51 protein-coding genes and 3 pseudogenes (1 of these 54 only partly in view) are annotated in these 57462 nt (G+C 75.6%); 41 read left to right on the forward strand and 13 right to left on the reverse strand.

Features of this window, described 5'->3' with window-relative positions; genetic code table 11:
• The 18 genes and pseudogenes from FMM08_RS23090 to FMM08_RS15095 form a co-directional block, all read left to right on the forward strand.
• A pseudogene (locus tag FMM08_RS23090) lies at positions 1-190 on the forward strand (Zn-dependent alcohol dehydrogenase); the annotation flags it as partial.
• Positions 187-957 carry an SDR family oxidoreductase gene (locus FMM08_RS15015; RefSeq protein WP_147927208.1) on the forward strand — a complete coding sequence of 257 codons (771 nt, stop codon included), beginning with the start codon at positions 187-189 and terminating at the stop codon, positions 955-957. The pseudogene FMM08_RS23090 and the gene FMM08_RS15015, both read left to right, overlap by 4 nt.
• Entirely contained in the window at positions 954-1637 is a 684-nt protein-coding gene (locus FMM08_RS15020) for a bifunctional 4-hydroxy-2-oxoglutarate aldolase/2-dehydro-3-deoxy-phosphogluconate aldolase (protein WP_147927209.1), read from the forward strand. Before FMM08_RS15015 ends, FMM08_RS15020 begins: the two co-directional genes overlap by 4 nt.
• The gene (locus FMM08_RS15025) at positions 1634-2767 is read left to right on the forward strand and encodes a carbohydrate kinase family protein (RefSeq protein ID WP_222710817.1); all 1134 of its coding nucleotides are present in this window, start codon (positions 1634-1636) and stop codon (positions 2765-2767) included. The genes FMM08_RS15020 and FMM08_RS15025 overlap by 4 nt, the downstream gene beginning before the upstream one ends.
• An 85-nt stretch (positions 2768-2852) precedes the next feature.
• On the forward strand, positions 2853-3728 hold the full coding sequence (locus tag FMM08_RS15030) for a fumarylacetoacetate hydrolase family protein (RefSeq protein WP_147927210.1): 876 nt from the start codon (positions 2853-2855) through the stop codon (positions 3726-3728).
• Positions 3725-4537 carry an SDR family NAD(P)-dependent oxidoreductase gene (locus tag FMM08_RS15035; protein WP_147927211.1) on the forward strand — a complete coding sequence of 271 codons (813 nt, stop codon included), beginning with the start codon at positions 3725-3727 and terminating at the stop codon, positions 4535-4537. The genes FMM08_RS15030 and FMM08_RS15035 overlap by 4 nt, the downstream gene beginning before the upstream one ends.
• Positions 4534-5559, forward strand: coding sequence for an aldo/keto reductase (locus FMM08_RS15040; RefSeq protein ID WP_147927212.1), 1026 nt, complete (start codon positions 4534-4536; stop codon positions 5557-5559). Before FMM08_RS15035 ends, FMM08_RS15040 begins: the two co-directional genes overlap by 4 nt.
• A gap of 84 nt (positions 5560-5643) precedes the next feature.
• A complete protein-coding gene (locus FMM08_RS15045) occupies positions 5644-7320 on the forward strand; it encodes a putative bifunctional diguanylate cyclase/phosphodiesterase (protein WP_147927213.1) in 1677 nt (558 codons plus the stop codon).
• 35 nt (positions 7321-7355) lie between these two features.
• Complete coding sequence (typA, locus tag FMM08_RS15050; protein WP_147927214.1) at positions 7356-9260, forward strand: translational GTPase TypA; 1905 nt, start codon at positions 7356-7358, stop codon at positions 9258-9260.
• Between the two features lie 190 nt (positions 9261-9450).
• Positions 9451-10617, forward strand: coding sequence for an AAA family ATPase (locus tag FMM08_RS15055; RefSeq protein ID WP_147927215.1), 1167 nt, complete (start codon positions 9451-9453; stop codon positions 10615-10617).
• Positions 10610-11233, forward strand: coding sequence for a hypothetical protein (locus FMM08_RS15060; RefSeq protein WP_147927216.1), 624 nt, complete (start codon positions 10610-10612; stop codon positions 11231-11233). The genes FMM08_RS15055 and FMM08_RS15060 overlap by 8 nt, the downstream gene beginning before the upstream one ends.
• 182 nt (positions 11234-11415) lie before the next feature.
• Complete coding sequence (mshB, locus tag FMM08_RS15065) at positions 11416-12369, forward strand: N-acetyl-1-D-myo-inositol-2-amino-2-deoxy-alpha-D-glucopyranoside deacetylase (RefSeq protein WP_147927376.1); 954 nt, start codon at positions 11416-11418, stop codon at positions 12367-12369.
• Between the two features lie 116 nt (positions 12370-12485).
• Positions 12486-14456: an AAA family ATPase gene (locus FMM08_RS15070; protein ID WP_147927217.1), complete on the forward strand. Its 1971-nt coding sequence runs from the start codon at positions 12486-12488 to the stop codon at positions 14454-14456.
• Complete coding sequence (locus FMM08_RS15075; RefSeq protein WP_222710819.1) at positions 14453-14986, forward strand: flavin reductase family protein; 534 nt, start codon at positions 14453-14455, stop codon at positions 14984-14986. The genes FMM08_RS15070 and FMM08_RS15075 overlap by 4 nt, the downstream gene beginning before the upstream one ends.
• 20 nt (positions 14987-15006) lie before the next feature.
• Entirely contained in the window at positions 15007-17052 is a 2046-nt protein-coding gene (locus tag FMM08_RS15080; RefSeq protein ID WP_147927218.1) for a VanW family protein, read from the forward strand.
• A gap of 68 nt (positions 17053-17120) precedes the next feature.
• Positions 17121-17447: a ferredoxin gene (gene fdxA / locus FMM08_RS15085; protein WP_147927219.1), complete on the forward strand. Its 327-nt coding sequence runs from the start codon at positions 17121-17123 to the stop codon at positions 17445-17447.
• A complete protein-coding gene (dapC, locus tag FMM08_RS15090) occupies positions 17444-18631 on the forward strand; it encodes a succinyldiaminopimelate transaminase (protein WP_147927378.1) in 1188 nt (395 codons plus the stop codon). The genes fdxA and dapC overlap by 4 nt, the downstream gene beginning before the upstream one ends.
• Positions 18632-18718: 87 nt before the next feature.
• The gene (locus FMM08_RS15095; RefSeq protein ID WP_147927220.1) at positions 18719-20038 is read left to right on the forward strand and encodes a citrate synthase; all 1320 of its coding nucleotides are present in this window, start codon (positions 18719-18721) and stop codon (positions 20036-20038) included.
• A 189-nt stretch (positions 20039-20227) separates the two neighbouring features.
• Here the strand turns inward: FMM08_RS15095 and FMM08_RS15100 are convergent, their stop codons facing one another.
• Both FMM08_RS15100 and dapD read right to left on the reverse strand, forming a co-directional pair.
• Entirely contained in the window at positions 20228-21232 is a 1005-nt protein-coding gene (locus FMM08_RS15100; RefSeq protein ID WP_187279777.1) for a hypothetical protein, read from the reverse strand.
• A gap of 38 nt (positions 21233-21270) precedes the next feature.
• The gene (dapD, locus tag FMM08_RS15105) at positions 21271-22326 is read right to left on the reverse strand and encodes a 2,3,4,5-tetrahydropyridine-2,6-dicarboxylate N-succinyltransferase (protein WP_147927221.1); all 1056 of its coding nucleotides are present in this window, start codon (positions 22324-22326) and stop codon (positions 21271-21273) included.
• A gap of 132 nt (positions 22327-22458) precedes the next feature.
• Between dapD and dapE the strand changes: the two genes are divergently transcribed.
• Together dapE and FMM08_RS23725 are read left to right on the forward strand one after the other, a co-directional pair.
• Positions 22459-23679 carry a succinyl-diaminopimelate desuccinylase gene (dapE, locus tag FMM08_RS15110; RefSeq protein WP_147927222.1) on the forward strand — a complete coding sequence of 407 codons (1221 nt, stop codon included), beginning with the start codon at positions 22459-22461 and terminating at the stop codon, positions 23677-23679.
• A 104-nt stretch (positions 23680-23783) separates the two neighbouring features.
• A pseudogene (locus FMM08_RS23725) lies at positions 23784-24608 on the forward strand (YihY/virulence factor BrkB family protein); the annotation flags it as partial.
• A 60-nt stretch (positions 24609-24668) separates the two neighbouring features.
• On the opposite strand, the gene FMM08_RS15120 reads toward FMM08_RS23725, so the two are convergent.
• Positions 24669-25634 carry a LysR family transcriptional regulator gene (locus FMM08_RS15120; protein ID WP_147927224.1) on the reverse strand — a complete coding sequence of 322 codons (966 nt, stop codon included), beginning with the start codon at positions 25632-25634 and terminating at the stop codon, positions 24669-24671.
• Between the two features lie 133 nt (positions 25635-25767).
• On the opposite strand from FMM08_RS15120, the pseudogene FMM08_RS23730 reads away from it, so the two are divergent.
• From FMM08_RS23730 to FMM08_RS15190, 14 genes and pseudogenes are all read left to right on the forward strand, one after another.
• Positions 25768-27039 (forward strand): annotated as a pseudogene (locus tag FMM08_RS23730) (MFS transporter); the annotation flags it as partial.
• 68 nt (positions 27040-27107) lie between these two features.
• The gene (locus FMM08_RS15130; protein ID WP_147927226.1) at positions 27108-28535 is read left to right on the forward strand and encodes an FAD-dependent oxidoreductase; all 1428 of its coding nucleotides are present in this window, start codon (positions 27108-27110) and stop codon (positions 28533-28535) included.
• Between the two features lie 132 nt (positions 28536-28667).
• Positions 28668-28937, forward strand: coding sequence for a hypothetical protein (locus tag FMM08_RS15135; RefSeq protein ID WP_147927227.1), 270 nt, complete (start codon positions 28668-28670; stop codon positions 28935-28937).
• Between the two features lie 342 nt (positions 28938-29279).
• Positions 29280-29912 (forward strand): LOG family protein, encoded by a 633-nt coding sequence (locus FMM08_RS15140; protein ID WP_255472433.1) that lies wholly within the window; start codon positions 29280-29282, stop codon positions 29910-29912.
• On the forward strand, positions 29909-31153 hold the full coding sequence (locus tag FMM08_RS15145) for a DUF7668 domain-containing protein (protein WP_147927228.1): 1245 nt from the start codon (positions 29909-29911) through the stop codon (positions 31151-31153). Before FMM08_RS15140 ends, FMM08_RS15145 begins: the two co-directional genes overlap by 4 nt.
• A 31-nt stretch (positions 31154-31184) precedes the next feature.
• Positions 31185-31544 (forward strand): hypothetical protein, encoded by a 360-nt coding sequence (locus FMM08_RS15150; RefSeq protein ID WP_147927229.1) that lies wholly within the window; start codon positions 31185-31187, stop codon positions 31542-31544.
• Between the two features lie 82 nt (positions 31545-31626).
• Positions 31627-32019: a DivIVA domain-containing protein gene (locus FMM08_RS15155; protein ID WP_222710821.1), complete on the forward strand. Its 393-nt coding sequence runs from the start codon at positions 31627-31629 to the stop codon at positions 32017-32019.
• Between the two features lies 1 nt (position 32020).
• A complete protein-coding gene (locus FMM08_RS15160; RefSeq protein WP_147927230.1) occupies positions 32021-32482 on the forward strand; it encodes an SRPBCC family protein in 462 nt (153 codons plus the stop codon).
• On the forward strand, positions 32479-33768 hold the full coding sequence (locus FMM08_RS15165; protein ID WP_147927231.1) for a hypothetical protein: 1290 nt from the start codon (positions 32479-32481) through the stop codon (positions 33766-33768). The genes FMM08_RS15160 and FMM08_RS15165 overlap by 4 nt, the downstream gene beginning before the upstream one ends.
• A 137-nt stretch (positions 33769-33905) precedes the next feature.
• Positions 33906-34073, forward strand: a complete 168-nt coding sequence (locus FMM08_RS15170) for a DUF3117 domain-containing protein (protein ID WP_109772666.1) — start codon at positions 33906-33908, stop codon at positions 34071-34073.
• 2 nt (positions 34074-34075) lie between these two features.
• Positions 34076-35803, forward strand: coding sequence for a leucyl aminopeptidase family protein (locus FMM08_RS15175; protein WP_222710822.1), 1728 nt, complete (start codon positions 34076-34078; stop codon positions 35801-35803).
• The gene (locus FMM08_RS15180) at positions 35800-36531 is read left to right on the forward strand and encodes an O-methyltransferase (protein WP_255472435.1); all 732 of its coding nucleotides are present in this window, start codon (positions 35800-35802) and stop codon (positions 36529-36531) included. Before FMM08_RS15175 ends, FMM08_RS15180 begins: the two co-directional genes overlap by 4 nt.
• Positions 36532-36617: 86 nt before the next feature.
• A complete protein-coding gene (sigE, locus tag FMM08_RS15185; protein WP_147927232.1) occupies positions 36618-37232 on the forward strand; it encodes an RNA polymerase sigma factor SigE in 615 nt (204 codons plus the stop codon).
• Positions 37233-37347: 115 nt separating this feature from the next.
• Positions 37348-38013, forward strand: coding sequence for a twin-arginine translocase TatA/TatE family subunit (locus FMM08_RS15190; protein ID WP_147927233.1), 666 nt, complete (start codon positions 37348-37350; stop codon positions 38011-38013).
• Positions 38014-38052: 39 nt separating this feature from the next.
• Here FMM08_RS15190 and FMM08_RS15195 read toward each other — a convergent pair whose 3' ends face one another.
• From FMM08_RS15195 to FMM08_RS15215, 5 genes are all read right to left on the reverse strand, one after another.
• Positions 38053-39213: an Mrp/NBP35 family ATP-binding protein gene (locus tag FMM08_RS15195; RefSeq protein WP_255472438.1), complete on the reverse strand. Its 1161-nt coding sequence runs from the start codon at positions 39211-39213 to the stop codon at positions 38053-38055.
• A 57-nt stretch (positions 39214-39270) separates the two neighbouring features.
• On the reverse strand, positions 39271-39993 hold the full coding sequence (locus FMM08_RS23095) for a hypothetical protein (RefSeq protein WP_187279778.1): 723 nt from the start codon (positions 39991-39993) through the stop codon (positions 39271-39273).
• A gap of 89 nt (positions 39994-40082) precedes the next feature.
• On the reverse strand, positions 40083-42098 hold the full coding sequence (locus tag FMM08_RS15205; protein WP_255472439.1) for an ATPase, T2SS/T4P/T4SS family: 2016 nt from the start codon (positions 42096-42098) through the stop codon (positions 40083-40085).
• Positions 42099-42149: 51 nt separating this feature from the next.
• Entirely contained in the window at positions 42150-42884 is a 735-nt protein-coding gene (locus FMM08_RS15210) for a DUF1003 domain-containing protein (RefSeq protein ID WP_147927234.1), read from the reverse strand.
• Positions 42868-44277 carry a magnesium transporter MgtE N-terminal domain-containing protein gene (locus FMM08_RS15215; RefSeq protein ID WP_147927235.1) on the reverse strand — a complete coding sequence of 470 codons (1410 nt, stop codon included), beginning with the start codon at positions 44275-44277 and terminating at the stop codon, positions 42868-42870. Before FMM08_RS15215 ends, FMM08_RS15210 begins: the two co-directional genes overlap by 17 nt.
• Positions 44278-44491: 214 nt before the next feature.
• On the opposite strand from FMM08_RS15215, the gene FMM08_RS15220 reads away from it, so the two are divergent.
• The 3 genes from FMM08_RS15220 to FMM08_RS15230 all read left to right on the forward strand — a co-directional run bounded on the left by FMM08_RS15220 (position 44492) and on the right by FMM08_RS15230 (position 46528).
• Entirely contained in the window at positions 44492-45319 is an 828-nt protein-coding gene (locus tag FMM08_RS15220) for a L,D-transpeptidase family protein (protein ID WP_147927236.1), read from the forward strand.
• A 74-nt stretch (positions 45320-45393) separates the two neighbouring features.
• A complete protein-coding gene (locus tag FMM08_RS15225) occupies positions 45394-45960 on the forward strand; it encodes a Dps family protein (protein ID WP_147927237.1) in 567 nt (188 codons plus the stop codon).
• A 49-nt stretch (positions 45961-46009) separates the two neighbouring features.
• Positions 46010-46528, forward strand: coding sequence for a YflT domain-containing protein (locus FMM08_RS15230; protein WP_147927238.1), 519 nt, complete (start codon positions 46010-46012; stop codon positions 46526-46528).
• A 75-nt stretch (positions 46529-46603) separates the two neighbouring features.
• Here the strand turns inward: FMM08_RS15230 and FMM08_RS15235 are convergent, their stop codons facing one another.
• The gene (locus FMM08_RS15235) at positions 46604-48190 is read right to left on the reverse strand and encodes an aminopeptidase P family protein (protein WP_147927239.1); all 1587 of its coding nucleotides are present in this window, start codon (positions 48188-48190) and stop codon (positions 46604-46606) included.
• 278 nt (positions 48191-48468) lie between these two features.
• Here FMM08_RS15235 and FMM08_RS23735 point away from each other — a divergent pair, with 278 nt between their 5' ends.
• The 3 genes from FMM08_RS23735 (at position 48469) to FMM08_RS15250 (ending at position 51972) form a co-directional block, all read left to right on the forward strand.
• Positions 48469-50169 (forward strand): lytic murein transglycosylase, encoded by a 1701-nt coding sequence (locus FMM08_RS23735; protein WP_147927240.1) that lies wholly within the window; start codon positions 48469-48471, stop codon positions 50167-50169.
• Positions 50170-50242: 73 nt separating this feature from the next.
• Positions 50243-51103, forward strand: coding sequence for a PHP domain-containing protein (locus tag FMM08_RS15245; protein ID WP_147927241.1), 861 nt, complete (start codon positions 50243-50245; stop codon positions 51101-51103).
• 23 nt (positions 51104-51126) lie between these two features.
• Entirely contained in the window at positions 51127-51972 is an 846-nt protein-coding gene (locus FMM08_RS15250; protein WP_147927385.1) for a RecB family exonuclease, read from the forward strand.
• A gap of 338 nt (positions 51973-52310) precedes the next feature.
• Here FMM08_RS15250 and FMM08_RS15255 read toward each other — a convergent pair whose 3' ends face one another.
• From FMM08_RS15255 to FMM08_RS15265, 3 genes are all read right to left on the reverse strand, one after another.
• A complete protein-coding gene (locus tag FMM08_RS15255) occupies positions 52311-53183 on the reverse strand; it encodes an oxygenase MpaB family protein (RefSeq protein WP_147927242.1) in 873 nt (290 codons plus the stop codon).
• Positions 53184-53193: 10 nt separating this feature from the next.
• Positions 53194-54198 carry a Rieske (2Fe-2S) protein gene (locus FMM08_RS15260; protein WP_147927243.1) on the reverse strand — a complete coding sequence of 335 codons (1005 nt, stop codon included), beginning with the start codon at positions 54196-54198 and terminating at the stop codon, positions 53194-53196.
• Positions 54199-54346: 148 nt separating this feature from the next.
• Positions 54347-56305 (reverse strand): DEAD/DEAH box helicase, encoded by a 1959-nt coding sequence (locus tag FMM08_RS15265; RefSeq protein WP_147927386.1) that lies wholly within the window; start codon positions 56303-56305, stop codon positions 54347-54349.
• 219 nt (positions 56306-56524) lie between these two features.
• On the opposite strand from FMM08_RS15265, the gene FMM08_RS15270 reads away from it, so the two are divergent.
• On the forward strand, positions 56525-57244 hold the full coding sequence (locus FMM08_RS15270) for a ferritin-like fold-containing protein (RefSeq protein WP_147927244.1): 720 nt from the start codon (positions 56525-56527) through the stop codon (positions 57242-57244).
• A 203-nt stretch (positions 57245-57447) separates the two neighbouring features.
• Here FMM08_RS15270 and FMM08_RS15275 read toward each other — a convergent pair whose 3' ends face one another.
• Positions 57448-57462, reverse strand: the 3' end of a protein-coding gene (locus tag FMM08_RS15275) for an SDR family oxidoreductase (RefSeq protein WP_147927245.1). It continues 768 nt past the right edge of the window; the window shows 15 of its 783 coding nt (coding positions 769-783); the start codon falls outside the window, past its right edge; the stop codon is at positions 57448-57450.

Here is a 57462-nt window from a genome sequence, read left to right on the forward strand (position 1 = left end):
CGACTTCACCGAGGCGGTGCGCCTGGTGGCGTCGGGGGAGGTGCCCGCCGGTCGGCTGATCAGCGACGTCGTCCCGCTGGCACGGGTGGGTGAGGCGTTCGAGGCGCTGGCTGGTGGGGGTGCTGTGAAGGTGCTCATCGACTGCCAGGGCGACTCCTCTGAGCACGCGGCCCAGGGTGAGCTGGCATGAGCGGGGCCTCCCCGTTCGACCTGACCGGCAAGCTCGCGGCGGTCACCGGCGCCAGCCGGGGGATCGGGGCGGCGGTCGCGGTGGCGCTGGCGCGGGCGGGGGCTGACGTCATCGGCTGCTCCACCCGCGGTCCTGATGAGGATGTCGCTGAGGCGGTGCGCGCCACCGGGCGGGAGTTCACGTCGCTGGCGTGTGACCTGGCTGACCGGGCTGCGGTGCAGGCGCTGGGTGCGGACCTGGCTTCCTGGGACGGTGGGCGCGGGGTGGACCTGCTGGTGGCCAACGGCGGCACCATCCGGCGCACCCCCGCCGCGCAGCACTCCCTGGCGGACTGGGACCACGTGCTGGAGGTGGACCTGACCGCGCAGTTCGTGCTGGCCCAGGCGGTGGGCGCGTCCATGCTCGAGCGCGGCAGCGGACGGATCGTGTTCACCGCGTCGCTGCTGAGCTTCCAGGGCGGCATCACCGTTCCGGGCTACACCGCCGCCAAGCACGGCGTGGCGGGCTTGACCAAGGCCCTCGCCAACGAGTGGAGCTCTAGGGGCGTCGGCGTCAACGCCGTGGCACCGGGGTACATCGCCACCGACAACACCGCTGCGCTGCGCGAGGACGAGGACCGTTCGCGGGCGATCCTGGAGCGCATCCCTGCGGGGCGGTGGGGCCGTGCGGAGGACATCGCCGGTGCGGTGGTGTACCTGTGCAGTCCGGCGGCGGAGTACGTCCACGGCGTGGTGCTGCCCGTCGACGGTGGTTGGCTCGGGCGATGACCACCCCTGAGGACCCGCTGCCCGGCACCCAGGACCTCGCCCGCGCCCTGGCGCGCTGTCCGCTGCTGCCGGTCGTCGTCGTGGGGGAGCGCACCGACGGGGGCGCTCTGGGTGCCGCGCTGGTCGAGGGCGGGCTGACCGCTGCGGAGGTGGTGCTGCGCACCCCCGCGGCGCTGCGGGTGCTCGCCGAGCTGGCTCCCACGCCCGGGCTGCTGGTCGGGGCGGGCACGGTGGTCGACCCCGACCAGGTCGACGCCGTGGTGGACGCGGGCGCGCGCTTCGTGGTGAGCCCCGGGCACGACCCCGACGTCGTCGCCCGCGCCCGTGCGCGGGGCGTCCCGGCGGTGCCGGGGGTGTCCACGGCGAGCGAGGTGCAGCTGGCCCGCCGGGCCGGGCTGCGGCTGTTGAAGGTCTTCCCCGCCGGCGCGGTCGGCGGCACGGCGCTGCTGTCAGGGCTCGCCGGTCCCTTCCCGGACGTCTCGTTCGTGCCCACCGGCGGCATCGGCGAGGCCGACCTGGGCGACTACCTCGCGCTGCGCTCCGTGGCCGGCGTCGGGGGCAGCTGGTGCGTGCCGGCCTCCCTCGTGGCCGACGTGACCGGCCGGGGCGTGCCCGCCTGGGACGACCTGGTCGAGGACGTCGCCGTCGCCGTGGCCGCCTGCCGGGACGCGCGCCCGTGAGCAGCCCCGCCAGCCCGGTGCCGGTGGAGGTGCTGGCGCTGGGCGAGGTGATGCTGCGGCTCGACCCGGGGGAGGGCCGCATCGCCACCACCCGCTCCTTCGCGGTCTTCGAGGGCGGCGGGGAGTACAACGCGGTGCGGGCGCTGGCCACGTGCTTCGGCCGGCGGGCGGGGCTGGTGAGCGCCCTCCCCGACGACCCCGTCGGGCGCCTCGCCGAGGGCCTCGTGCGCGCCGCCGGCGTCGACGTCTCCCGCGTCGCCCTGGCCGACCCGGCCACCGGCGGCTCCCCACCGCTCAGGACCGGCCTGAACTTCGTCGAGCGCGGCTTCGGGGTCCGCGGAGCCCTCGGCGTCTCCGACCGCGCCGGGTCGGCCGCGTCTCGGATGGCCCCCGGCGACGTCGACTGGGACGTCGCCCTCGACGGGGTCGCGCACCTGCACACCGGCGGTGTCTTCGCCGGGCTGTCCGAGACGACGACGGCGCTGGCCGAAGAGGCCCTGCGCGCTGCGCGGCGGCTGGGGGTGGGCACGTCGTACGACGTCAACCACCGCCCCTCGCTGTGGCGCTCGCGCGGGGGCGCGGCGGCGGCCCGCGAGGTGGACCTGCGCCTGGCCGGGCTGGCCGACGTCGTCCTCGGTGCCCTGCAGCTGGCTCCCGGGCCGCAGCCGGGCGCTGACGGGGAGCTGGGGTCGCCGGAGGAGGTGGGGGAGGTCCTCGCCGGGCTCGGCGAGCGCTGGACCCGTTCGGCGGGCCGAGGAGAGCAGGACGACGACGGGCGCCCGCCGCTGCTGGTCAGCTCCTGGCGCCGCGTGGTCTCGGCCGGCGTCAACGACTGGGGCGCCGCGGCGTGGAGCCCGGCCACCGGCGTCGTCGTCGGCCCGCGGCTGGACGGCGTCGCGGTGCTGGACCGCATCGGCAGCGGCGACGCCCTCACCGCCGGGGTGCTCGACGGAGTCCTGGACGCCCGCCAGACCGGCGCACCCCTGGACGCCCCCGCCCTGCGGGAGGCCCTCGCCCTGGGCGTCGCGGCCGGCGCCCTCACCATGACCACCCCCGGCGACACGTGCGCGGCCACTCTGGCCGAGGTGCGCGCGCTCGCCGCCGGGGGCACCGCCCACGTCGTCCGATGACGCGGCGCAGCGACGACCAGACAGACCCACGGAGGACCAGCGACATGACCAGCCCCGCCACGGCACGGACCACGGAGGACCCGCGATGAGGCTCGTGCGCTTCGGTGAGGCCGGCGCGGAGGTGCCCGGCGTGCTCGACGGCGACGGCGTGCTGCGCGACGCGTCCTCGCTCGTCGCCGACTGGGGCGGCGCCTCCCTCGCCCCCGAGCGCCTCGCCGCGCTGGCCGGACGCGTGACCGACCTGCCCGCCGTCGCCGGCTGGGACGCCGAGCACGCGGAGACCGGCGGCGGCCTCCGCCTCGGGCCGCCCGTCGCCCGCCCGGGCAAGGTCGTCTGCATCGGCGTCAACTACGCCGACCACGCCGCCGAGTCGGGCATGCAGACCCCGCCCGAGCCAGTCGTCTTCATGAAGGACCCGTGGACCGTCATCGGCCACCGCGACACCGTGCTCGTGCCGCGCGGGTCCACGAAGACCGACTACGAGGTGGAACTGGCCGTCGTCATCGGGGCCACCGCCCGCTACCTCGACTCCCCGGACGACGCCCTCGCCTGCGTGGCCGGCTACGCGACGAGCCACGACGTCTCCGAGCGGTTCCTCCAGCTGGAGGGCACCGGCACCTGGGACAAGGGCAAGAGCTGCGAGACCTTCAACCCGCTCGGCCCGTGGCTGCTCACCGCCGACGAGGTGCCCGACCCCCAGGACCTCGAGCTGCGCCTGTCCGTCAACGGCGAGGAGCGCCAGCACGGCTCGACCGCGCAGATGGTCTTCGGCGTCGCGGCGCTCGTCCACTACCTGAGCCAGGTGATGGTGCTGCACCCCGGTGACGTCATCAACAGCGGGACGCCGGCCGGCGTCGCGCTCGGCTTCCCCGACCCCAAGCCGTACCTGCGCTCCGGCGACGTCGTGGAGTGCTCCATCTCCGGCCTGGGCACCCAGCGCACGGTGATGGGGCAGGCGTGAGCGAGTTCGGCGGCGTCCGCGCCGTCGTGACAGGAGGCGCCAGCGGCATCGGCCGCGCCGTCGCCCGGGCGCTCGCCGAGCGCGGCGCGGCCGTCGCCTCCCTCGACCTGCGACCGCTCGAGCAGCCCGAGGCCGGCATCACCGAGATCGCCTGCGACGTCGGCGACGACGCCTCCGTGCGCGCTGCCGTGGCCCGCGCCGCCGAGGTCCTCGGCGGGCTCGACGTGGTGGTCTCCAACGCGGGCGTCGGGTCCGTCGGCACCGTGGAGGACGTCGACGACGACGAGTGGCACCGGGTCCTCGACGTCAACGTGGTCGGCACCGCGCGCCTGGTGCGGGCGGCGCTGCCGCACCTGCGCGCCAGCGCCGCCGCCGCGGAGGCTGCGGGCCGGCCCAGCCCGGCGGCGGTGGTCTGCACCGGATCGATCGGCGGCTGGACCGGCCTGGTGCAGCGCGCCGCGTACAACGCCAGCAAGGGCGCGCTGCACGCCCTCGTCCAGGCGATGGCCGCGGACCTGGTCCGTGAGGGCGTGCGCGTCAACGCCGTCGCCCCCGGCACCGCTGACACCCCGTGGGTGGCTCGCCTGCTCTCCCAGGCCGACGACCCCGAGGCCGCGCGTGCTGCGCTCATGGCCCGCCAGCCCACCGGCCGGCTCGTGGCCCCCGAGCAGGTGGCGCACGCCATCTGCTACCTCGCCAGTCCCCTCGCGGGTGCCACCACCGGCAGCGTGCTGCAGGTGGACGGCGGCGCCCACAGCCTCGTCCTGCCCCCTCGCCAGCCCGCCCAGCCCCCGCAGGAGACCGCATGACCGCGTCGTCCTCGTCCAGCCCGGCGGCCCAGCCGCTGCCCACCCGCGAGGTCCGCGCCACCGGCGTGCGCCTCAGCACCCTCGGCTTCGGCGGAGCCGTCATCGGCAACCTGTACCGGGCCGTGGACGACGCGACGGCCCGCGCCGCGGTCGACGCCGCCTGGGACGCCGGCATCCGCTACTTCGACACCGCCCCGCACTACGGCGTGGGCCTGTCGGAGCGGCGCCTGGGGGAGGCGCTAAGCGGACGGCCCCGCGACGAGTTCGTGGTCTCGTCCAAGGTCGGGCGCCTCCTGCGGCCCCGGGACGTGCCCCTGGAGCGCGACGACGACGGCTTCGACGTCCCCGGCGACCTGGGCCGCGTCCGTGACTACAGCCGGGACGGAGTGCTGCGCTCCGTGGAGGAGACGCTGGAGCGCACCGGGCTCGACAGGATCGACGTCGTCTACGTCCACGACCCCGACTCCGACGACGAGCTGGGCCAGACGGTCACCGAGGCCCTGCCGGCGCTCGTGGAGCTGCGCGACCAGGGCGTGGTCGGCGCCGTGGGAGCCGGCATGAACTTCTCCGGGCCCCTGACCAGGGTGCTGCGCGAGACCGACGCGGACGTCGTCATGCTCGCCGGGCGGTACACCCTGCTGGAGCAGGGCGCCCTCGACGACGTGCTGCCCGCCGCGGTCGAGCAGGGCAGGGCCGTGGTGGCCGTGGGGGTGTTCAACTCGGGGCTGCTGGCGCGCCAGCAGGTCCCGGACGACGCGCACTGGAACTACGAGCAGGCGCCGCCGCACGTCCTCGCCAGGGCCCGCCAGCTGGCGGCCGCCTGCGCCGAGCACGGCACCACGCTGCCGGCGGCCGCCGTCGCCTTCGCCCTCGCGCACCCCGCCGTCGTCGACGTGACCCTGGGGATGCGCACGCCGGAGCAGGTGGCGCGCAACGCCGCCCTGCTCGGCGAGGAGCCGGCGGACGGCTGGCAGCCGCTGTGGGACGACCTCGCCGGACGGGGGCTGCTCGGTCGGGGCTGACCCCCCGGACCCGCCCCGGCACGGGCGCGGGTCCTCACCCGTCCGCGCGCTCGTGCTCCCCGCGGCACCCGCCGATGAAGGGGTGTGACCACGGCCGGGACGCACCTCCTCCCCGCGTGCGGGGCAGTGGTCGCCGCAGCGCTGCTGGTGGGTCTCGCGGCGGCGCTGCTGCTGCGCCGGCGGCTCGCGCGCTCCGCGGCGGAGCTGTCTTCCGCCCGGGAGGCGCTGCGCGGCCTGGAGCTCCGCGCCCGCCTCGTCGTCTCCGGCGACCACGAGCAGGCGCTCTCACTGCCCGAGCTCCCGGGTCCCCTCGGACGCGACGTGCGCGCGTGGGCGGTGCAGACCCAGCGGTCCGAGCAGGTCCGCGACCAGCTCCAGCAGCAGCTCCGGCACCAGGCCGCCCACGACTCGCTGACAGGTCTCGCGGTGCGCTCCCGCGTGCTGGAGCAGCTCGCGGGCGCGGTGGAGCTCGACCGCGCCGCGGGCCGGCGCACCGCCCTGGTCCTCGTGGACCTCGACGGCTTCCAGGCCGTCAACGACCGCCACGGCCACGCCGCCGGTGACGAGCTGCTGCGGGTGGTCGCCGACCGGCTGCGGTCCACCGCGCGCGCCGGTGACGTGGTCGGTCGCCTCGGGGGTGACGAGTTCGTCGTGGTGGTCCCCGACGCCCCCGACGCCGACGCCCTCGTCCGCTCCGCCGGCCGGCTGGTCGGCGTCCTGGCCGAGCCCGTGCAGGTCAGCGGGTACCTGCTGAGCTGCACGGCCAGCGCGGGCGTCGCCCTGCGCGCGGGCGCGGGGCAGGGCGAGGAGGTGCTCGACGCGGCCGCGGTGGCCAGGACGCTGCTCGTCGACGCGGCCACCGCGGCGCACCGCGCCAAGGCCGCGGGCCGCGCGCGCGTGGAGCTCTTCGACGACGACCTGCGCTCCCAGCTCGCGGAGGCCGCCTCCACCGAGCAGGCGCTGCGCACCGCGCTCGCGCTCGGCCAGCTCCGCGTCGTCTACCAGCCCGTCGTGGGCCTCCCCGGTACCGGCCAGGAACCGGCCCACCCCGACGACGGTGAGCTGCTCGGCGTGGAGGCGCTGCTGCGATGGGACCGACCCGGTCACGGCCCGGTGGACCCCGCGGTCGTCGTGGCGGCCGCGGAGCGGTGCGGTCTGGTGCGCGGCCTGGAGGCGTTCGTCCTCGCCGAGGCCGCGCTGCAGCTGGTGCGCTGGAGGGTGCGCGGTCGCGACGTGCCGGTGGTCTCGGTGAACCTCTCCGCGCGCCACCTCGCCGACCCGCGCGTGGTGCCCGACGTCCTGGAGGCGCTGGAGACGGCGGGCCTGGAGCCGTCGCGCCTGCAGGTGGAGATCAGCGAGGGCGTGCTCGTCGACGACGGCCACGCCGCGGAGCACCTGCGCGCGCTGCGCTCGCACGGGGTGCGCGTGGCGCTGGACGACTTCGGCACCGGAGCCACCTCGATCGCCGCGCTGGCCACGACTCCCGCGGACCAGCTCAAGGTCGCCGGTCGCTTCGTGGCGGCGGAAGGGGCCGCCGACGAGCAGCTGCTGGAGCTCATGGCCCGCGCGGGCACCGCCTTCGGCCTGCAGGTGGTCGCCGAGGGGGTCGAGACCGCCGCACAGGCGGAGAGGGCCCTGCGCGCCGGCTGCACCGGCGCGCAGGGGTGGCACTTCTGCCCCGCGCTGTCCGCCGACGAGCTCGAGCCACGGCTGCCGCTGCTGCGCGACAGCCGGGCGGAGGTCCGCGCGCCGGTACGCTGAGGGCCTCCACCCCACGACGGATCGAGTGCACACCCATGTCCGCTGGCACCTCCAGCAAGACCGCGACCCGCGCCGACCTGCGCAACATCGCGATCGTCGCCCACGTCGACCACGGCAAGACCACCCTGGTCGACGCGATGCTCAAGCAGTCCGGCGCCTTCGGCGACCACCAGCACGTGGACGACCGCGTCATGGACTCCGGCGACCTGGAGCGCGAGAAGGGGATCACGATCCTCGCCAAGAACACGGCGGTCCGGTACACCGGTCCGTCGGCGGCGGCGGTGGGCGCTCCCGACGGCGTGACCATCAACATCATCGACACCCCGGGCCACGCCGACTTCGGCGGCGAGGTCGAGCGCGGCCTGTCCATGGTCGACGCCATCGCGCTGCTGGTCGACGCCAGCGAGGGCCCGCTGCCCCAGACGCGCTTCGTGCTGCGCAAGGCGCTGGCCGCCGGGCTGCCGGTCATCCTCGTGGTGAACAAGGTCGACCGGCCCGACGCCCGGATCTCCGAGGTCGTCGAGGAGACCGCCGACCTCTTCCTCGACCTCGCCGGCGACCTGCCCAACGCCGACGACCTGCTCGACTTCCCCGTGGTGTACGCCTCGGCCCGCGCCGGCCGCGCGTCGCTGACCCAGCCCGCTGACGGCGGGATGCCCGACGAGGACAACCTCGAGCCGCTGTTCCGCACCATCCTCGAGACGGTGCCGGCGCCCTCCTACACCCCGGGCGCCCCGCTGCAGGCGCACGTCACCAACCTCGACGCCTCCCCGTTCCTGGGCCGCATCGCGCTGTGCCGCATCCACGAGGGCGAGCTGCACAAGGGTGACTCCGTGATGTGGTGCCGCGCCGACGGCACGCAGCAGCGCGTGAAGCTCACCGAGCTCCTCATGACCGAGGCGCTCGAGCGCAAGCCCGCCGAGTCGGCCGGCCCGGGTGACATCTGCGCCGTCGCGGGCATCCCCGAGATCACCATCGGCGAGACGCTGGCCGACGCCGAGAACCCGGTGCCGCTGCCGCTCATCACGGTCGACGAGCCGGCCATCTCCATGACCATCGGCACCAACACCGCGCCCACCGCCGGCAAGGTCAAGGGCGCCAAGGTCACCGCGCGCCTGGTCAAGGACCGCCTCGACCGCGAGCTGGTCGGCAACGTGTCCATGCGCGTGCTGCCCACCGAGCGCCCCGACGCGTGGGAGGTGCAGGGCCGAGGCGAGCTGGCGCTGGCCATCCTCGTCGAGCAGATGCGCCGCGAGAACTTCGAGCTCACCGTCGGCAAGCCGCAGGTGGTCACCAAGGAGATCGGCGGCAAGGTCCACGAGCCCGTCGAGCGCCTCACCATCGACGTCCCGCAGGACTACCTCGGCGCCGTGACCCAGCTGCTCGCCGTCCGCAAGGGCCGCATGGAGCAGATGACCAACCACGGCACCGGCTGGGTCCGCATGGAGTTCCTCGTGCCCTCGCGCGGTCTCATCGGCTTCCGCACGGAGTTCCTCACCGAGACCCGCGGCACCGGCATCGCCCACGCGACGTTCGAGAAGTACGAGCCGTGGTTCGGCGAGCTGCGCACCCGCCCCTCGGGCTCGATGATCGCCGACCGCGCCGGCGCGGCGACCTCCTACGCGATGACCTCGCTGCAGGAGCGCGGAACGCTCTTCGTGGAGCCCTCGACCGAGGTCTACGAGGGCATGGTGGTGGGGGAGAACTCCCGCGCTGACGACATGGACGTCAACATCACCAAGGAGAAGAAGATGACCAACGTCCGCTCCAACGCGGACGAGCTGGAGCGCCTGGTGCCGGCCCGCAAGCTCTCCCTCGAGCAGTGCCTGGAGTTCTGCCGCGAGGACGAGTGCGTCGAGGTCACCCACGACGCCGTGCGCATCCGCAAGGTCGTCCTCGACCAGACCGAGCGCAGCAAGGTCGCCCGCGCCCGCCGCTGAGGCAGCGCCGCCGCTCCGCGAAGGCGGAGAACAGGGTCAGGAACTCCCCGTTCCTGACCCTGTTCTCCGCCTTCGCGGCGTCCTGGGGGTGCTCGATGTCTCCTTGTGGCCGCCGCGCTCGCCTGAGCACCTTCGGCGCGCTCAGGGGTCGAGACGTGTCTGAGACCCGACCACCTGGGAGGATGGTCCCATGCGGATCACCCGCCTCACGCTGCGCAACTGGCGGAACTTCAAGAACGTCGACGTCGTCGTCGGCGATCGACTGGTCATCATCGGACCCAATGCGAGCGGCAAGTCGAACCTGCTCGACGCTGTGCGCTTCCTCCGCGACATCGCGCTGCCCAGTGGCGGACTGCAGAACGCCGTGAGCTCTCGTGGCGGCCTGAGTCGCCTGAGGTGCCTCTTCGCGCGCAACAACAACAACGGCTGGGTCTCCGTGGAGGTCGAGCTCGGTGACGACGACGGCGGTCCTCGGTGGAGCTACCGAGTCGACGTGAAGAGTGAGGGGCGTGGCCCACGGCGCCCGCTCGTGGCGAGGGAGGTCGTCACCCGTGACGGCGAGGTCTTGATCGAGCGGCCCGACCCCCTGGACGAGGGGGACCCCGAGCGGCTCACGCAGACGGCCTTGGAGCAGATCTCCGCCAACCTCGCGTTCCGAGACGTCGCCGACTTCCTGGCGGGCGTCAGGTACCTGCACCTCGTCCCGCAGGTGATCAGAGATTCCACCCGGGCGGGGGACCAGGTGGATGATCCGTTCGGGGGAGACTTCATCGCCCGCATGAACCGGGTGGCCAAGGGCACGCGCGATCGTCACCTCAAGCGCGTCACAGCGGCTCTCGCTCTCGCAGTCCCGCAGTTCGAGTCCCTCGACGTCGTCGTCGACGACGACGGGCATCCCCACCTGGAGAGCCGCTACACGAACTGGCGCCAGCAGGGTGCGCGCCAGGACGAGCGGGACATGAGTGACGGCACGCTGCGGCTCATCGGACTCCTGTGGTCGCTCGTCGACGTGGGCCGCAAGAGGGGGCCCGTGCTTCTGGAAGAGCCAGAGCTCTCGCTCCACCCGGCCGTCGTGAGGACCCTGCCCTCAGTGCTGGCCCGTGCCCAGCAGCGCAACGGTGTGCAGGTGATCTTGACGACGCACAGCCCTGAACTGCTCGGTGACGAGTCGCTGGGGGCTGATGAGGTCCTCCTCCTCACCGTGGGGGGTGACGGGACGACGGCGACTCTGGTGGCGGACATCCCCGAGGCTGCGCAGGCTGTCGAGGACGGGATGAACCTTGCGGACGTGGGTCTTCCCAGGACCGCGCCGCGAAGTGTCGAGCAGCTGGTGAAAGCTGTCTTCGCCGGTGCCTGACCCGCAGGACCTCGTCGGCGTCCTGGTCGAGGGTGAGACCGACCTGCCCGCCGTCGACTCCCTCCTGGCGAGCTGCGGCCTCGCCAGGGACGCCGCCCGGACCATCGTGGCCCTCGGCAAGGGCCAGCTCGACTCGCGCATCGCCTCCGTGAACCGGAACGCGCGGCGCCAGCGGTGGTTCGTCCTCCGGGACCTCGACCGCGATGGTGGACGGTGCGCCCTCGTGCTCCGTCGGAGCCTGTTGGCCCCTGAACGGCAGGAGCCGGACCTCGTGCTCCGCATCGCAGTCACGTCCCTCGAATCCTGGTTGCTCGCTGACAGCGAGGCGTTCGCGGAGCACTTCAAGGTGCCGCTGTCCAAGGTGCCGGGGCGCCCAGACGACCTCGACGACGCCAAGGTCGCCCTGGTCAACGCGTGCAGGTCCTCACAGTCTCGGGCCGTTCGTGCGGGGATGGTGCCCCCTGCGCAGACCCGTCGACGAGTCGGCCCGGAGTACGTGGCGCTCATCGGGGACTACTGCCGCGAGGCTTGGCGACCGACCGTGGCAGCCACTGGATCACCGAGTCTCGAGCGAGCGCTCCGTGACATCAGGCGCCGGTTCGGGGGAGACAGCTAGCGTGGCGGGCTGTGACGACGACGCCTGACGCGCCCGAGCCCCGCCCCGACGGTCCCGGCATCGCCGACCAGCCCGCGGGTGCGGGCACCGCCGCCCCGGCCGCCGACGACGTGCTCGCGCAGCTGGCCGACGTCGTCGACGACGTCGCCGAGCGCGCCTTCGAGCCGGAGGAGCTGGCGGCGATGGAGTCGCTCGACGTCCCGCGGCGGATGCTCCTGGTGCACGCCCACCCCGACGACGAGACCATCGGCAACGGCGCCACCATGGCCCGCTACGCCAGCGCGGGCGCCGGCGTCACCCTGGTCACGTGCACGCGCGGCGAGCGGGGCGAGGTGGTCGAGCCCGAGCTGGCGCACCTCGAGGGAGACCACGCCGCGCTCGGTGCGCACCGCGTCCTGGAGCTGGCCGCGGCGATGGAGGCGCTCGGCGTGAGCGACCACCGGTTCCTCGACGACGCTGCGCTGGACGGCGAGGACGCCGCCACCACCGCGGCCGTGCGCTACGAGGACTCCGGCATGGCCTGGGGGGAGGGCATGCGGGCGGTCGCCGCACCGGACACCGGACCGTCGGCGTTCGCCCGAGCCGACCTCGACGAGGCCGCCGCCCGGCTGGCGGGCGTGCTCCGCGAGGTGCGCCCGCAGGTGGTCGTTACCTACGAGCCGGGAGGCGGCTACGGCCACCCCGACCACGTGCAGGCCGCCGCGGTGGCGCGCCGCGCCGTCGAGCTGGCGGCCGACCCGGCGGCGCCGCGGGTGGCCGGCGGCGTGCCGTGGGAGGTCGCGAAGTTCTACGAGGGCGTGGTGCCGGCGTCGGCGGCGGCGGAGTCGTTCGGGGGGGAGCGCTCCTCCTGGCCGACCATGGTGGTCGACGACGAGGACGTCGCCTGCGTCGTGGAGGCGCCCGAGCAGCTCGCCGCGAAGGCGGCGGCGCTGCGCGCGCACCGCAGCCAGGTCCGCCTCCGCCTCGCGGGTGAGGAGGGTGCCGGAGCGCCCGAGTTCATGGTCAGCCAGGACCGCTGGCAGCCGGTGTGGACCACGGAGGCCTACCGACTGGCGCGCGGCGTGCCTGCTCCCGACACCCGTCGTGGAGACGGTCTGGAGTCTGACCTCTTCGCCGGGATCGCGCCGCCCGCCTGAACCGCTCCGTCAAGGTAGATCACGCTGAGTGACGGTCGTCGCCGGAAAGTGCACGATCGGTTGCGCAGCGTGCTCGGAAGTCGCTGTGATGATCCCAGTCGACACGGGGAGTGAGCATGGAGTCACAGCAGGGTGCCCGCCGCGACAGTGCCGACGTCGGGCGCAACCGCGAGCGCCGCCGGCAGCGGCGCCTGCTGCGCATCGCCGTCGTCCTGGGACCGGTGGCCGGCTACCTCTGGTACCGGATCCTCGCCGGTGACCCGGTCTCCCTCGCCGACCTGGCGCTGCCCGCGGTGGACCCGATCTACCTCATCACCGGCGTGTTCTTCGCCCTGCTCATCCTGCTGCTGCTGGCGCAGGTGGTCGTCTCCGGGCGCTCGCCGCACCTCGTCTACCGCCCCGAGCAGATCGACGTGTCGATGGACGACGTCAAGGGCCTGGGCCCGGTGAAGGAGGAGGTGCAGCGCTCGCTCGACCTGTTCCTCGCCGGCCGCACGTTCCGCCGCGAGATGGGCGGCACCCCGCGCCGCGGCCTGCTCTTCGAAGGACCTCCCGGCACCGGCAAGACGCACATGGCCAAGGCCATGGCGCGCGAGGCCGGCGTCCCCTTCCTCTACGTCTCCGGCACGAGCTTCCAGTCGATGTACTACGGCGCGACGGCGCGCAAGATCCGCGCGTACTTCCGCGCGCTGCGCAAGGCCGCGCGGGCCGAGGGCGGGGCGATCGGCTTCATCGAGGAGATCGACGCCATCGCCACCGTGCGCCACGGGATGCCCATGGCCCCCGCGGGGTCCGTCGCGCCCAGCGCGCCCGTCGCCAGCAGCGCGGTGACGTGCTGCGGCGGCCTCGAGGGGCTGCCGCTGCAGAGCTCGCGGGCCTCGGTCGCGCGGGCCGGGGGGACGACCGTCTCGGCGATGACCAGCGAGGGCGTCGGCGGCGTGGTCAACGAGCTGCTCGTGCAGATGCAGTCCTTCGACGAGCCCACGGGGGCGCAGCAGCTGCTCGGCCGGCTGGTCGACGCGGTGAACCTGCTGCTCCCGGCGCACCGCCAGCTGCCGCGCCCGAAGGTCGAGCCCGTCGACGTCCTGCTCATCGCCGCCACCAACCGCGCCGACTCCCTCGACCCCGCACTCCTGCGCCCGGGCCGCTTCGACCGCCGCCTCACCTTCGACGCCCCTGACCAGCGGGGCCGCCGCGAGGTCCTCGACCACTTCCTGTCCCGCAAGGCGCACGAGGCCGAGCTGGACGACGACGAGCGCCGTGACGCCCTCGCCGGCATCACCGCGGGCTCCACGCCGGTGATGATCGAGAACCTCCTCGACGAGGCCCTCGTCAACGCGGTGCGCCGCGGGGCGGGCGCGATGAGCTGGAAGGACGTCGAGCACGCCCGCCTGGTGACGTCCGTGGGCCTGGGGTCGCCGGTCGGCTACACCGCCCGCGAGGCCCGGCTCATCGCCACCCACGAGGCCGGCCACGCCGTGGTCGCCCACCTCGTGGCGCCGCAGCGCCGCCTCGAGGTGCTGACCATCATCAAGCGCGCCGGGGCGCTGGGCCTGCTCGCCCACGGCGACGCCGAGGAGGTGTGGACCCGGTCGCGCAGCGAGCTCGTCTCGCTGGTGCAGATCGCCTTCGGCGGGCAGGTGGCCGAGGAGCTCGCCTTCGGGGACGTGTCCACCGGGCCCAGCTCCGACCTCGCCTACGCCACGCGCATCGGCGCCCAGATGGTCGGAGCCGCGGGCATGGCCTCCTCCCTGGTCTCGTTCGCCGCCGCGGAGGGCTCCCCGGGAGGGGAGGGCCTGGTGGGCCGCGTGCTCGGCGACGCCCACGCCCGTGCGCAGCTGGAGGAGCTGCTGGGCGCCCAGCGCGACGCCGTGCGCGCGCTGCTCGGGGCCAACACGCACCTGGTCGCGGCGCTGCGGGACGCGCTGCTGGAGCGCCACGAGCTCATCGGCCACGAGATCACCGACGTGCTCGCCGCCGCGGGCCCGCCCGTGGAGGTGCCGGGCGTCAGCGCCGCCCCGCTGCCCCCGGCAGCGGTGGTGCTGCCGGCCACGGGGCCAGCCGCCGCTCCTACCGTGGGCGCGTGAGCGAGGACCCCCAGCACGTCGACCAGCACGTCGACCCGGACGCCGCCGCGGCGGCGTTCGAGGGCATCGCCGCCGGGGTCGCGGTCGCCAGCACCCGCTGGCGCGGGCTCGACCACGCGATCACCGTGACGTCGTACACGTGGGTCAGCCGCGAGCCGCCGATGCTGCTGGTCTGCGTCCACGAGGACGCCCGCTTCCTCGACGCCGTGGAGGGCGCCGGCACGTGGGGGCTGTCGCTGCTCCCCGCCGGCGCGCGAGCGACGGCCGGGTGGCTCGCCACGCCGGGGCGCCCCGCCGTCGGCCAGCTGGACCGGGTGCCGCACCGCACCGGGGCGGTCACCGGGGCGCCGCTGCTCGACGGCGCGCTGGAGTCCTTCGAGTGCCGCACCACCGCGGTGCACCCCGCGGGGGACCACGCCGTGGTCGTGGGCCTGGTCGTCGGGATCGGGAGGTCCACCGCCAGCACCGGCAGTGCCGGGGCCGAGGAGCCCCTGGTCAGGTTCCGGCGTTCCTACCACGCGCTGGCCTGATCCTCCCTAGCCTCGCTGGCGTGGGACGGGCGGGTGGAGCGGCGCAGCTGCTGGAGATGCTCGAGCGCGGCGAGGCCGCGCCGCAGGGTGCGGACGCCGGCGGGCGGGTCCCTGCTCCGCGCCGACCGCAGCACCGCCTCGAGGCCACCGGCACCGGCGTCGACGCCGACGTCGACGCCGTCGTCCTCCCCGTCGGCGAGCCGGCAGCGGTGGTGGGGCCCGCGGCCACGCTGGTGCTGTCGCGTGACGACCTGCTCACCACCCCCCGGCAGGAAGCCGAGCCCGGGCGGCCGGAGGCGCCCGGACCCACCCGCGGTCAGCGCGTCAGGGTGCTGGCGCTCGTGGCCGCCGCCGGGCTCGTGGCGGCCGCCTGGTCGGGAGCCTCCTTCCGCCTGGCCGACCGCGTCCCCGAGGGCACCACGGTGGCCGGCGTGGCCATCGGAGGGCTCGACCGCGACGACGCCGTGCAGCTCCTGGCCCGCACCCTCGAGCCGCGCCTGGAGACCCCGCTGCAGGTCCGGCTCGACGCGCCCACCCAGCAGACGCGGACGACGACGGTGGACCCCGGCGTCGCCGACCTGCACCTCGACGCCGCCGCCACCGTCTCGCGGGCCATCGGACCGGCGGGGCTGCCCACCACCCTGTGGCACCAGCTGCAGGGCCGCGGCGCCGTGGACCCGGTGCTGGAGGGCTCCGAGGCCGACCTGGCCGCCGCCCTGGACCGGGCGGCCGTCGCGCTGGACGTGCCAGCGGTGGAGGGCTCCGTCAGCTTCGCCTCCGGGCAGCCGGTGGCCGTGGCCCCCGTGCCCGGCACCGTCATGGACCGCACCGCGGCGACCGAGCTCGTGCGCCGGGCGTGGCTGGCGGCCCCGGGGGAGCCGGGGGGCGAGCGGCCGCTGCTGCTGCCGTCGCGCACCACCCAGCCGCAGGCCAGCGCCGACGCCGTCGACACCGCGCTGCAGACCCAGGCGCGCCCGGCCGCCTCGGCCCCGCTGACGGTGGTCGTGGGCGACCGCACCGTGGTGCTCCCGCCCGCGCAGGTGCTGCCGGCGCTGTCCTTCGCGCAGGACGGCGCCTCGCTGCGCCTGCACGTCGACGGCGGAGCGCTGTCCGACGCCGTGGCCGCGGCGGACCCCGCCACCCGCGCTTCCGCCCAGGACGCCCGGCTCGACACCAGCGGCGCGGCGCCCGTGGTGGTGCCCGCCGTCGCGGGCTCCGAGCCCGACCCGCAGTCGCTGGCGCACGCCGCCGCGACCGCGCTGGTGGCCTCCGGGGACGCCCGCACCGCCCGGGTGAGCACCCGGTCCGTGACGCCCGCCCTGACCACCGAGGCCCTCACCTCGATGGGCATCAGCGCTCTGCTGGGCCAGGTCGTCTCGCCGCTGACGCAGGACCCGGCCCGGACGCAGGACGTCACCGCCGCTGCCCGCGCCCTCGACGGCGCCGTACTGGCGGCGGGGGAGCCCTTCGACGTCGGGGCCCGGATGGGCAGCCCCAGCGCGGAGGCCGGCTGGGTGCCGGCCACCGTGGTGGTGGACGGCCGCGCGACGACGACCCTGGCCGCGGGCACCACGCAGGTGGCCTCCGCCGTGCACGCCGCCGCCTACGCCGCCGGTCTGCAGGTCGACGCGCGCACGGCCCCGGCGACGTGGAACCCGCGCGACCCGGTGGGGCTGGACGCGGTGGTCGGCTCCGGCACGCCTCTGGTGCTCACCGAGGCCACCGCGAAGGGGGCGGTGCTGCGCACGGAGGTGGTCGACGGGGCGCTCAGGGTCCAGGTGTGGGGCACCGGCGACCGGCAGGTCACCCTGACCGCGTCCGCCCCGAGCGACCCCCGCCCCGCGACGCAGCTGTCCGACCCCTCGCCGCAGTGCGTCGCCCAGCCCGGGCAGGACGGCTTCACCACCACGGTGACGCGCACCACCGCGCCGAAGGCCCCGTCGAGCACCGGGGACGCGGAGCCGGTCACCGACGAGCTGACCACCACCTACGCCCCCCGGACCGCGGTCACGTGCACCGGCCCCGGCGGCGGGGCGCCCACCGGGGTGCCGCTGGCCCTGGACTGACCGCCAGCCACCGGCCTGTCGCGGACCTCCGCTCGTCGCAGCGGGCGGTCGGGTGGAACACTGGGGCTGTGACCTACGTGATCGCGCAGCCCTGCGTCGACCTGAAGGACCGCGCCTGCGTGGAGGAGTGCCCGGTCGACTGCATCTACGAGGGCAGCCGGTCGTTGTACATCCACCCCGACGAGTGCGTCGACTGCGGCGCCTGCGAGCCGGTGTGCCCCGTGGAGGCCATCTACTACGAGGACGACGTCCCCGCGCAGTGGGCCGACTACACCACCGACAACGCGGCCTTCTTCGACGAGATCGGCTCCCCGGGCGGCGCTGCCAAGCTCGGCGCCATCTCCAAGGACGGCCCGCTCGTCGCGGCGCTGCCCCCGCAGGAGACGGGCCACTGAGCGGCTGGTCCGCGCGGGTCGGCGGCGGGGCCTCCCGGACCGGCGGCCTGCCGGACTTCCCCTGGGACACCATCCGCGAGGCCGCGCAGCGCGCCCGCACCCACCCCGACGGCATCGTCGACCTCTCCGTCGGCACCCCCGTCGACCCCACGCCGGAGGTCGTGCAGCGCGCCCTGCGTGACGCCGCGGACGCCCCCGGGTACCCGCTGACGGCCGGCACCCCCGCACTGCGCGAGGCCGCCGCCGGCTGGGCGGCCCGATCCCGCGGCGCTGTCGGCCTGGACCCGGCGGCCGTGCTGCCGACCGTCGGCTCCAAGGAGCTCGTCGCCTGGCTCCCGACGCAGCTGGGGCTGGGCCCCGGCGACGTCGTCGTCATCCCCGAGGTCGCCTACCCCACGTACGACGTGGGGGCCCGCCTGGCGGGCGCGCGCGCCGTCGCCGTCCCCCCGGGCGGCTGGCCCACCCCGGACGAGCTCGCGGGAGACCGCGTGCGCCTGGTGTGGCTGAACAGCCCCTCCAACCCCACGGGCGCCGTGGCGGGCGTGGAGGAGCTGCGCGCCAGCGTGCAGCGCGCCCGTGACGAGGGCGCTGTGGTCGCCTCCGACGAGTGCTACGCCGAGCTGGCCTGGGACGTGCCCGAGGTGCCCTCGGTGCTCGACCCCCGCGTCGCGGGCGCTTCCCACGACGGCCTGCTGCTCGTGACCTCGCTGTCCAAGAGGTCCAACCTCGCCGGCTACCGCGGGGCGGTGGTCATGGGGGACCCGGAGCTCGTGGCGCACCTGCTCGGCGTGCGCAAGCACGCCGGCATGATCGTGCCCACCCCCGTGCAGGCCGCCGTGGCGGCGGCCTTCAGCGATGACGAGCACGTCGCCGTCCAGCGCGAGCGCTACCGGGCGCGCCGGGCCGTGCTGCGCACCGCCCTGGAGGGCGCCGGCCTGCTCGTCGAGCACTCCGAGGCCGGCCTGTACCTGTGGACCCGCTCCGCTGACAGCACCGACGGCCCTGACGGCGCCGCTGGACCGACAGGCCGCGAGCTGCTCGACCGCCTGGCCGGTGTCGGCGTGCTCGTGGCCCCCGGGGACTTCTACGGACCGTCAGCGCGCGCTCACGTCAGGGTGGCCCTGACGGCGTCCGACGAGCGCGTCGCGGCCGCCGCTGCACGCCTGGGCTCCCTCGCCAGGTAGCGTCCCCCCGGCAGCACCCACCGGGCGACGCCCGTCGTCCCGTCCGCTGCACCCGTCCCTCCACCCCCGACGACGAGGAGCCGAGCCATGACCGACCCCGCGACCGGCCCGCTGACCGCCGTGCCCGCGGAATCGCCCGTGGCCCTGGTCCACCCCGGGGGCGTCCTGCCGCTGAACGTGGTGCCCGCGGTCGACGGCAACGACGGGCTCGACGTCTCCGGCCTGCTCAAGCGGACCGACTACGTCACGCTCGACCCGGGCTTCGTGAACACGGCCTCGTGCCAGAGCGACATCACCTACATCGACGGTGACGCCGGCGTGCTCCGCTACCGCGGCTACCCGATCGAGCAGCTCGCCGAGCACTCCACGTTCGCCGAGGTGAGCTACCTGCTCATCAACGGCGAACTGCCCACGGCGCCGCAGCTGGAGGACTTCACCGCGCGGATCAACCGCCACACGATCCTCCACGAGGACCTCAAGCGCTTCTTCGACGGCTTCCCGCGCGATGCACACCCGATGCCGGTGCTCAGCTCGGCCGTCTCGACGCTGTCGACGTTCTACCAGGACTCCCTCAACCCCAAGGACGCCGCGCAGGTCGACCTGTCGACCTTCCGCCTGCTCGCCAAGCTCCCCACCATCGCGGCGTACGCCTACTCCAAGTCCACGGGGCGTCCGATGCTCTACCCGGACAACTCCAAGGGCCTGGTGGAGAACTTCCTGCGGATGACGTTCGGCTGGCCGGCTGAGCCCTACGAGCCCGACCCCGAGATGGTCAAGGCCCTCGACCTGCTCTTCGTGCTCCACGCCGACCACGAGCAGAACTGCTCCACCTCCACGGTCCGCATGGTCGGTTCCTCCGGTGCCAACCTCTTCGCGTCCGTCTCCGCAGGCATCCACGCCCTGTCGGGTCCCGCGCACGGCGGCGCCAACTCGGCGGTGCTGGAGATGCTCGAGGCGATCCACCGCGGCGACGACGACGCCGACTCCTTCATGGCGAAGGTGAAGGACAAGCGCGACGGCGTGCGCCTCATGGGCTTCGGGCACCGCGTGTACAAGAACTACGACCCCCGCGCCGCCATCGTGAAGAAGACGGCCGACCGGGTGCTCGCCCGCGCCGACAACCCGCTCCTCGACATCGCCAAGCGCCTCGAGGAGATCGCCCTGCAGGACGACTACTTCGTGCAGCGCAAGCTCTACCCCAACGTCGACTTCTACACCGGCCTCATCTACCAGGCCATGGGCTTCCCGACGCGGATGTTCACGGTGCTGTTCGCGCTGGGCCGCCTGCCGGGGTGGATCGCGCAGTGGCGCGAGGGCGTCACCGACCCCGCCATGAAGATCAACCGGCCGCGCCAGGTCTACACCGGTGCCGGCGAGCGGAGCTACGTGCCCGTCTTGGAGCGCTGACCCGCCAGGTCTCGACCCGCGGCACCGCGCAGGAGGGCCGTCCCCGACACCCGGGGGCGGCCCTCCTGCGCGTCCGTCCTCGTCGTCGTCCCCCCGTCCTTCCCGCACTTGCCGAGGAAAGTGCGGGAAGGACGGGGGCGTTGGCGCACTTGCCGAGGAGAGTGCGAGAAAGATGGGGTTGAGGCGGGGCTACTCGAGCCGGCCGCCGGCGACGAGGACGACGGCGGCGCCGGCCGGTGCCAGGCGCTCGCGGTCGGCCTCGGGCACGTCCACCCAGCCGTCGTCGGGACGGTCGCGGCGCCACTGCTTCCCGTCCGTCCCGACCGCCACCACCTGGAAGTCCGCGGCGTGGGCGACCGCCCACTGCGCGGCGGACCACCCCGTGCGCTGCTGCGCGGCGTCCCCACCACCGGCCACCGGCGTGCCGATGAGCGCCCCAGCGCCCTCGTCGGCCGGGGCGACGGCCACGCCGTTCCCGCGCTCGCGCCCGAAGGCGTCCACCAGCGGCTGCGTGCGCGGCCAGTACCCGTCCGCCGCCGCGGCCTCGGCCGAGGAGTCGGGCACCGGGCGCAACCGGCACGTCAGCGCGGCGGGGGAGTACCCGGTGAGCGCGGAGGCGTACGCGCGGCCCTCGGGCTCGTGGTCGGCGTAGGCGTCGGGGAACGCCGAGCGCTGCACGCGCTGCGCGACCACGGTGATGGGCGCGTCGGCGTACCCGTCCACCTTCTGCAGCACGTCGAGGAAGGCGTTGGTGGAGTAGACCGGGTCCTGGATCTGCTCCGGCGTGCCCCACCCCTGGGAGGGGCGCTGCTGGAACAGGCCCAGGGAGTCGCGGTCTCCGTAGGTGATGTTGCGCAGCTTGCTCTCCTGCACGGCCGTGGCCAGCGCGATGGTGGCCGCGCGCGCGGGCATGCCGCGCTGCTGGGTGACGGCCGTGATGAGGGCCGCGTTGGCGGCCTGGTCCGGCGCCAGGTCGTACTCGGCGGCGCCGTCGCCCTCGCCGCTGACGGCGGTGCACCGCTCGACCACCACGGTGCTGCTCGGCGCCACCTGCTGCACCGCCACCCACGCCCCGCCGGCGAGCACCGCCACCACCGCCCCCGTGCCGACCAGGCGTCCCAGGGCGCGGCTCCCGCCCCCGCCGCGCCGGGGCGGCGGGGGAGCGGGGCGGCGGCGCTGCTGCACGGTTGCCATCGCGGTCTCGGGCTCTGGGGGGAGCAGGCCGGGCGGGGTCAGTTGGCGTGCAGGGCGTCGTTGAGGACGACGGCGGCCTTGGTCAGCGCCACGGCCTCGACGGCGCCGGAGGTGGAGTTGCGGCGCAGCAGCAGCCCGTCGCGCCCGGACAGCTCGCGGGCCTTGACGACGACGGCCTCGTCACCGGGCTGCCAGCCCTCCGGCGCGCTCGCGACCGCGAGGTCGCCGGTGAGCACGACCTTGGTGCCGGCGGTGACGTACAGGCCGGCCTCGACCACGCAGTCGTCGCCGAGGGAGATCCCGATGCCGGCGTTGGCGCCCAGCAGCGAGCGCTTCCCCACGGAGACGACCTGCGTGCCGCCACCGGACAGCGTGCCCATGATCGAGGCGCCGCCGCCGACGTCGCTGCCGTCCCCGACGACGACCCCCGCCGAGATGCGCCCCTCGACCATCGAGGCGCCGAGCGTGCCGGCGTTGAAGTTCACGAAGCCCTCGTGCATCACCGTGGTGCCCTCGGCGAGGTGGGCGCCCAGGCGCACGCGGTCGGCGTCGGCGATGCGGACGCCGGTGGGCAGCACGTAGTCGACCATGCGCGGGAACTTGTCGACGCCGAAGACCTGCACCGGCCCGTGGGCGCGCAGCCGCAGGCGCGTCTGCTCGAAGCCGGCCACGGGGCACGGGCCGCGGTCGGTCCAGACGACGTTGGCGAGCTTCCCGAAGATCCCGTCGAGGTTGATCGTCCGCGGCGCCACGAGGCGCGCCGACAGCAGGTGCAGGCGCAGGTAGGCGTCGGGGGCGTCGGCGGGCGGGGCGTCGAGGTCGACCTCGGTGCGCACCACGTGGGTGCGCACGCCGCGGGCCGGGTCCTCGCCCTCCAGAGCGGCCAGCGCGGCCGGCACGGCGTAGGGGCCCGCGTCCTCGGGGGCGGCGCCCAGCGCGGGGGAGGGGTACCAGGTGTCGAGCACCTGGCCAGCGGCCCCGTCGACCGCAGCCGTCGTGGCCAGGCCGTAGCCCCAGGCCCTGCGGGGGCTGTCGGTGCTGGTCGCGTCCGTGCTGGCGTCCGTGCTGGCTTCCCGGCTGACTTCCGTGCTCATGAACCACAGGGTAGGTGCGGCTGGGACGCGTGTGGCGAGGTTGCCCACCCCGGGTCGCGCGCCGCCACCGACCGGGTGGCCCACCGAGCGCGATCACCGACGGGGGGCGGTGCGCGCCGTAGGGTCGTCGCCGTGAGCAGCACCCCCGGGCGGAACCTCCAGCCACCACCCGAGCGGCAGCTCGACCTGGGCGGAGACGTGGTGGACCTGGCGGCGGCCGTCTGCGACGTCGAGTCGGTCAGCGGCAGGGAGGGGCCCCTGGCCGACCTCGTGGAGGCGGCGCTGCGGCACCTGGGCTCCCCGGAGGCGGGCGGCAGCGCCCACTACGAGGTCCTGCGCGACGGCGATGCCGTCGTGGCGCGCACGCGCCTGGGCCGCGCCGAGCGCGTCGTCGTCGCCGGGCACCTCGACACCGTGCCGCTGGCCGGAGGTGACGTGCCGTCCCGCCGGGAGGTGGTGGACGGCGTGGAGCGGCTCGTGGCCCGCGGCGCCACCGACATGAAGGGCGGCGTGGCGATGGCGCTGTCGGCGGCCGCGGCCGTGGCCGACGTCATGGCCGCCGACCCGCGCCGAGTGGTGCGCGACGTCACCTGGGTCTTCTACGACCACGAGGAGGTCGACTCCGCCCTCAACGGCCTCGGCCGCCTGGCGCGCCGGCGCCCGGACTGGCTCGCGGGCGACGTCGCCGTCCTCGGGGAGCCCACCAACGGGAGCATCGAAGGTGGCTGCAACGGCACCCTGCGCGCCGAGGTGCGGCTGAGGGGCAGGGCGGCGCACTCGGCGCGCTCGTGGGTGGGCGTCAACGCCGTCCACCTCGCGGCCCCGGTGCTGGCGCGCCTGGCCGCGTACGAGGCCCGCAGCATCGACGTGGACGGGCTGGTCTACCGCGAGGGCCTCAACGCCGTCGGCATCAGCGGTGGGGTGGCGGGCAACGTCATCCCCGACGCCTGCACCGTCACCGTCAACCACCGCTTCGCGCCGTGCTTCTCCCCCGAGCAGGCCGAGCAGCACGTGCGCGAGGTGTTCGCCGGGCTGGAGGAGGAGGTCGGCGCCGAGGTGGTGGTGGTCGACGCCGCTCCCGGCGCGCGCCCCGGCCTGGACCACCCCGCCGCCCGCGACTTCGTGCAGCAGGTGCTGGAGCGCAGCGGCCGCCAGCCCGTGGCCAAGCTCGGCTGGACCGACGTCGCGCGCTTCTCCGAGCTGGGCGTCCCGGCGGTGAACTTCGGCCCCGGTGACCCGCTGCTCGCGCACACGGCCGGCGAGTGGTGCCCGGTCGAGGAGGTCCGCGAGTGCCGCGAGGCGCTCCTCGCGTGGCTGCTGCCGACGACGACGACCACCGCGGCCGGCCGGTAGCCGGGGCCGTGCCCCCGACGCGGCTCGTCGTCAGGCTCCAGGCCCCCGCCCAGCGGGCCACCTGGAGGCTGCGCGGCCGCAACCCCGTGGCGGTGGCCGCGCGGGTGGCCCTGCGGGCCTCCGGGCTGCGCCTGGGCGGGCGCGCCGCGGAGATGTGCTTCTACCTGCTGCTGTCCGCCGTGCCCCTGCTGACCGCGCTCGGGACGGGGCTGGGGCTCCTGGGCCGCTGGCTCGACCCCGACGCCGTGGGTGATGCGCAGGCCTTCCTCGTGCAGCTGCTCGACGCCGTCCTCAGCCCGGCCCTGGCCGCCAGCCTGGGGGCGCCGCTGGTGCGCGAGCTGCTGGCGCAGGAGCAGACGGGCTTCGCCGTCGGGTCCGCGCTGGTGGCGCTCGTGGTGGCCAGCCGCGTGGTCCGCTCGGCGCTGCGGGTGCTGCGCGAGGGGGAGACGCCCGTGGAGGAGCGGCGGCCGGTGCTGCTGTTCTTCCTGTCGTTCGTGCTGACGTTCGTGGCGGTGCTGGCCGGGGCGCTCATGCTGCTGGTGCTCGTGGTGGGGCCGCTGTTCGGAGGCGGGGAGCGGCTGGCCGCGGCCCTGGGCGCGGGCGAGGTGTTCGCGACGGTGTGGGCGGTGGGCCGGTGGCCGGTGCTGCTGCTCGTGGTGGCCGCGGGGCTGGCGACGCTCTACCGCGTGGGCGCGCCGGTGCGCGTCACGTGGCGCTCGGTGGTGCCCGGTGCGGTGCTCGCCACCGCGGCGCTGGTCGGCCTCGTGGTGGCCTTCCGGGCCTCGCTGGCCGTGCTGGGCGCGCCCGGGCCCACCACCACCTCGGGTGACGAGGCCGTGCAGGCCGCAGCCACCGTGGTCGGGGCCCTGGTGGCGGCGATGCTGCTGGGCTGGTTCGGCAGCGGTGTGGTGCTGCTGGGCGGTCTGGTCAACGAGGAGTGGGCGGCCGCGGGGGCAGCCGGCGCACCCGGGGACGCTCTGCCGGGTGCGTCAACCGGTGACGGCTGGCGGACCGCTCGCGAGGACGGCGGCCACGAGGGCGCGCGAGGCGGGCCGGTCAGCGGTGCGCGGGTTGGTGAGCAGCACCAGGTCGATGGTGCCGAGCTCGGGCAGCCGGACGACGGGACCGTCGCCCCGTCCGTCGGCCAGCCGGTCCGCCCGCCTCTCCGTGCGCAGCGCTGACAGCTGCAGCGGCACGAGGCTGCGCGGCACCGCCGAGACGCCGATGCCCGCGGCCACCGCGGCGATGAGCCCGTTGGTGCCGCGGCACAGCGCCGCGGTGCGGTAGGCCGTGCCCGAGCGCTGCAGGGCCTCCTCCATCGCCGTCCTCGCCAGCGACGGAGGCGGGTAGAGCACCAGCGGCACGGGCGCGTCCGGGTCGATCCTCGTGGTGGGTGTGCCGACCCACGCCATGCGCTCGCGGCTGACCAGCTGCTCGGGGATCTCGGCGCCGGTGGCGTGGCGGTTGGCGTCTCCCGCGGCGGGACGCCGGCCCACGTACACGTCGAGCCGGTCGGCGGCCAGGCGGCGGTGCAGGGTTCCGGACTGGTCGACCGTGAGGTCGAGGTCGACCAGCGGGTTCTCGCGGCGGAACTCGCGCAGGATGGCGGGCAGCCGCGTGAGGGCGAGGTCGTCGGACATGCCCATGCGCAGCCGTCCGTGGGCGCGCTGCCCGCGGAAGTAGGCGGTGGCGCGCTCGTGGGCGGCCACGATCTCCTGCGCGAGGCCGATCATCGCCTCGCCGTCGGGGGTGAGCGAGACGGTGCGCGTGTCGCGCAGCACCAGCAGCCGGCCGGTGGCGGCCTCCAGCTTGCGCACGTGCTGGCTCACCGTGGGTTGCCCCACCCCCAGCCGCGCGGCCGCCCTCGTGAAGCTGCGGGCCTGCGCCACGGCGAGGAAGGAGCGCAGCTGCACGACGTCGTACCCGGCCTCGCCAGCACGTCCCTGCTCGCTCATCACGGTCCATGATGCCAGTGAGAGCACCGATCGGCTCCGATGATGCTGCGGAGCGACCCCTCCGCACGAGAGGCTGGTGTCCGGCAGCAACGGTCCGTGACCGGGCGTCCGCCCGCGGCTGCCGCCCCCACCCATGACCACTCCGGTCGGTGCTGCCCGCCGACCTCCGGAAGAGGCCCCCTTGGCTGCCCGCGCCCTCGCGCCCCTGGCCCACCGCCCTTACCGCACCTACCTCGCCGGCCACGCCGTCGCCAGCACCGGCGTGTGGATGCAGAACATCGCCACCGACTGGCTCGTCCTGGAGCTCACCGGCAGCCCCGCCGCCGTCGGCATCACCATGGCCTGCCAGTTCGCGCCCGTGCTGCTGCTCGGGCTGCACGCCGGGCAGCTGGCCGACAGGTTCCCCAAGCGGACCCTGCTGATGCTCACGCAGGCCGCCTTCCTCACCCTCACCGCCACCATCGCGCTCGTCACCCTCACCGGCGTCGCCACCGCGCCGCTCGTGTGGGCGCTGGCCCTGGTGACGGGCTGCGTCACCGCGGTGGACGGACCCGCCCGGCAGGCGTTCGCCGGCGAGCTGGTGCCCGCTGAGCACCTGCGCGGGGCGGTCTCGCTGAACTCGGCCGTCTTCCAGACCTCGCGCCTGCTCGGACCGGCCGTGGCCGCCACCCTCATCAGCACGGTCGGCACCGGGTGGGCCTTCGCCGCGACCGCCGTCTGCTTCACCGCGCCGCTGGTCGCGCTGGCGCGGCTGCGCCCGGCCGACCTCCTCACCCGGTCAGCTGCCGGCCCCTCCCGCCCGCCCGGAGCCCCCCGCGACCGCGGCGGGGTCCGCGACGCGCTGGCGCACGTCCGCCAGCGCCCCCACGTCGCCGTCACGATCGTGCTGGTCGGCGTCGTCGGCACCTTCGGCCTGAACTTCCCCGTGGTCCTCACGGCCATGGCCACGGACGTCCTCCACGGAGGGCCGGAGCTCTACGGCGCCTTCAACACCGCCCTGGCCCTCGGCTCCACCGCCGGGGCCCTCGTCGCCGGCACGCGCGCCACCACCCGGCTGCGCCTCATCGTGGCCGCCTGCCTGGGGTTCGGGGCGCTGCAGGCCGCGGCGTCGCTCGCGCCGAACGCCGCCGTGCTGCTCGTCGTCCTCGTGGCCGTGGGGCTGGTCAACCTCGCCTTCCAGGCGATGGCCAACTCCTCGGTGCAGCTCTGGGTGGACCCGGAGCTCCGCGGACGGGTCATGGGCCTGTACCTGCTGGCCTTCGTCGGCGGAACCCCGCTGGGCGCGCCGCTGGTCGGCTGGATCACCGAGACCTGGGGCGCCCGGGTCGGGCTGGCGTTCTGCGGGCTCGTGCCGGCCGGGGCGGCCGTCGTGGTCGCCGTCCTGCTGGCCCGCCGGGTGGGCGTCCACCCGCGCGCTGCGGTCGGACGGGTGGTCGCCGCGCGCGCCGGCGATCTCCGGATAGCGTCGAGCGCATGGCTCCCGGCCGCTCGCGCGTCGTCGTCGTCGGAGGTGACGCGGCCGGCATGGCGGCGGCCTCGCAGGCCCTCCAGCAGGCCGCTGCCCGCGGGCGCGACCTGGAGGTCGTCGCGTTCGAGCGCGGCAGCGCCACGTCGTACTCGGCGTGCGGCATCCCGTACTGGGTCGGTGGGGTAGTCGGCTCGCGCGACGAGCTGATCGCCCGCACCCCGGAGGAGCACCGCCGCCGCGGGGTCGACCTGCGGATGGGGACCGAGGTGGTGGGCCTCGACCTGGCCGCCCGCACCGTCGCCTGGCGCAGCCGCGAGGGCGAGGGCACCGAGGCGTTCGACGAGCTGGTGCTCGCCACCGGCGCGGTGCCGCGCCGTCCCGACGCGCCCGGCTTCGACGCCGGCCCGGAGGCCGGCGTGCACGGCGTGCAGACCCTCGACGACGGGTCAGCGCTCATCGCCGACCTCGACTCCGGGCGCGTGCGCCGGGTCGTGGTGGTCGGGGGCGGCTACATCGGGCTCGAGGTGGCGGAGGCCTGCGTGGTGCGCGGCCTGCACGTCACCGTGGTGCAGCGCGGCGACACGCCGCTGGGCACCGTCGACGACGACATGGGCGCCCTCATCGCCGAGGCCGTGCGCGGCGAGGGCGTGCACCTGGTCACCGGCGAGGAGGTGTGCGGGCTCGAGCTGGCCCCCGCCTCCGAGGGCGGGCGGGACCTCCCCGCGCGGGTGAGGGCCGTGCACACCGCCAGCGGTCTGGAGCTGCCGTGCGACCTCGTGGTGCTGGGTCTGGGCGTGGTGCCCGCCGTGGCGCTCGCGCGGGAGGCCGGGGTGCCCTTGGGGGAGTCGGGAGCCGTCGCCGTCGACGTCGCCCAGCGCACGCGCGCTGACGGGGTGTGGGCCGCGGGCGACTGCACCGAGGTCCGCCACCGCGTCTCCGGCCGCGGGGTGCACGTCCCGCTGGGCACGCACGCCAACAAGCAGGGCCGGGTGGCGGGCATCAACCTCGGTGGCGGGTACGCGACGTTCCCGGGCGTGGTCGGCACGGCCATCACCAAGGTCTGCCGGGTCGAGATCGGGCGCACCGGCCTGTCCACCGAGGAGGCGCGCGCCGCGGGCTTCCAGGTGGTGACCACCGCCGTCGACTCCACGACGACCGCCGGCTACATGCCCGGTGCGGAGCCCGTCCGCGTCAAGCTCGTCGCCGACGAGCGCAGCGGGCAGCTGCTCGGCGGCCAGGTCGTCGGGCGCTCCGGTGCCGGCAAGAGGATCGACGCGCTCGCCATCTGCGTGTGGAACGCGATGACGGTCGAGGAGGTCCTGTCCCTCGACCTCGCCTACGCCCCGCCGTTCGCGCCCGTGTGGGACCCGGTGCTCATCGCCGCGCGCAAGGCGGCGCAGGCCGTCGAGGCCGCCTGCCGGCGCGACGGCTGACCACCGCCCCGGAGAGGCCTGGCACCACCGGCTCGCCGTCCTCCGGCCGACACACCGGCGCCACGCACACCGGGCTGCACATCGTCCGTCCGGGGGCTGGCGCGGCGCTGTGAGCAGGAGTGATGATCTGCCATGCGCGTCGTCCCGGCCCCCGCCCGCAGCGCGGTCGTGCGCGACCGCGACCGCTCCGCCCGCGCCCTGCGCGTCACCACCCACCCCGACGCCGCCCTCGTGGTGCTGTCCCTGTGGGACGGCGACGTGTGCACCACCACGCTCCGCCTCGACCCGGAGGACGCCGCCGACCTCGTGCGCGCCCTGACCGACGCAGCCGTCGCCGCGGCCCCCCGGCGTCCGCTCTCGCCGCACGGTCCCACCACCGGCGAGATCGCCGCCGCCAGCTGACCGCCCGCCGCCGGTGGTCGCCGCTCCCGGCCGGCCGCTCGACGCGTCCTCGTCGCCCGAAGTCCTCCTTCCCCCCGACGATCACGCACCTGTGCGCCACATCGGTGGGGACCCCCAGTGCCGGTGGGCAGCCTCGGGCCCGGGTCACGTCCCCGACGCGGCACTCAGCCTGCCCACCGGCACCCAGGCTGCCCAGCCATCCGCGGCGACGTGACGCTCAGGCGCATGATCGCCGGTGGACGAGAGGCCGAGGAGAGGCCGGCCGGGCGAGGGGTGGGCTCGGGCGGGTGAGGCTCGGGCGTCTCCCGGTGCGCGACAGGGAGCGGCTGGCAGGGTGTGATCGTGCCCGCGATCGCCGTGTACTGCTCCGCCTCCGAGCGGATCGACCCCGTCCACGTCCAGCTGGCCGCTGACGTCGGCGCGCTCATCGCCGCCCGCGGCCACTCCCTGGTCTCCGGGGGCGGCTCGGTCTCGATGATGGGCGCCGTCGCCAAGGCCGTCCGCGAGGGCGGCGGGCGCACCTACGGCGTCATCCCGCGCGCCCTCCTCGAGAAGGAGGTCGGGGACCGCTACGCCGACGAGCTCGTGGTCACCGACGGCATGCGCGAGCGCAAGGGCCTCATGGACGACGCCGCCGACGCCTTCGTGGTGCTCCCCGGCGGCCTCGGCACCCTCGAGGAGCTCATCGAGGTGTGGAGCTCGAAGGCGCTCGCCATGCACGCCAAGCCCGTGGTCGCCTGCGACCCCACGGGCGTCCTCGACCCGCTGCGCCAGGCCGTCGACACGCTCGTGACGAGCGGCTTCGTGCAGCGCGCCGCCGCCGACGAGGTCATCTGGACCAGGAGCGCCGCGGAGGCCCTCGACGCCGTCGAGGCAGGCCTGGCCGCCGCAGCCGGCGCTGCCGCGCAGCCCTCCGAGGCGGTGCACACCCAGGAGGGCCTGGAGTCGGGTGCCCCGAGGGACGGGGACGGGTGAGCAGGGCCACCGACGAGGAGGCCCTCGCGGACGCGCGCTGCCTGGTGTCGATGGTGGTCGACTTCCTCGCCGAGGGTGAGTGGGAGACCGTCGCGAACCTGACCTCGGGGCAGCGCCTGTCGGCGGACCAGCTCGAGGCCAGAGTCCGGGACCTGCCCTTCCCCCTGGTGCGGATGCCAGCCGGTGCGGTCGACGAGATCGAGGTCGAGCCCGCTGTGCCGAGGCCCGCGAAGACCCCCGGGAAGCGCCAGCGGCGCCGGTTCGCCGCCGTCGCACCTCTGTGGACGGCGGCGGGCAAGAGCCGCTGGGTGCTCGAGCTGACCGTCCGCGAGCTGAGCGGTGGCTTCCTGGAGGCGCAGGTCGACGGTCTCCACCCCGCTCTCGAGGGGGCCCCGGACCACCTGCCGCGGGCTGCGGAGGGCGAACGGGCCATGGAGCTCAAGAGGGCCAAGAGGGCCAAGAGGGCCAAGAGGGCCAAGAGGGCCAAGAGGGCCAAGAGGGCCGAGAGGGCCGAGAGGGCCGAGAGGGCCAAGAAGGCGGAGCGCGCTGGTGCGCGCAAGCAGGACGGCAGGCCGCGCTGGAAGACGCGCGCTGCTGAGGTGGTGGGGCGGGTGCCTGTCGACGGGGCCGGTCGTGCGCTGCACTCGGGGGACGTCGTCGCCCAGCTCCAGCTGTGCCTGGACGACGTGCGTTCGCAGCTGGAGCGGGAGCGGCTGTCGCTCGCCGACATCCACGAGATCGCGGTGCGCACCAGCGACTTCCCCGCTGCCCGGGCTCAGGCCGAGGTGCTGGGGCGGTGGCAGCGGGAGCATGGGGCGTGGGAGCGGACCTCCTTCGAGGTCGTGGACGCGCTGGAACCCGGCGGCGCGGTGGTCGAGGTGGAGGTCCACGCGACCCACTACGAGCTGGTGGCCGGTGAGCTGCCCGAGACGACACCGAACACGTCGGTGCCCGAGCACCTCCGACCTGCCCTGCGCGCCGAGCTGGACGCGCTCGCACGCGGTGACCGGCCAGACCACCTCTACTGGGTGGAGGAGTACGGCGACGACGGCGCGACGCTCGTCGTCCAGCCGGAGGCGATCTGGGACCACCGCGAGACCGACGCGTCACAGCAGGACGACGGCAGCTGGTGGGTGGTCCTCCCGCTGTGGACTGAGCTGGAGTGCCCGAGCGACCTCAGCGCTGAGGTGGAGATCGACCTGTCTGGAACGGTGATCATCCACACCGTCCACATCATGTAGCGGTTCAGCAGCGTGAGCCGAGGAGGTGGTGGTGATGGGCTTGTCGGTGGGGATCTACGACGAGGACAGCCCTCCGCGGAAGACGAAGACCCGCCTGAAACCGACGGCGGTGCAGGTGGACGTCCTCGACGCCGAGCTCGAAGACGTCCTGGAGCGCTTCTACGTCCACGACCCGGCACGCCTCAGCATGCCGGTGTTCTCGCGCTGGAGCCCGATCGGCCGCGACTGGCGCCTCACCGCCTCAGAGCTCGATGACCTGGCCGCCGAGCTCCGGAGGGTCCTCACCAGCGCAGAGCCGGGTAGCGACACGGCGAGGATGCTCGAGCAGCTGCTGGCGATGGCCGAGCGGGCCCTCGCTGAGGGCCTGGTCATGTGCGTCAGCCCGGACTGAGCGGCCGGCAGTGCGGCGGTGACCGGCTGCGGGCCGCACCGTCACGCGGGCCGCGGCCACGATCGTCTGGCAGCATCGCCGCGTGAGCCTCGTCCTGCTGCTGCTGGCGGTGGCCGTGGTGGGGGTGGTGGTCGCCGTCGCGGCGGGCCGCCTGCCGGCCGGCATGCCCGCCGCCACGCCGAGCAGCCCGCACCGGCCGCTGCCGCCGCGTCCCCTGGAGCCCGCCGACCTCGACCAGGTCCGCTTCTCGGTGGTGCCCCGCGGCTACCGCATGGACCAGGTCGACGCTGTGGTGGACCGGCTCCGCGTCGAGCTGGCCGAGCGGGACCGCCGCCTCGAGGCGCTCACCGCAGCCGTCAGCACCCCGCTGGCCGGTGGTGGACCCCGCTACGGCGCTCCGGCCCCGCCGGTGAGCCCCGATCCCAACCCGGCCCCCGCCCAGAGCTGGGCCCTGACCCGCGAGGAGGGCAGCTGACGTGGCCCGCTTCACCGCCCACCGCGAGGTGGCCGCACCCGCTGACGTCGTGTGGGAGCTGGTCACCGACTGGTCCCGCCACGGCGACTGGATCCCGCTGACCACCATGACCGTCGACCGTGACACCGGCGGTGCCGGCACCCGCTTCACCGGCCGCAGCGGCGTTGGCCGCCTGGCCTTCGACGACCCCATGGAGGTCACCTCCTGGGACCCGCCGACGCCCACCCGGGCCGGCACCGCCGCCATCGACCACCGCGGCTCCCTCGTGCTCGGCCACGCCGAGGTCCAGGTGGTGCCGCTCCCGGGTGACCGGTGCCGGCTGCGCTGGACCGAGGACGTCTCCCTGGTCAGCAGGAAGCTGTCGCGCGCGATCACGCTGCCGATCGCCGTCGGCGGTCGTCTGGCCTTCGGCAGCACGCTGAAGAAGGTCGCCGCCGAGGCCGAGGCGCGGGCCGCCCGGTGAGCGCGGGGCGCGCGAGCGCTCCGCCCGACGGCCGGACCACCGGCCTGCTCGACGTCCTGGCCAGCACCGGCCTGGCGGCGCGCGACCGCGCCGGCGCGGCGCTGTCCGGCGCGGGCGGTCGGGTCTGGACGCGGTTCTGCCTGCTGCCGGGATGGGCGCAGGCGCTCCTCGTGTACGCCGCCACCCGGCTCTTCGCCGGGGTCGTCACGGTCTGCGTCGCCCGGTTCCAGGCCGAGTCGGTGTGGACGCCCGCCTCGCCGTCGTACGCGGTGATGTCGGCCGACCTCTGGGACGCCACCTGGTACCGCAAGATCGCCGAGGGCGGGTACCCCCTTCCCCTGCCGCGCTCCGAGGACGGCGCCGCCGCGCAGAGCGAGTGGGCCTTCTTCCCCGCCTACCCCCTGCTCGTGCGGCTGCTCATGGCCGTGACCGGTGGCAGCTGGGAGGTGGTGGCGCCGACCACCGCGCTGCTGGTCGGCGCGGCCGCCGCCGTCGTCCTGAGGCGCCTGTTCGCCCGCGTGGCGGGGGAGGGCGCGGCCCTGGCGGGGCTGCTGCTGGTGCTCTGCGCGCCAGCGGCGCCGGTGCTGCAGTACGCCTACACGGAGTCCCTCGCCCTGCTGGCGCTGTCGTGGGCCCTGCTGGCGCTGGTCGAGCGGCGCTACGGCTGGTGCGTGCTGGCGGTGCTGCTGCTGGGCGCCACCCGGGCCGTCGCGCTGCCGTTCGCCCTGGTCGTGCTGGTGCACGCGGTCGCGCGGTGGCGCGCGGAGGGCCGTGGGGTGCCCGTGCGCGACCGGGTCGCGCTGGTGGGGCTCCTGGCCGCCAGCGGTGTCGCCGGCCTGGCCTGGCCGGTGGCGGTGGGCGTGGCCACCGGGATCCCCGACGCGTACACGCAGGTGCAGTCGGCCTGGCGCAGCGGCCGCGTGGTGTGGGTGGAGCCGTGGTTCCGGGCGTCCTCGCAGCTCTTCGGCGACGTCGCCGGCCCGGTGGTGCTGGTGGTCTCGCTGCTCGCGCTCGTGTGGTGGTGCACCGGTCCCGCGGCGCGCTCGCTCGGGCCGGAGCTGCCCACCTGGGTGCTGGCGCAGCAGGCGTACCTGCTCGTGGTGCTGGACCCGTGGACGTCCCTGTTCCGCTACCTGCTCCTCCAGGTGCCCGTGGCGCTGCTCATCGCCGTCCAGGTGCGCTCGCGCGCGGCCGTGGGGGCGTGGGCGGTGGCCGGTCTGGCGCTCCAGGTGGTGTGGGTCGCGTGGCTGTGGAGGTTCTCGCCGCCGTCGGACTGGCCGCCGTGACCTGCGGGACGCGGCCGAGTGGTGGACGCCTCGGTTACCGGTCGTCGGCCGCCGATGGGATGATGGTCACAGACCGCGGGCGCTCCGGCGCCCGCTCCCACCGATGGCGTGCCTTGCACGTGGAAGGGGTGTGCCGCATGGCTGCCATGAAGCCCAGGACTGGTGACGGTCCCCTGGAGGTCACCAAGGAGGGGCGGGGCATCGTCATGCGCATGCCGCTCGAGGGCGGTGGCCGCCTCGTCGTCGAGATGAACCCCGACGAGGCCAACGCCCTCGGCGACGCGCTCAAGACCGCCGCGGGCTGAGCGTGGCCGGCGCGCCTCCCCCCTCGGCGCCGCCCGCGCTCGACCCGGGCGCTGACCTGCAGGTCGGTCCCCGCACCGACCGCCCGCTCCCGCGGGTGGAGGTCATCGCCCCCCTCGACGTCCCCGACGCCACCGGCACCGCCGGTGGCGTCGGTGGTGTGAGCGGGCTCAGCGGCTGCTCCCTGCTCGTGGTGCCCGTCGGCCGTGCTGCGCGCGGCGAGGGCACCCCCGAGCACGCACCCGGTGACGACGACGGCGGAGCCTCCGACCGCGTGGCGCTCGGCGCCGGCTCCGCCTGGGCCGCGACCGCCGCCGGGCTCGACCTGGTCGAGGTCTGCCGCCTGGCGCGCTGGCGCGCCGCCGCCGGCACGTCACTGCCCGTGCACGGCGCCCGCCTGACGGGTGACCCACGCGACGGCGACGGCGCTCCCGTGCGCCTGGTGCTGCTCGGCACGGGCTCGGGCTCCGCCCGGGACCTGCGCCGCGCCGGCGCCGCGCTGGCCCGGACCGCCCGCGGCCTGGACCGCGTCGCCACCTCCGCCGCCGCCGACCTCGACGACGACGGGCTGCGCGCCCTCGCCGAGGGGCTGCTGCTGGGCTCGTGGTCACCGCCGCGCACCGGACTGCAGGACGGCCCCGAGCCGGCGGTGCGCACCGCGGTGCTGCTCGGCGCCCCGTCCGGGCACGAGCGCGCGCTGGCCGCCGCCTCGACCGCCGCCGCCGCCACCTGGCGCGTGCGCGACCTCGCCGCGACCCCGTCCTCCACCAAGACCCCGGTCTGGGTGGCGGGACAGGCCCGCGCCCTCGCCGCCAGGGCCGACGTGGCCCCGGGCAGCGGGACGCTCGAGGTGTCGGTGCTCGACGAGGAGGACCTCGCACAGCGCCGCGCCGGGGGCCTGCTCGCCGTGGGCGCCGCCTCGCAGCACCCGCCGTGCCTCGTCCGCGTCGACTGGACGCCGGCGTCGTCGTCGCCCCCGCCCTCGGAGGCGGGGGAGCGGGGCCGGGTCGTGCTGGTGGGCAAGGGCATCACCTACGACACCGGGGGCCTGGCGCTCAAGCCCCGCGAGTCGATGGTGGCCATGAAGACCGACATGGCGGGAGCGGCCGTGGTGCTCGCCACCGTCGTGGCCGCCGCCGAGGCGGGGCTGCCCCGCCCGGTCACCGCGCTGCTGCCGCTCGCCGAGAACGGCCTGGGCGCCGCCAGCTACCGCCCCGGAGACGTCATCCGCGTGCTGGACGGCACCACTGTGGAGGTCGACAACCCCGACGCCGAGGGCCGGCTGGTCCTGGCCGACGCCCTCGCGCTGGCCGACGCCGAGCTCGACCCGGAGCTGCTGCTCGACGTGGCCACCCTCACCGGCGCCGCGACGCTGGGCCTGGGCCGCCAGCACGCCGCGCTCTTCACCGACGACGACGCCCTCGCCGCCGCCCTGGCGGCTGCCGGCGAGGCGACGGGGGAGCGGGTGTGGCGGATGCCCCTCGTGGACGACTACCGCCCCACCCTCGACTCCGAGGTCGCCGACCTGCGGCACGTGCCGTCGTCGCCGGCGCCGGGGGCCGGCTCGGTCACCGCCGCCCTGTTCCTGCGCGAGTTCGTGGGGCAGCGCCGCTGGGCCCACCTCGACATCGCCGGTGTCGGCCGCTCCGAGAAGGAGCAGCACGAGGTGCCGCGCGGCGCCACCGGCTGGGGGGCGCGCGTGCTGCTGCGCCTCCTCGAGGACCTGGCGTGACGCCGGCCTTCCCGGGCCTGCCGGGCGCCTCGGGCAGCGGGGCCCAGGGTCCGGCGGTCCCGGCGCCCGCGCGCCGGGCCCCGGCCACCTCGGCGAGCGGCTCGAAGGCCGGAAGCTGGCAGTACGCCGAGCACTTCGTGCCCGAGTCCGAGGCGGTGGAGCGGGCCCGCACCCGGGCCCGCGAGCTGGGGATCGCCGCGGTGGGCAACGGCGCGGGAGCGCTGCTGCAGACCCTGTGCGCCGCCGTCGACGCGCGCGCGGTGGTGGAGGTCGGCACCGGCGCGGGCGTCTCCGGGCTGTGGATGCTGGGCGGGATGCCTCGCGACGGCGTGCTGACCACCATCGACGCCGAGGCCGAGCACCTGCGGGCAGCACGCACGGCGTTCGCCGAGCTGGGGGTGCGCAGCGGGCGCATCCGCGGCATCACCGGGCGCGCCGTGGACGTGCTGCCGCGCCTCACCGAGGGCGGGTACGACCTCGTGCTCCTCGACGCCGACCCGATCGGCACCGCGGCCTACCTCGAGCGCGCGGTCCGGCTGCTGCGCCCGGGCGGGGTGGTCGCCCTGCACGGCGCGCTGTCGGCCGACCGCGCGGGCGACCCCGCCCAGCGCGACCCGGTGACCACGGCGGTCCGTGAGCTCTCCCGGGCGCTGCGCAGCTCCCCGGACCTGCTGCCGGCCCTCGTGCCCAGTGGCGAGGGACTGCTCCTGGCGGCGCGTCGCCGCTGACGCGCCGCCGGCGTCTCCGTGACGAGTGACCCGGCTCACACCGGCTGCCCAGGACGTTGCCAGGAAGGAGCGGCAGAGTGGGACGCATGTCAGCGCAGGCGGCCGAGCAGCCGTGGACGCCGCCCTCGTGGGAGGAGCTCGTCCGCGAGCACTCCGCACGGGTGCACCGTCTCGCCTACCGCCTGACCGGTGACCGCGACGACGCCGACGACCTCACGCAGGAGGTCTTCGTCCGCGTCTTCCGCTCCCTCGACTCCTACGTGCCCGGCACCTTCGAGGGCTGGCTGCACCGCATCACCACCAACCTCTTCCTCGACCAGGCGCGACGCCGCCGCCGGCTGCGCTTCGACGCCCTCACCGAGGAGATCGCCGCCCGTCTGCCCGACCGCGGAGCCGGCCCGGAGCGGGCCTTCGAGGCGGGTCGCTTCGACGTCGACGTGCAGGCGGCTCTCGACAGGCTCTCGCCGGACTTCCGGGCCGTCGTCGTCCTCGCGGACGTCGAGGGGCTGACCTACGAAGAGGTCGCGGAGGTGCTCGGCGTGAAGACCGGCACGGTCCGCTCTCGCCTGTCACGAGCCAGGGCCCAGCTGCGCAAGCACCTGGAGCACCGCGCGCCCGTGCGCCCGGCGGCGCCGCCCGCCCGACGCGCCGGTCCCCGGGTGCTGGGGGGCCCCGGACGGGTGGTTCCGCTCGTCGGCTGAGGTCTGGGAGCACCCGTGAAGTGCGGGTGCGGCCCCTGCACCTCCCCGGCGGGGGCAGGATGGTGCCCGGTGTCCCGGTCTGCGGGGCCCGGTGCGGTGAGCGAGGGAGCAAGCTGTGTTCGGCATCAACCCCGGCGAGTTCGCGGTGCTGCTCGTCATCGCCCTCATCGTGGTGGGCCCTGAGCGGCTCCCCAAGTACGCCGCCCAGCTCGGGCGGATGGTCCGTGAGGGCCGCAAGATGGCGATGGGCCTGCGCGAGCAGGTGCGCGGCGAGCTCGGCCCGGAGTTCGACGACGTCGACTGGAAGAAGCTCGACCCCCGCCAGTACGACCCCCGCAAGATCATCAGAGACGCGCTGACGGACAGCCTCGAGGACGAGGACGAGCCGCCCGCCCGTCCCGCGCCGAAGCCCGTGAGCAGTGGCGGGCCTTCGCCCGTGACCGGTGCTGCGGTGGCCGCCGGGGCCGTCGGGGCGGCTGGCGCCACCAGCGCGGCGGCGACCGGTGCGGGCAGCAGCAGCAGCAGCACCCCACCGGGAGCCGGCATGCCGTCGGTCAGCCCCGCCGACAAGCGACCGGCCAGTGCGGCGTCGCCGGCGGAGGCCGCAGCCGTGGGGCGCACCGAGGACCCCGCCTCCGGTGCGTCCGCTCCCCCCAGCAGCGACCCGGCGCCGGCCCCTTCCGACCTCGACGCCTCGGCGCAGCCCGAGGGTGCCGACGCCCCCGCCGTCCCGATGGCCCGCTCCTCCACGGGCGCCCCCGTGGACCTCGAAGCCACCTGACGACCTCGCCGACCTGACGGGCAGCGGCGGTCGCGCTGCTCAGACGGGGACGACGCCGAGGGGTCGCCCGGCCAGGCCGCGAGCGCGCCGCCCGAGCGTGCGCGCGAGGTCTGACAGCACCAGTGCCGCAGGGGAGTCCGGTGCGGCGAGCACCACGGGCGTCCCGGCGTCACCGCCCTCGCGGACGGCGACGTCCATCGGGACCTGCGCCAGCAGCGGCACCGGAGTCTCGGACCCGCGCGAGAGCCTCTCGGCCACCGCGGCGCCCCCGCCGGAGCCGAACACCTCCAGGCGCGAGCCGTCGGGCATCGGCAGCCAGCTCATGTTCTCCACCACCCCCACCACGCCCTGCCCGGTGCGAGCCGCGAGCCCGCCGGAGCGGTGCGCGACGTCGGCGGCCGCCGGCTGGGGGGTGGTCACCACGAGCAGCTCCGAGCCCGGCAGGAGCTGCGCGGCGCTGATCGGCACGTCTCCGGTGCCGGGCGGCATGTCCAGCAGGAGCACGTCGAGGTCTCCGAAGTGCACCTCCGTGAGGAACTGCTGCAGCGCGCGGTGCAGCAGCGGTCCCCGGTGCATGACCGGCTGCCCGTCGGGCACCACCATGCCCATGGAGATCACCTTGACGCCGTGCGCCACCGGCGGGATGACCACGTCGTCGATCTTCACCGGACGGTCGGTCGTGCCGAGCATCCCGGGCACGGAGAAGCCGTGGACGTCGGCGTCCACCAGGCCGACCCGCAGCCCGTCGCGGGCCATGGCCACCGCCAGGTTCACCGTCAGGGTCGACTTGCCGACACCGCCCTTGCCGGAGGCCACGCAGTACACGCGCGTCAGCGACCTCGGCCTGGCGAACGGCACGTCGCGCTCGCCACCAGGGCCGCGCAGCACGTCGCGCAGGCGGGAGCGCTGGCCGTCGTCCATGACGCCCAGGTCGACGCGCACCGCGCGCACGCCCTCCACGCGCATGACGGCGGCGGTGACGTCGCGCTCGAGGGTGTCCCGCAGCGGGCAGCCCGACGTGGTCAGCAGCACCTGCACGAGCACCGCGCCGGTGGTGGAGACCTCCAGGGACCCCACCATGCCCAGCTCGGTGATGGGCCGGCGGATCTCCGGGTCGAGCACCGTGCCCAGCGCCGCCCGCACCGCGGACTCCTCCGGACCCGGCTCCGCTGCGGACGACGGGCGGCGGAGCAGGCTCACCCCACGAGCGTAGGCGCGCACCCGGGCGCGCCGCTCACCGCGCAGCGGTGGACGCGCTCACAGGGGCGCCACGAGCTCCGGGGACGTCGCGACGGCCCGCTGCTGCTCGCCGGTCAGCCCGCCGGGACCGCCGTCGCCCGGGCCGTTGTGCAGCCACACGACCCCTCCGCTGGAGTCGGTCAGCCAGGTCTGCCGACCCGCCACCCCGTCGGCGCCGTCGTCGTCCTCGTCCGTGCGCCAGGCGATCGTGACGAGCGCGCCCCCGCGAGGGTCGTCGGTGACGCACTCGGCGAGGTCCGCGCGGGTGGTGCGGAAGCTCGTGTCGCTGTCGCCGGCCCAGCTGAGGGGGAACCTCGAGCTGCAGTCGACCAGCGGGAACAGGCCGGTGGTCAGCGACGGGTCGAGCTCACCGCCCTCGGGTCGCAGGGCCACCCGGACGCCGGAGACCGCACCGCCGGCGCCGACCACGCGCAGCCGCCCGGTCCACACCTGCCCGTCGCCCTCGTCGTCGTCCAGCGACACCGGCTCGGCCAGGTGGACGCCCGCGCCCTCCAGGGCGTCGCTGAGGCGCCCCTCGAGGCGCTCCTGCGGGCTGCGCAGCAGCTCGGAGGAGCCCACCAGCACGACGACGACGACGAGCGCGCTGCCCGCCACGAGCGCTGCCGTGCGGCGCCCGCTCCGGCGGGGGCGGTGCGCCGTCCGGCGGACGGGGCCGTCATCGAGGTCGGCGTCGAGGTCGGTGCCGTCGACGTCCCACGCGTCGGGGTCGACGAGCAGCACGTCATCCGCCCCAGGTGTCGTCCTCGCTGCTCCCACGCGCCCTCCCGCAGGTCGCAGCCGGGGCATCGGCACCCGGCCTCGAGCCGAGGCTAGGCCCAGCGCTGCGGTGCGGCCTCCTGGTGCGGCACCCGCGCCGACGGCGCCGGGTCGGGCAGGGGCTGCGGGCCGACCGGGCGCAGCGCACGGCCGGCCACGGGCGCGGCGCACCAGGGGCAGCACGACCACTCCTGGCGCAGCGGTCGCTGGCAGGACGCGCAGCCCGCGGGCTGCTGCGCGGTGCCGCAGAAGGGGCACGCGACCATGCCCTCCTCGAGCGTGCGGTCGCAGGCGCGGCACGAGGTGGGCGCGGCGTCGTCGGAGGCCGTGACGCGCAGGACCTCCTCGAAGGTGGTCTGCCCGGCCAGCGCCTTGCTCACGGCGGAGTCGCGCAGCGACTGCATGCCGCGCTGGGCGGCGGCCTCACCCACCGAGGCCTCGCGCGGGTCGGCGACGAGCACGCGGCGCAGGTCCGCGTCCACCTCGAGCACCTCGAACACCGCGGTGCGGCCGTTGTAGCCGGTGCCGCCGCAGTCGGGGCACCCGGTGCCCTTGCGCGGGGTGGCACCGACCAGGCCGGAGGCGTGCAGACCGAGGGCGCGCAGGACCTCCGCCGACGGCTCGTAGGCGACCGCGCACGCGGCGCACGGCTTGCGCACCAGGCGCTGGGCGATCGCGGCGGTCAGCGAGGAGGCCACGAGGAAGGGCTGCACGCCCATGTCCACGAGGCGGGTCAGCGCGGCGACGGCCGAGTTGGTGTGGAGGGTGGTGAGCACGAGGTGGCCGGTGAGGGACGCCTTCAGCGCCAGCTCGGCGGTCTCGGAGTCGCGGACCTCACCGACCAGCACGATGTCCGGGTCCTGCCGCAGCACCGACCGCAGGCCGGCCTGGAAGGTCAGCCCGCTCTTGGTGCTCACCTGCACCTGGGTGATGCCGGGCAGCTGGACCTCGACCGGGTCCTCCAGCGTGATGATGTTCTTCTCCGGCGAGAGCACCTCGGCCAGCGCGGAGTACAGCGTGTTGGTCTTGCCCGAGCCGGTGGGCCCGGTGATGAGCACCAGCCCCTGCGGCACGGACAGCGCCCTGCGGAAGACCTCCAGCTGCTCCGGCTCGAACCCGAGGGAGTCGAGGTCCGGGACGGCGTCACCGCGGGTGAGGAGGCGGATGACCACCTTCTCGCCGTGCAGCGTGGGGAGGGTGGAGACACGGCAGTCGAAGGCGACGCCGTCGACGGTCACGCGGCTGCGCCCGTCCTGCGGCACCCGCCGCTCGGCGATGTCCAGCCCGGACATGATCTTGATGCGGCTGATGACGGGCCCGGCGACGCGCTTGGAGGCCGACATCACCTCGCGCAGCACGCCGTCCACGCGGAACCTCACGCGCAGCTCGTCGCGCTGGGTCTCGACGTGGATGTCGGACGCCCGCGCCGTGACGGCGTCGGACAGGATGCGGTTGACCAGCTTGACGACGGGGGAGTCGTCGTCGTTGACGGCGGCGTCGGCCTCCATCGAGGCGAGTGAGCCCAGGCTCGCGTCGAGGTCCACGCCCGACTCCTCCACGGCTGAGGCCGTGGAGCGGTCCTGGCCGAGCGACCACGCGCGGGCGAGCTGCTCGCGGACCTGGCTCTCGGTGGCGACCGTGACGACGAGGTCCGTCGAGCCCGTGTGCAGCCGCACGTCGTCGAGCGCGAGCACGTTGGTCGGGTCGGCCACGGCGACCACGAGACCGGAGCTGGTGCGCTCCAGCGGCACCACGCGGGTGCGCTCGGCCACCTGGCGCGGCAGCGTGCGCACGACCTCCGGGTCGACCGCCATGCGCGACAGGTCGGCCACGGTCAGGCCGAGCTGGTCGGCCAGGGCCCGCGCGATGGTCCGCTCGTCGGCGATGCCCGACTCGACGAGCAGCTCACCGAGCTTGCGGCGGCGTCCCGTGGCGCTCTGCTGGCTGGCGAGCACCTCGGAGAGCTGCTCGGGCGTCAGCACGCCCGCGTCGACGAGGACGTCACCGAGGCGTCGCCGCTGCATCGACTGCAGCGACGACAGCGTGTGTCCGGGCCGGAAGGTCGTCACCGTCGGGTCATCGGCAGCCCCCGCGCCCGGGTTGAGCGGCCGCGCCGGTGCTCAGGCCTCGCGGACGACCCTCTCGTCCACCTGCAGCGCCGACCCGGTCTCACCGGAACCCGCGAGGTGCTCGGTGGGCTGCTCGGCGAGGTGCTCGGGCGCTCCTTCGGCGGGCGGCTCGGCGTCGCGCCTGCGGGCCTTGGCCCGCGCCTTCGGGGTGGAGCGGCCGCGGTCGACGGGCTGGTCCAGGCGCCCCTCGTCGTCGTCGGCGCGGCGCTGCTCCGCCGCGAGCAGCTCCAGCTCCTCCAGCAGCGTCCGCAGCTCCGACCTCACGAAGTCGCGGGTGGCCACCTCGCTCACCGCCAGGCGCAGCGCCGCCACCTCGCGGGCCAGGTACTCCGTGTCGGCGAGGTTGCGCTCCGCGCGCTGGCGGTCCTGCTCGAGGCCCACCCGGTCGCGGTCGTCCTGGCGGTTCTGCGCCAGCAGGATGAGTGGGGCGGCGTAGGAGGCCTGCAGCGACAGGATCAGCGTGAGCAGGGTGTAGTTGAGCGACTTCGGGTCGAACTGGAGCGTGACGGGCGCCAGCGTGTTCCACGCGATCCACGCGACGCAGAACAGCGTCATGTAGAGCAGGAACTGGGGCGTCCCCATGAAGCGCGCGAACGCCTCCGACAGCCGCCCGAAGCGCTCCCCGTCCAGGCGCGGCACGCGCGGCTTCAGCCGCTGGCGGCTCTCGCGGGGCACGTCGAGGGCGTCGCGACGGCGGCCCTCCCGGTCCTCAGCCACGGCGCGCACCCCCCGCCTTCTTCTGCTTCTTCCCGCCTCCGGACGAGCTGGCGGCGGGGTCCACCGCGCGCAGCGACCCGGTCACGGTCTCGAGCGTCTGCTGCGGCTCGACGTGCTCCTCGTCGACCTCGCGCCAGTCGTCCGGGAGCAGGTGGTCGAGCACGTCGTCCACGGTGACCGCTCCCAGCAGCCGGCCCTGCGGGTCGGTCACGGGCAGCGACACGAGGTCGTAGGTGGCCAGGCGCCGCGTCACCACCGCCAGCGGCGTGTCGGGGGACAGCGGCTCGATCTCGCGGTCGAGCAGGCCGCCGATCGCCTCGTGCGGGGGCTCGCGCAGCAGGCGCTGCAGGTGCACCACGCCCAGCAGCCGGCCCGTGGGCGTCTCCGCGGGCGGGCGCACCACGTAGACGGCCGCCGCCAGCGTGTAGGGCACCTCCGTGCGGCGCACCGTGGCCAGGGCCTGCGCCACGGTCGCCTCAGGGCCCATCACCACGGGCTCGGTGGTCATGAGGCCACCGGCGGTGTCCTGCTCGTACGCCAGCAGCCGGCGCACGTCGCGGGCGTCCTCGGGCTCCATGAGCCCGAGCAGCTGCTCCGCGGCCTCCTCGGACAGCTCGTTGAGCAGGTCGGCGGCGTCGTCGGGCTCCATCGCCTCCAGCACGTCGGCGGCGCGCTCGCGGCCCAGCGCGGACAGGATCTGCACCTGGTCGTCGTCGGGGAGCTCCTGCACGACGTCGGCGAGGCGCTCGTCGTCGAGCTCGGAGGCGAGCTCCACGCGGCGCTTGAGCGGCATGTCGTGGAGCAGGTCGGCGATGTCGGCCGGCTTCATCTCCTCCAGGGAGGCCGCCAGCAGCGTGGCGCCCTGCTCCTGGGGGGTGCCGAACAGGCCCGCGGCGTCGTGGACGTCGATGAGGGCCGTGGAGCCCTTGCGGCGCAGCCCCTTCTTCTTGCCGCCCTTGCCCGCCTCGCGGACGAAGAGCCGGCCGACCTCCCAGTCGCGCGAGCGCAGCTGCTCCAGGGCCACGTCCTCGACGAGGCCCTCCACGGGACCGTCGACGTCCCCGCCGTGCACGGCGCGCGCCGCGGCGCCGTTGAGCACCACCTCCCTGTCGAACAGGTCGGTGATGACGAGCACCTCGGCCTCGCGCTGCTCGAAGCGCCGCACGTTGAGCACACCGGTGGTGATGACCTGACCGGTGTCCATGCTGGTCACGCGGGTCATCGGGACGAAGATGCGCTTCTTGCCGGGCACCTCCACCACCAGGCCGACGGCTCTGGGGCGGCGGGCGGCCCTCGGGACGACGACGACGTCGCGCACCCGTCCCACGCGGTCGCCCACGGGGTCGAAGACCGGCAGCCCGGCCAGGCGCGCGACGAAGACCCGGGTCGGTGCGCCGCTCACGTGCACCGAGCGTAGCGGCGGCCGCTGGACGACCACTGGGAGCGCGCACCCACCCGGGGGACGGAGCAGGACGACGACGGACAGCACCGGACGGGTGCCTGCTGCAACGGTCCGCGGGACCGCTGCGTCCTGGGGGAGACGGCCGCCGGTGGAGGCGGCCGCAGGGCAGGGGAGGCAGCGGTGGCGGCGGTGCAGGACCGGAGGGTGGCTCGCGGTGGTGGTCGGTGCGGCGGTGGCCGCCAGCGCCTGCGCGCCGGCCGAGGCGGCGGCCGGAGGGGCAGCCGCACCACCGGCCGTGGTCGAAGCCCCTGCCAGCCCGTCAGCCGACCCGTCAGCGACCCCGGCGGCGGAGCCGGCAGCTGCGCCGCAGCTCGCGGCGCCCTCGTCGTCGTCCGAGCCCGCCGCCCAGCCCGCCGCCCAGCCCGCCGCCGAGGTGGCCGCCCCGCAGGTGCTGCGCCCCGGCGACAGGGGCCCGGCGGTGCTGGCGCTGCAGCAGCGCCTGTCGGACCTCGGCTACTGGCTGGGTGCGCCGGACGGCAGCTACGGAGACCTCACCTCCCAGGCGGTGATGGCCCTCCAGGGCGCCGCTGACCTGCGGCGCGACGGTCTCGTCGGGCCCGCCGTCCTCGCGGCGCTGGACTCCGGCGTCCGGCCGAGCGCCACCACGAGCACCGGGCGCGCCACGGAGGTCGACAGGGAGCGCGGCCTGGTGCTCTTCGTGCTCGACGGGCAGGTGCAGCTCGTGCTGCACACCTCCACCGGCACGTTCCAGCGCTACACCCACGACGGGCGCAGCTACCTGGCGGACACCCCCGCCGGCACCTTCCGCGTCACCCGGGCCGTGGACGGCTGGCGCGAGGGCGACCTCGGCCGCCTCTACCGGCCGCGGTACTTCCACCCCGACGGCATCGCCGTGCACGGCTACGGCAGCGTGCCCGCCCACCCGGCCTCCCACGGCTGCGCCCGGGTGAGCCTGCCCGCGATGGACCTCGTCTGGCAGCGCGACCTCATGCCGGTGGGCAGCACCGTCGTCGTGCGCTGACCCCACGGCCGGGGTCTCCCCGGGCGGACGATCGTCGACGGGCGGAGCCCGGCCCGTCGATCTAGCGTGGCCGCATGGCTTCCAACCACTACGGCGTGCCCGGTCTGGGCGAGGGCGACTCCGCGAAGGTCGCCGAGATCCTCCAGGACCGGCTGTACGCGCTCAACGACCTGCACCTGACCCTCAAGCACGTCCACTGGAACGTCGTCGGCCCGCACTTCATCGCCGTGCACGAGATGCTCGACCCCCAGGTCGACACCGTCCGCGAGTACGCCGACGAGGTGGCCGAGCGCATCGCCACCCTCGGCGGGTCGCCCAAGGGCACGCCCGGCGCGCTGGTCGAGAACCGCAGCTGGAACGAGTACTCCATCGGTCGCGCCGGCGCCATCGAGCACCTCGGCGCGCTCGACCTCGTCTACGCCGGCGTGATCTCCAGCCACCGCGAGGCCATCGAGGCCACCGGCGAGATCGACCCCATCACCGAGGACCTGCTCATCGGCCAGTCCGGCCAGCTGGAGCAGTACCACTGGTTCGTGCGCGCCCACCTGGAGAACGCGGGCGGCGAGCTGTCCACCTCCGGCGCCAGCAGCGAGGTCGAGGCCACCGAGCTCGCCGAGGCCGGCGCCGACGAGTCCGTGTGACAGCCGTGACGCCCCACCGTCCGCTCACCAGCAGCACCAGGGGGCTCTGATGTCCGCAGGCTCGCCCCAGGCCCGCGTCCGCGGGGGGATCACCCTCCCCACCGGGACCGAGATCGCCTCCTACGCCACCTACCTGGAGGCGCAGAAGGCGGTCGACCACCTCTCCGACGAGGGGTTCCCGGTGCAGCTGGTGAGCATCGTCGGCAGCGACCTGCGCAGCGTCGAGCGCGTCACCGGGCGCCTCACCTACGCCCGGGTCGCGCTCGCGGGGGCGGCGTCGGGCCTGTGGTTCGGCCTGTTCCTGGGGCTGCTGCTCATGCTCTTCGTGGGCGGCAGCGACCTGAGCATCTGGCTGGCCGCGGTGCTCATCGGCGCCGGCTCGGGGATGCTCTTCGGCGTCATCAGCTACGCGCTCACCGGTGGCCGACGAGACTTCAGCTCCGTCAACGCGATCCTCGCGTCGCGCTACTCGGTGATCTGCGCCGAGCAGGAGGCGGGCCGCGCCCGGCGCCTGATCGAGGGGCTCGAGGGCGTCCGCCCGCTCCAGCGGGAGCCCGGCGCCTACTGAGCGGTCCCCCAGACAGTACGAGGCCCGTCGTCGTCCCGACCAGGACGGCGACGGGCCTCGTCGTGTCGCGGGCGCTCAGCGCAGGGAGGCCATCCAGCTCTCGACGTCAGCGGGGCGCCGCGGCAGCGCCGCTGACAGGTTGACGCAGCCGTCCTGCGTGACCAGCACGTCGTCCTCGATGCGCACGCCGATGCCGCGCAGCTCGTCCGGGACGAGCAGGTCGTCGGCCTTGAAGTACAGGCCTGGCTCGATGGTGAAGACCATGCCGGGCACCAGCTCGGCGTCGAGGTACATCTCGCGCCGCGCCTGCGCGCAGTCGTGCACGTCCAGGCCCAGGTGGTGGGAGGTGCCGTGCACCATCCACCGGCGGTGCTGCCCGCCGGTCTCGGGGTCGAGGGCCTCCGCGGCGCTCACCGGGAGCAGCCCCCACTCCTCCAGGCGCGCGGCCACCACCTCCATCGCGGCGGCGTGCAGGTCGCGGAACCTCGAGCCCGGCCGGGCGACGGCGAACGCGGCGTCGGCGGCGTCGAGCACCGCCTGGTAGACGCGCCGCTGGGCGGGGGAGAAGCGGCCGTCCACCGGCAGCGTGCGCGTGACGTCAGCGGTGTAGAGCGAGGTCGCCTCCACGCCCGCGTCCACCAGCACCAGCTGGCCGGGGCGGACCGGCCCGTCGTTGCGGATCCAGTGCAGGGTGCAGGCGTGCGGCCCGGCCGCGGCGATGGTCTCGTAGCCGACGCCGTTGCCCTCCCGGCGCGCGACGCCCTCGAAGGCGCTCTCCACCACGCGCTCGCCGCGCTCGTGGCGGACCGCGGCGCGCAACGAGCGGGCCACGTCCGCGAACCCGGCGACGGTGGCGGCCACGGCCTCCTGCAGCTGCTCGACCTCCCAGGCGTCCTTGACGAGGCGCAGCTCGGAGAGGGCCTCGGCCAGCTCGGCGTCGGGGTCGGGCCGCTCGGCGCCGTCGGTGCTGACGTCCAGCGGCGCCGAGGAGCGGGACCGGCTCACCAGCGCGCTGGTGGCGGGGTCGGCGTCGGGGACCACGCGCACCACGCCGTCCGACCCGGGCAGGGGACCGGCGAGGGCCTCGGCCAGCCCGTCGACGTGGCGGCACGCCAGGCCGAGCTCCGCCTCGACGTCCTCCAGGGACGGGCGCACGCCCACCCAGAACTCCCCGTAGCGGGCGTCGGCCCAGAACTCGTCGGTGGTGCGCTCGGCCCGGGGGCGGAAGAACAGCTGCGCCTCGTGCCCCCCGCCCTCGCGGGGCTCCAGCACGAGCACCGCGTCGGGCTCGCGGTCGGCGCCCAGGCCGGTGAGGTGCGCGAAGGCCGAGTGAGGGCGGAAGCGGTAGTCGGTGTCGTTGCTGCGCACCTTCAGCGGCCCGGCGGGCAGCACCAGCCGGTCACCGGGGAAGCGCGCGCTGATGCGCTCGCGGCGCGCTGCGGCCCACGGCGCCGCGGCGAGGCGCTCGGGAGGAGCCGGCCGGGGTGCCCAGCCGCTGGCGATGAAGTCGCGGAAGGCCTGCGAGGTGGGCCGCTGGCTCCGGTTGGAGCCGCGCTCGGCGAGGCGCTGGGCGTCACCGGCGCCCTCGACCTCGACCTCGGTGCCGGGCGCCTCCACGAGGGGGCGGTCGACGGTCTCGGCGGTGCTCGTGGCCTCGCTCATGCCCTGATCCTCCCACCGGCCGTCCGCGGGCGGGCGAGGCCCCAGGGCGTGCGCCGGTTCCACACCGGTGGCGCACGGTGACGACGCGTGACAAGGTCGGTGATCACGCTGCGCCACCTGGGCGTCGCTCTGAGGTCATCGCGATGTCGGTTGTGTCCCGGTTCGTCCGCCGTCATGCTGGAGCCTCCGCTGACGCCCACCGCACCTGGTGGCGCCGCGAGGGGGGTTCCATGCGCAAGGCCGCTCACCGGGAAGGCGGGTCGTCCCGCTCTGCGCGGATGAGGTCCACCGCCGCTCTGTGCGCCGTGGCGGTGGCCACGGGAGCCGGGGTGGCCGCCTCGTCCGAGGTCGTCCGCGACCCCGGCGACGTCGTGCTCGTCGCGCCCGCCGCCGCGACCCCGTCCGGTGCGGCGCAGGCCGCCCCCGCCCCCGTGGTGCCGCTGTCCGACGCGGTCGCCGCCCCCGCCCCCACCGGTGCGTCCGAGCCCCCCGCGGACGGTGGCCGCGAGGTGGGCCCCCTGGTGGTGCAGGGCACGCAGGCGGGCGTCCCCGAGCGCGTGCTGGCGGCCTACCGCGCCGCCCAGGAGCGCACGGCCGTGACCGACCCCAGCTGCCGCATCCCCTGGCAGCTGCTCGCCGGCATCGGCAAGATCGAGTCCGGCCACGCCTCCGGCGGGCGCGTCGACGCCGCCGGCCGCACCCTGACCAGGATCCTCGGCCCGCGCCTGGACGGGGCCGTGCCCGGGACCGCGGTCATCTCCGACGGCGACGGAGGCCGCTTCGACGGCGACGCCCAGTTCGACCGGGCCGTCGGTCCCATGCAGTTCCTCCCCGCCACGTGGCGGGCCTGGGGCGCCGACGCGGACGGGGACGGCGTGGCCGACCCCGACGACGTCGACGACGCCGCCCTCGGTGCCGCTCGCTACCTCTGCGCCAGCGGGGCAGACCTGTCCACCCGCGACGGCCAGGTGGCCGCGCTGTGGCGTTACAACCGCTCCAGCGCCTACGCCGCCACCGTGCTCGCGTGGACGGCGGCCTACACCGAGGGCCTGTCCGTGCTGCCCGCGCTGCCCGACCTCGTACCCGTGCCGCCCGCGCCGTCCAGCGCTCCGCCCCCGCCGGTGGAGGTCGCCGCGACCACCTCGCCCACCCCGTCCGCCGCGCCCAGCCCGGCGGTGCCGGACCCGAGCGCGACCGCTTGCGTGGCGGCGGCGGTGGGGGCCGAGGCCGACCCGAGCGCCGGTCCGAGCGCTGGCGCGACGGCTGCGGCTGACAGCAGCGCGACGGCCCAGCCGACGGCCACCGCGTCCGCCGTGCCGACAGCTGAGCCGACCGCCGCTCCGGCGGAGGCGGTCCCGCCTGCCGCCTGCTGTCCCGCAGCCGAGTCGACCTCCGAGCCGACCTCGGAGCCGACCTCGGAGCCGACTTCCGAACCGACCTCGGAGCCGACATCAGCCCCCGCGGCGACCGCTGGGCCCACAGGGAACCCGACCGCGACCCCCTCGGTCACCGGCGGGCCCACCGCGACCGCCACGGCGATCACGGCGCCGAGCGACCTCCCGACCTGCGGTCCGACCGCTGAGCCGACCGCTGAGCCGACCGCTGAGCCCTCGCAGGAGCCGTCGGAGGCGGTCACCGCCTCGGCGGCAGCTCCGGGCCACGAGCACGACCACCACGACGACGCCCGGACCGGCCAGGCCCCCTCGTCGCCGGCAGCAACGACCGACGCAGCCACCTCGACCTCGTCGCCCAGCGGATCGTCCACCGGCACGTCCTCACCGACGGGGACGGCGTCCCCCAGCAGCACGCACTCCGCGAGCGCCACCGCTTCCCCGACGGACAGCCCCACGTCCACGAGCACTTCCGACCCCACCGCCACCGGGACGGCCACGACGGCGCAGCCGACCCCCGGCGCGGCGGCGTCGCCGTCCTCCCCGACCTCCTCCTCGGCGACGGCGTCGGACCAGCCGACGCGCTGACGCCGGCGGGTCCTGTGGCCAGCGGAGCGGTCCTCGGGCGGTCGGTGTCGCCGACGCGACCTAGGCTCTCGGGGTGCTCATCGACCTGCACACCCACTCCACCGCCTCGGACGGCACCGACGACCCGGCCGGGCTCGTCAGCGCTGCGGCGGAGGCGGGCGTGCAGGCCCTCGCCATCACCGACCACGACACGACCGCCGGGTGGGCCCGCGCGGGCCGCCAGGCGGAGCGCTGCGGCGTGCTGCTGGTGCCGGGAGCCGAGGTGTCGTGCAGGGTCCGCGGCATCACGGTGCACCTGCTGAGCTACCTGCACGACCCCCAGGAGCCCGTCCTCGCGCAGACGCTGGCCTCCTCGCGCGACATCCGCTTCAGCCGGGCGAAGACCATGGCCGAGCTGCTCGGCCGCGACTTCCCCATCACCTGGGACGACGTGCTCGCCCAGGCGGCGCACGGCGCCACGGTGGGCCGACCCCACGTCGCCGACGCGCTGGTCGCCGCCGGGGTGGTGGCCGACCGGGACGAGGCCTTCGCGGGCCTGCTGGCCGACGGCTCGCCGTACGTGGTGCACCACGGGGCGCCCCACCCGGTCGAGGCGGTGCAGCGGGTGCGCGCCGCCGGTGGCGTGCCGGTCATCGCGCACGCGCTGGCCTCGGCGCGCGGCAAGGTCGTGGGGGAGGACGTGCTGGAGGAGATGGTCGCCGCGGGGCTGGCCGGGGTGGAGGTCGACCACCGCGACCACACCGAGGAGGCCAAGACGTGGCTGCGGGGCTTCGCGAAGGCCCACGACCTGCTGACCACCGGCTCGAGCGACTACCACGGCACCGGCAAGCAGAACCGCCTCGCGGAGAACACCACCTCTCCGGAGTCGCTGCAGCGGGTGCTCGCCGAGGGGCGCGGGGTGGACCCGGTGGGCACCCTCAAGGCGCTGCCGTGAGCGAGCAGCAGCTCCTGCCGGGAATGCCGGTGCGGCTGTTCCGCTGCACGCCCACCAAGCTCACGACGTTCGAGGACTGCCCGCGCCGCTACCGCTTCACCTACCTCGACCGGCCGACCCCGCAGCGGGGCGGTGCCTTCGCCCACACCAGCGTCGGCGCGGCCGTGCACACCGCGCTGGCGCGGTGGTGGGACCAGCCGCTGGAGCGGCGCACCCCCGAGCGCGCGGCGCAGCTGGTGACCGAGGCGTGGGGCGCCTGGCCGACCCCCGCCAGCGGCGGCTTCCGCGACGCGGAGCAGTCGCAGGCGCAGCGGCTGCGCGCCGAGGCCGGGGTGGCCGCGTACGCCGCGCGGCTCGACCCCCGGGCCGAGCCCGTGGGCGTGGAGCGCACGGTCGGCACCCCGACCGCCGCCCTGGCGTTCTCTGGGCGGGTGGACCGGATCGACCGGCGGCCGCGCCCGGAGGGGGACGGCGACGAGCCGGTGGTGGTCGACTACAAGCTCGGCCGGAGGGTGCCCGACGACGACGACGCGCGCTCGTCCCTCGCGCTCGGCCTCTACGCCCTGGCCACCGGGCGGACGCTGCGGACCCGGTGCCGCCGCGTGGAGCTGCACCACGTGCCCTCCGGCACCGTGGCGGCGGCGGAGCACACGAGCACCTCCCTGGAGCGGGTGGTGCGGCGGGCGGAGTCGATCGCGTCCGACGCCGTGCGCGCCGAGGCGGCGCTGGCCGCGGGCGCCGACCCCGACGAGGCGTTCCCGACCGCGCCGTCAGCGCTGTGCGCGTGGTGCGACTTCCGCCCGTCGTGCCCCACCGGGCAGCGGACCGCCCCGGCCGCCGAGCCCTGGGCCGCCCTCGACCCCGCCTGACCCCGCTCCGCCTCGACGATCACGCCTCTGCGCGTCACGTCCAGCTCGCGGGACTGCGCTGCCGGGTGCCTCCTGATCGTCGAGCCTCACGGCTGACCGAGGTCACCACCGGGAGTGACCCCGGTCAGTCCTGGAGACCCCCTCCTGCGGCAACGCGTCTCCAGGTGACCGCGGTCACCTGGAGACGCCGTACGAGCCAGCCCCCCGCTCCTGCGGTGCTGCAGCCCTGGCGCAACCACGGTGGTGACGCTCAGGCGCAGGATCGCCGCGAGAGAGGTGGCCGGCGACGTGGGGGAGGTGGTGTGGCGCTCAGGTGGTCGACCGTGGCGGAGGGAGGGTCACGAGGCCTCGGCGAGGCGCTGCACGGCGCGCTTGCGGTGCTCGGACTGCTCCACCCCGGGCACCTTGCCGGCCGAGCGCACCAGCGCGATGCGCAGGCCGCGCAGCGCTGCGGTGGTGGCCGCCTCCACGGACGGGCCGGTCCCGGGGACCTCGGGCAGCGCGTACATGCGCCGCGCCCAGCCGGGCAGCGACGCCACGGCCGTGCTGGCCACCCCGAACCACACCGGAGCCACCGGCGTGGTGAGGAGCGTCTTCGCCTCCATCGGAGGGGCCACCACGTACGTGGCGGCCTCGCGCGCCTCGCGGGTGACCCGCAGGTGCGGGCGGACCTCGTCGAAGTAGGCGGCCAGGTCGGACCGGCTCGCGGGCACCACCTCCGGGCGCACGCCCACGAGCTCGGCGGACACCACCTGCTCGGCCACGTACCTGTCGGCCGTGGCGTCGCTGAGCGCCTCCCTCGGGGGCCGGCTGCGCGAGACGACGTCGAGGATGCTGTCGACCAGCGCGCAGTGGATGTAGAGCAGCAGGTCCTCGTCGTCGGCGCGGTACTCCAGGCCGGTCTCCGGGTCCACACCGCTGATGCGCGCGTGGATGGCCCGCACCCGCGCCGCGGCGCGGTGGGCCGTGCGCGTGCTGCCGAAGGTCGTGGCGTCGACGTACTCGCCGGTGCGGTGCAGCCGCTGCCAGGTCTCCTGCTTGAACGTCGAGTGCTTGGCCACCACGTGCATCGCGAGCGGGTGGAGCGCCTGCAGCACCAGGGCCCGCAGTCCCGCGGGCCCGATCATCGGGTCGGTGTGCAGCTCCCACGTGGCGCTGGACGGGCCGAACAGGCCGTCGTCGTCGTCGCGGTCACCGCGCTGGTCGTCCACCGACCCATCCTCACCCCGCGCGCGCCGGGAGGCCCGGCGAGGCGCTGACGCCCGGCAGCTCCACCACGCGGGCGAGCACGGTGCCGTCGGGCTCCACGCGGCTGGCCAGCACCGGCTGCGGCGCCGTCGCCGGGCCGTGCACCGCCGACCCGTCCGAGAGCCGGAAGGTGCTGCCGTGCCACGGGCAGACCAGGCAGTCCTCCCCGCGCTCGCGCACGACCTGCCCGCCGGACAGCGACGCCGCCAGGTGGCTGCAGGAGTCGGCGAGCACCGTGACGCCGGTGCGGGTGCGGACGACGACGACGGGCACGTCGCCCAGCTGCGCCTTCGTGGGGGCGTCGACCTCGAGGTCGTCCCAGGCGGCCACGCGGTACCAGCCCTCGGGCGCCACGTGGGGCACGTGCTCGGCGTGGGAGGCGCCCGCGGCCCACCGGTAGGCGAGGTGCCCGCCGAGCGCCGCACCCGCTGTCGCCGTCGTCAGCGCCGCCAGCGACCACAGGCGCCCGCTGGTGCGCCGCCCGCGCCAGCGCTGCACCAGCGACAGCGCCACCATCGCCGTGGCGGCGTAGTTGCCCGCCGCGTGGACCAGGCCGAGGCGCTGCTGGTCCTCGTGGAGGTCGGACCAGTCGGTCCAGCCGGAGGCGATGGTCGGCAGCGCCGCGGCCAGGCCGGTGGCCGCCAGGGTGGTGGAGGCGGCCTCAGCGCCCTCTTCGAGGTCGTCGGGCACCAGGCCGGTGAGCGTGAGGGCGTCGACGAGCGCGGAGCTGGTCCAGGTGCCCACCACCGCCTGGGCGAGGATCGGGTGCAGCGGGTGCCCGATGGGCGTGCCGTGCAGCAGGTCCGCGAGCCACCGCGGCTCGACGCGGTGCACGAGGTCGCGCAGGGGAGAGGCCAGCGGGTCGAGCCACGCCCAGTGCACGGGCGCGTCGAGGACGCGCAGCAGGAGCGGACGCGGGGAGACCGCCGACGGGCCGGGGCCGGCGTCGGGGGTGTCGGCGGGCTGGTGCTCGACCATGCGGACCACCCTCGTCCCGCTCACGCAGGCCCGCGAACCGATCACGGGCAGTGATCTCCGCAGGTGGAGATCACGCAACCGGGCGCCCGGCTGCGGTCCCGAGCGGTGTCGGAACCGCGACCGGGCGCCCGGCTGCGGAGGGTGTGGGTCAGGCGTCGGCCGGTGCGCTCTCGGACGAGCCCTCGCCGGCGCTCTCCGACGCACCCTCAGCGCCGGTCTCGCCGGAGGCCTGGCCGGCGCGACCGCGACCGCGGCCGCCGCGACGGCGGCGACGGCGGGGAGCGCCCTCGGCACCCTCACCGTCGGGACCCGTACCGCCGTCGCCGCCGGAGCGGTCGGGCAGGGCGATCTGGTCCAGGGTGGTCGGCTCGCCGCCCTCGGAGGTCACCAGCGAGGTGCCCTCCTCCGTCGTCGCAGCTGCCGCCGCACCGGACTGGTCGGCTCCGCTGCCACCGCGACGACGACGGCGGCGGGGACGCCCCTCGCCGGAGCCGTCCTGCGACTCCTCGGAGCCCTCGACGCGCTCGGGGCGCTCGGGGCGTGCGGGGCGCTCAGCGCGCTCGGTCCGCTCAGGGCGGTCCGAGCGCTCGCCACCGCGACCACGGCCGCCGTCGCGACCACCGTCACGACCGCCGCGTCCTCCGCGACCGCCGTCACGGCCACCCCGCTCGCCGTCGCGTCCGCCGTTGCGGCGGCCGGTCTCGCCGAGGTCCTCGAGCTCCTCCGCGTCCAGGCCGGCGCGGGTGCGCGCCGCACGCGGCAGGCGGCCCTTGGTGCCGGCGGGGATGCCCAGGTCCTCGTAGAGGTGGGGGGAGGTGGAGTAGGTCTCGACGGGCTCGGGGATGCCCAGGTCGAGGGTCCTGTCGATCATCGTCCAGCGGTGCAGGTCGTCCCAGTCGACGAACGTCACCGCGGTGCCCGTGGCGCCCGCGCGGCCGGTGCGGCCGATGCGGTGCAGGTAGGTCTTCTCGTCCTCGGGGCACTGGTAGTTCACGACGTGCGTGACGTCGCTGACGTCGATGCCGCGGGCGGCGACGTCGGTGGCGACCAGGACGTCGACCTTGCCGTTGCGGAACGCGCGCAGCGCCTGCTCGCGGGCGCCCTGGCCCAGGTCGCCGTGGAGCGGCGCGGCGGCGAACCCGCGCTCGACGAGGTCGTCGGCCACCTTGGCGGCGGTCCGCTTGGTGCGCGCGAAGACGATCGTCAGGCCGCGGCCGTCGGCCTGGAGGATGCGCGCGAGCACCTCGACCTTGTCCATGGCGTGCGCGCGGTAGATGTACTGGGTGGTGGCCTTGACCGTGGCGCCGTCGTCATCGGGGTCGGCGGCGCGGATGTGCGTCGGCTGGCTCATGTAGCGCCGGGCCATGGCGACCACGGGGCCGGGCATGGTGGCCGAGAAGAGCAGCGTCTGGCGGCCCGCGGGGGTCTGCGCCAGCAGCTTCTCGACGTCGGGCAGGAAGCCCAGGTCGAGCATCTCGTCGGCCTCGTCGAGGACGACGGCCCGGGCCGCGGCCAGGCTGAGGTGGCCCTGCTGCGCCAGGTCGAGCAGGCGGCCGGGGGTGCCGACGACCACCTCGACGCCGCGCTGCAGCGCCTCGACCTGCGGCTCGAAGGCGCGGCCGCCGTAGATGACGAGCACGCGGGCGGCGCGGTCGGTGGCGGCGCGCTCGAGGTCCCGGGCGACCTGCACGGCCAGCTCACGGGTGGGGACGACGACGAGCGCCTGCGGCTTCCCGGGCGCCTCGAGGGCGTCCCAGCCGTCCTCGCCAGGACCGGTCACGCGCTGGATGACGGGCACGCCGAAGCCGAGCGTCTTGCCGGTGCCGGTCTTGGCCTGGCCGATGATGTCGTGGCCCGCCAGCGCGACCGGCAGCGTCATCGCCTGGATCGGGAACGGGTGGGTGATGCCGGCCCGGTCCAGCGCGGCGACGATCTTGGGCTCGACGCCGTAGTCGGCGAAGGACTTCTGCGCCAGCACCTCGACGGTGGGCGTCTCGTCGTCACCGGCGAGGATCGCGTCCTCGGGGAGGGTCGAGCGGTCGGCGTCGCTGGCAGCGACCACCTCGACCTGCTCGCCGTCGACCGCGGTCTGGGCGTCGGTCGGCACAGCGGTCTGGCTGTCGGTCTGGTCGGTGCTGGTGTCGGGCACGCGTGGCCTCACGTCTCAGTGGCGGGAGCTCGTCGGGCGCCGGTCAGTGGTGACGGCGCGGCTCGGACGGCTCCGCGGCGGTTCGGCTGCCGATCGTGGCAGCGACCGGTCGACCGAGGTTGTCAAGCCCCATGCTACCGGCGCCCGCCGTCGGGGCGTCGTCCTAGTCTGATCGGCATGACGCCGCCCCGACTGAGCCGGAACTCCGACGGGCCTGGTGGGACCGCCGCGGGAGGTCGTGGCGGCGGCGCCCTGCAGGCCGAGGTCGACCTGCTGGGTGCCCTGGCCTACGGCGAGCTGACCGGCTTCCTGCGCCTGTCGGCCCACGCCGACAAGGCGCCGACGCTGGAGCAGACCGCCGAGGTGGGCGCGCTCGCCGTGGAGGAGTTCCGCCACTACACGCTGCTCGTCGAGCGGCTGCGCTCGCTGGGCGCGGACCCGCAGGCAGCGATGCGGCCGTTCGTGGCGGCCGTGGACGCCTACCACGAGCGCACCACCCCCAACGACTGGCTGGAGGGCCTGCTCAAGGCCTACGTGGGGGAGGGCATCGCCACCGACTTCTACCGGGAGGTGGCGGCGTTCGCCCCCGCACCCACCCGCGAGCTGGTGGAGAAGCTGCTCGACGAGACCAGCGGTGCGGAGTTCGTCGTGGGCGCGGTGCGCGAGGCCACCGAGCGCGACCCGCGCGTCGCCGGCCGCCTGGCCCTGTGGGGCCGCCGCCTGGTGGGAGAGGCCCTCAGCCAGGCGCAGCGCGTGGCCGCGGACCGGGACTCGCTCACGGTGCTGCTCGTGGAGGGCGGCGGGGCGGGGACGGACCTCGTGGCCATCGGCAAGATGTTCAACCGGCTCACGGAGAACCACGTGCGCCGCATGCTGCGCCTGGGCCTCACCGCCTGACCGGCGCACCGCGCCCCGCGCCGCGCGCCGGAGCGCTCTCCCGCCCTGACCGCGGGGGCCGCTCCAGCGCCAGCGCAGTGCCAGGTCTCGCGCCAGCGCGAGGGCCCCGAGGCCGGATCCGGCCTCCAGGACCTGCCAGTGCGTGCGGCCCGTGAGGCGCGCAGAGCTCGCGCCCACCCGCCGGCCTCGACGGGAGCGACCCGTCAGCGCTGGGCGGC

The organism is Quadrisphaera setariae (assembly GCF_008041935.1).
GTDB classification, from domain to species: Bacteria; Actinomycetota; Actinomycetes; order Actinomycetales; family Quadrisphaeraceae; genus Quadrisphaera; species Quadrisphaera setariae.

Excerpts from the sequence above, each read along its gene's own strand:
- FMM08_RS15135 (WP_147927227.1), top strand. The coding sequence starts at position 28,668 with ATGCGCGTCGTCCCGGCCCCCGCCCGCAGCGCGGTCGTGCGCGACCGC.
- FMM08_RS15030 (WP_147927210.1), top strand. The coding sequence starts at position 2,853 with ATGAGGCTCGTGCGCTTCGGTGAGGCCGGCGCGGAGGTGCCCGGCGTG.
- FMM08_RS15055 (WP_147927215.1), top strand. The coding sequence starts at position 9,451 with ATGCGGATCACCCGCCTCACGCTGCGCAACTGGCGGAACTTCAAGAAC.
- FMM08_RS23735 (WP_147927240.1), top strand. The coding sequence starts at position 48,469 with ATGAGGTCCACCGCCGCTCTGTGCGCCGTGGCGGTGGCCACGGGAGCC.
- FMM08_RS15170 (WP_109772666.1), top strand. The coding sequence starts at position 33,906 with ATGGCTGCCATGAAGCCCAGGACTGGTGACGGTCCCCTGGAGGTCACC.
- FMM08_RS15250 (WP_147927385.1), top strand. The coding sequence starts at position 51,127 with ATGCCGGTGCGGCTGTTCCGCTGCACGCCCACCAAGCTCACGACGTTC.
- dapD (WP_147927221.1), bottom strand. The coding sequence starts at position 22,326 with ATGAGCACGGAAGTCAGCCGGGAAGCCAGCACGGACGCCAGCACGGAC.
- FMM08_RS15225 (WP_147927237.1), top strand. The coding sequence starts at position 45,394 with ATGGCTTCCAACCACTACGGCGTGCCCGGTCTGGGCGAGGGCGACTCC.
- typA (WP_147927214.1), top strand. The coding sequence starts at position 7,356 with ATGTCCGCTGGCACCTCCAGCAAGACCGCGACCCGCGCCGACCTGCGC.
- FMM08_RS15260 (WP_147927243.1), bottom strand. The coding sequence starts at position 54,198 with ATGGTCGAGCACCAGCCCGCCGACACCCCCGACGCCGGCCCCGGCCCG.
- FMM08_RS15015 (WP_147927208.1), top strand. The coding sequence starts at position 187 with ATGAGCGGGGCCTCCCCGTTCGACCTGACCGGCAAGCTCGCGGCGGTC.
- FMM08_RS15040 (WP_147927212.1), top strand. The coding sequence starts at position 4,534 with ATGACCGCGTCGTCCTCGTCCAGCCCGGCGGCCCAGCCGCTGCCCACC.
- FMM08_RS15130 (WP_147927226.1), top strand. The coding sequence starts at position 27,108 with ATGGCTCCCGGCCGCTCGCGCGTCGTCGTCGTCGGAGGTGACGCGGCC.
- FMM08_RS15095 (WP_147927220.1), top strand. The coding sequence starts at position 18,719 with ATGACCGACCCCGCGACCGGCCCGCTGACCGCCGTGCCCGCGGAATCG.
- FMM08_RS15070 (WP_147927217.1), top strand. The coding sequence starts at position 12,486 with ATGGAGTCACAGCAGGGTGCCCGCCGCGACAGTGCCGACGTCGGGCGC.
- FMM08_RS15270 (WP_147927244.1), top strand. The coding sequence starts at position 56,525 with ATGACGCCGCCCCGACTGAGCCGGAACTCCGACGGGCCTGGTGGGACC.
- FMM08_RS15230 (WP_147927238.1), top strand. The coding sequence starts at position 46,010 with ATGTCCGCAGGCTCGCCCCAGGCCCGCGTCCGCGGGGGGATCACCCTC.
- FMM08_RS15235 (WP_147927239.1), bottom strand. The coding sequence starts at position 48,190 with ATGAGCGAGGCCACGAGCACCGCCGAGACCGTCGACCGCCCCCTCGTG.
- FMM08_RS15020 (WP_147927209.1), top strand. The coding sequence starts at position 954 with ATGACCACCCCTGAGGACCCGCTGCCCGGCACCCAGGACCTCGCCCGC.
- mshB (WP_147927376.1), top strand. The coding sequence starts at position 11,416 with ATGGAGTCGCTCGACGTCCCGCGGCGGATGCTCCTGGTGCACGCCCAC.
- sigE (WP_147927232.1), top strand. The coding sequence starts at position 36,618 with ATGTCAGCGCAGGCGGCCGAGCAGCCGTGGACGCCGCCCTCGTGGGAG.
- FMM08_RS15120 (WP_147927224.1), bottom strand. The coding sequence starts at position 25,634 with ATGAGCGAGCAGGGACGTGCTGGCGAGGCCGGGTACGACGTCGTGCAG.
- FMM08_RS15100 (WP_187279777.1), bottom strand. The coding sequence starts at position 21,232 with ATGGCAACCGTGCAGCAGCGCCGCCGCCCCGCTCCCCCGCCGCCCCGG.